The organism is Pseudomonas sp. HPB0071, from assembly GCF_000478505.2.
Taxonomy (GTDB): Bacteria; Pseudomonadota; Gammaproteobacteria; order Pseudomonadales; family Pseudomonadaceae; genus Chryseomonas; species Chryseomonas luteola.
The window spans coordinates 1-57,671 of the sequence record NZ_KI517370.1 but is presented as its reverse complement, the minus strand read 5'-3'; the positions used below and the strand labels follow the sequence as shown (position 1 = coordinate 57,671).

The 57,671-nt window shown below is 55.8% G+C and carries 37 protein-coding genes, 8 pseudogenes and 1 other annotated feature (1 of these 46 running past the window's edge); of the genes and pseudogenes, 31 read left to right on the top strand and 14 right to left on the bottom strand.

Annotated elements, in window-relative coordinates; all coding sequences use genetic code 11:
• The 3 genes and pseudogenes from HMPREF1487_RS24670 to HMPREF1487_RS27080 all read left to right on the top strand — a co-directional run.
• A protein-coding gene (locus HMPREF1487_RS24670) for an IS66-like element accessory protein TnpA (RefSeq protein WP_010799498.1) crosses the window boundary here: on the top strand, nucleotides 1–276 show its 3' portion. 60 nt of this gene lie to the left of the window's left edge; only the last 276 of its 336 coding nucleotides appear in the window; its start codon lies off the left edge, out of view; the stop codon is at nucleotides 274–276.
• Nucleotides 273–608: an IS66 family insertion sequence element accessory protein TnpB gene (tnpB, locus tag HMPREF1487_RS24665; RefSeq protein ID WP_003241496.1), complete on the top strand. Its 336-nt coding sequence runs from the start codon at nucleotides 273–275 to the stop codon at nucleotides 606–608. Before HMPREF1487_RS24670 ends, tnpB (HMPREF1487_RS24665) begins: the two co-directional genes overlap by 4 nt.
• Before the next feature lie 63 nt (nucleotides 609–671).
• A pseudogene (locus HMPREF1487_RS27080) lies at nucleotides 672–2,193 on the top strand (IS66 family transposase).
• A gap of 232 nt (nucleotides 2,194–2,425) precedes the next feature.
• On the opposite strand, the gene HMPREF1487_RS24645 reads toward HMPREF1487_RS27080, so the two are convergent.
• The 6 genes and pseudogenes from HMPREF1487_RS24645 to HMPREF1487_RS28620 form a co-directional block, all read right to left on the bottom strand.
• Nucleotides 2,426–2,716 (bottom strand): helix-turn-helix domain-containing protein, encoded by a 291-nt coding sequence (locus HMPREF1487_RS24645; RefSeq protein ID WP_010799517.1) that lies wholly within the window; start codon nucleotides 2,714–2,716, stop codon nucleotides 2,426–2,428.
• 5 nt (nucleotides 2,717–2,721) lie between these two features.
• Nucleotides 2,722–3,036: a type II toxin-antitoxin system RelE/ParE family toxin gene (locus tag HMPREF1487_RS24640; RefSeq protein WP_010799516.1), complete on the bottom strand. Its 315-nt coding sequence runs from the start codon at nucleotides 3,034–3,036 to the stop codon at nucleotides 2,722–2,724.
• 44 nt (nucleotides 3,037–3,080) lie between these two features.
• Nucleotides 3,081–3,557 (bottom strand): annotated as a pseudogene (locus HMPREF1487_RS27075) (tyrosine-type recombinase/integrase); the annotation flags it as partial.
• Nucleotides 3,554–3,856 (bottom strand): annotated as a pseudogene (locus HMPREF1487_RS24630) (DUF3577 domain-containing protein); the annotation flags it as partial. The pseudogenes HMPREF1487_RS27075 and HMPREF1487_RS24630, both read right to left, overlap by 4 nt.
• A 345-nt stretch (nucleotides 3,857–4,201) precedes the next feature.
• A complete protein-coding gene (locus tag HMPREF1487_RS24625; RefSeq protein WP_037031329.1) occupies nucleotides 4,202–4,540 on the bottom strand; it encodes a DUF3085 domain-containing protein in 339 nt (112 codons plus the stop codon).
• Nucleotides 4,541–4,557: 17 nt separating this feature from the next.
• A pseudogene (locus tag HMPREF1487_RS28620) lies at nucleotides 4,558–4,745 on the bottom strand (hypothetical protein); the annotation flags it as partial.
• A gap of 199 nt (nucleotides 4,746–4,944) precedes the next feature.
• Here HMPREF1487_RS28620 and HMPREF1487_RS24620 point away from each other — a divergent pair.
• The 16 genes and pseudogenes from HMPREF1487_RS24620 (at nucleotide 4,945) to HMPREF1487_RS24530 (ending at nucleotide 23,938) form a co-directional block, all read left to right on the top strand.
• Nucleotides 4,945–5,190, top strand: a complete 246-nt coding sequence (locus tag HMPREF1487_RS24620) for a methylation-associated defense system helix-turn-helix domain-containing protein MAD1 (RefSeq protein ID WP_338126467.1) — start codon at nucleotides 4,945–4,947, stop codon at nucleotides 5,188–5,190.
• A gap of 104 nt (nucleotides 5,191–5,294) precedes the next feature.
• Nucleotides 5,295–5,864 (top strand): Hsp20/alpha crystallin family protein, encoded by a 570-nt coding sequence (locus HMPREF1487_RS24615; RefSeq protein WP_010799510.1) that lies wholly within the window; start codon nucleotides 5,295–5,297, stop codon nucleotides 5,862–5,864.
• Between the two features lie 50 nt (nucleotides 5,865–5,914).
• The gene (locus HMPREF1487_RS24610) at nucleotides 5,915–6,823 is read left to right on the top strand and encodes a YfdX family protein (protein WP_010799509.1); all 909 of its coding nucleotides are present in this window, start codon (nucleotides 5,915–5,917) and stop codon (nucleotides 6,821–6,823) included.
• A 76-nt stretch (nucleotides 6,824–6,899) separates the two neighbouring features.
• Nucleotides 6,900–7,844, top strand: coding sequence for a YfdX family protein (locus tag HMPREF1487_RS24605; RefSeq protein ID WP_010799508.1), 945 nt, complete (start codon nucleotides 6,900–6,902; stop codon nucleotides 7,842–7,844).
• A 17-nt stretch (nucleotides 7,845–7,861) separates the two neighbouring features.
• The gene (locus HMPREF1487_RS24600; protein ID WP_010799507.1) at nucleotides 7,862–8,503 is read left to right on the top strand and encodes an HdeD family acid-resistance protein; all 642 of its coding nucleotides are present in this window, start codon (nucleotides 7,862–7,864) and stop codon (nucleotides 8,501–8,503) included.
• 321 nt (nucleotides 8,504–8,824) lie between these two features.
• Nucleotides 8,825–9,946 carry a hypothetical protein gene (locus HMPREF1487_RS24595; RefSeq protein ID WP_010799506.1) on the top strand — a complete coding sequence of 374 codons (1,122 nt, stop codon included), beginning with the start codon at nucleotides 8,825–8,827 and terminating at the stop codon, nucleotides 9,944–9,946.
• A complete protein-coding gene (clpK, locus tag HMPREF1487_RS24590) occupies nucleotides 9,946–12,810 on the top strand; it encodes a heat shock survival AAA family ATPase ClpK (RefSeq protein ID WP_010799505.1) in 2,865 nt (954 codons plus the stop codon). The genes HMPREF1487_RS24595 and clpK overlap by 1 nt, the downstream gene beginning before the upstream one ends.
• A 16-nt stretch (nucleotides 12,811–12,826) precedes the next feature.
• Nucleotides 12,827–14,246 (top strand): annotated as a pseudogene (locus HMPREF1487_RS24585) (phospholipase D-like domain-containing protein).
• 27 nt (nucleotides 14,247–14,273) lie between these two features.
• Nucleotides 14,274–16,158 (top strand): annotated as a pseudogene (gene ftsH / locus HMPREF1487_RS24580) (ATP-dependent zinc metalloprotease FtsH).
• Nucleotides 16,151–18,754, top strand: coding sequence for an EAL domain-containing protein (locus HMPREF1487_RS24575; RefSeq protein ID WP_010799501.1), 2,604 nt, complete (start codon nucleotides 16,151–16,153; stop codon nucleotides 18,752–18,754). Before ftsH ends, HMPREF1487_RS24575 begins: the two are co-directional and overlap by 8 nt.
• A gap of 183 nt (nucleotides 18,755–18,937) precedes the next feature.
• Nucleotides 18,938–19,429 (top strand): phosphate-starvation-inducible PsiE family protein, encoded by a 492-nt coding sequence (locus HMPREF1487_RS24570; RefSeq protein ID WP_010799500.1) that lies wholly within the window; start codon nucleotides 18,938–18,940, stop codon nucleotides 19,427–19,429.
• A gap of 49 nt (nucleotides 19,430–19,478) precedes the next feature.
• Nucleotides 19,479–19,961 (top strand): annotated as a pseudogene (locus HMPREF1487_RS24565) (LysR family substrate-binding domain-containing protein); the annotation flags it as partial.
• A gap of 235 nt (nucleotides 19,962–20,196) precedes the next feature.
• Complete coding sequence (locus tag HMPREF1487_RS24560) at nucleotides 20,197–20,556, top strand: IS66-like element accessory protein TnpA (RefSeq protein ID WP_051370291.1); 360 nt, start codon at nucleotides 20,197–20,199, stop codon at nucleotides 20,554–20,556.
• Nucleotides 20,553–20,888 carry an IS66 family insertion sequence element accessory protein TnpB gene (gene tnpB, locus HMPREF1487_RS24555; protein WP_003241496.1) on the top strand — a complete coding sequence of 112 codons (336 nt, stop codon included), beginning with the start codon at nucleotides 20,553–20,555 and terminating at the stop codon, nucleotides 20,886–20,888. Before HMPREF1487_RS24560 ends, tnpB (HMPREF1487_RS24555) begins: the two co-directional genes overlap by 4 nt.
• A gap of 63 nt (nucleotides 20,889–20,951) precedes the next feature.
• Nucleotides 20,952–22,473 (top strand): annotated as a pseudogene (locus HMPREF1487_RS27070) (IS66 family transposase).
• A 694-nt stretch (nucleotides 22,474–23,167) separates the two neighbouring features.
• Entirely contained in the window at nucleotides 23,168–23,938 is a 771-nt protein-coding gene (locus HMPREF1487_RS24530) for a hypothetical protein (protein ID WP_010799494.1), read from the top strand.
• 122 nt (nucleotides 23,939–24,060) lie between these two features.
• On the opposite strand, the gene HMPREF1487_RS24525 is transcribed toward HMPREF1487_RS24530, so the two are convergent.
• The 3 genes from HMPREF1487_RS24525 to HMPREF1487_RS24510 all read right to left on the bottom strand — a co-directional run bounded on the left by HMPREF1487_RS24525 (nucleotide 24,061) and on the right by HMPREF1487_RS24510 (nucleotide 27,975).
• Entirely contained in the window at nucleotides 24,061–24,870 is an 810-nt protein-coding gene (locus HMPREF1487_RS24525) for a Fic family protein (RefSeq protein WP_010799493.1), read from the bottom strand.
• Between the two features lie 1,391 nt (nucleotides 24,871–26,261).
• Nucleotides 26,262–27,518 (bottom strand): Y-family DNA polymerase, encoded by a 1,257-nt coding sequence (locus tag HMPREF1487_RS24515; RefSeq protein WP_010799490.1) that lies wholly within the window; start codon nucleotides 27,516–27,518, stop codon nucleotides 26,262–26,264.
• A gap of 13 nt (nucleotides 27,519–27,531) precedes the next feature.
• A complete protein-coding gene (locus HMPREF1487_RS24510; RefSeq protein WP_010799489.1) occupies nucleotides 27,532–27,975 on the bottom strand; it encodes a LexA family protein in 444 nt (147 codons plus the stop codon).
• A 1,655-nt stretch (nucleotides 27,976–29,630) separates the two neighbouring features.
• Here HMPREF1487_RS24510 and HMPREF1487_RS24505 point away from each other — a divergent pair.
• The 3 genes from HMPREF1487_RS24505 to HMPREF1487_RS28615 all read left to right on the top strand — a co-directional run bounded on the left by HMPREF1487_RS24505 (nucleotide 29,631) and on the right by HMPREF1487_RS28615 (nucleotide 31,388).
• Nucleotides 29,631–29,852, top strand: a complete 222-nt coding sequence (locus tag HMPREF1487_RS24505) for a hypothetical protein (RefSeq protein WP_010799487.1) — start codon at nucleotides 29,631–29,633, stop codon at nucleotides 29,850–29,852.
• Nucleotides 29,853–30,109: 257 nt separating this feature from the next.
• Nucleotides 30,110–30,913, top strand: a complete 804-nt coding sequence (locus HMPREF1487_RS24500; RefSeq protein ID WP_010799486.1) for a TraX family protein — start codon at nucleotides 30,110–30,112, stop codon at nucleotides 30,911–30,913.
• A gap of 310 nt (nucleotides 30,914–31,223) precedes the next feature.
• Nucleotides 31,224–31,388, top strand: coding sequence for a WYL domain-containing protein (locus HMPREF1487_RS28615; protein ID WP_371106408.1), 165 nt, complete (start codon nucleotides 31,224–31,226; stop codon nucleotides 31,386–31,388).
• Nucleotides 31,389–32,630: 1,242 nt separating this feature from the next.
• On the opposite strand, the gene HMPREF1487_RS24495 is transcribed toward HMPREF1487_RS28615, so the two are convergent.
• The gene (locus HMPREF1487_RS24495; RefSeq protein WP_010799484.1) at nucleotides 32,631–33,650 is read right to left on the bottom strand and encodes a replication protein C, IncQ-type; all 1,020 of its coding nucleotides are present in this window, start codon (nucleotides 33,648–33,650) and stop codon (nucleotides 32,631–32,633) included.
• 524 nt (nucleotides 33,651–34,174) lie between these two features.
• On the bottom strand, nucleotides 34,175–34,723 hold the full coding sequence (locus tag HMPREF1487_RS24490) for a hypothetical protein (protein ID WP_010799483.1): 549 nt from the start codon (nucleotides 34,721–34,723) through the stop codon (nucleotides 34,175–34,177).
• A 401-nt stretch (nucleotides 34,724–35,124) separates the two neighbouring features.
• On the opposite strand from HMPREF1487_RS24490, the gene HMPREF1487_RS24485 reads away from it, so the two are divergent.
• From HMPREF1487_RS24485 to HMPREF1487_RS24445, 9 genes are all read left to right on the top strand, one after another.
• On the top strand, nucleotides 35,125–35,928 hold the full coding sequence (locus HMPREF1487_RS24485) for a hypothetical protein (RefSeq protein ID WP_010799482.1): 804 nt from the start codon (nucleotides 35,125–35,127) through the stop codon (nucleotides 35,926–35,928).
• Nucleotides 35,929–35,949: 21 nt separating this feature from the next.
• Nucleotides 35,950–46,581: an ADP-ribosyltransferase-containing protein gene (locus HMPREF1487_RS24480; RefSeq protein ID WP_010799481.1), complete on the top strand. Its 10,632-nt coding sequence runs from the start codon at nucleotides 35,950–35,952 to the stop codon at nucleotides 46,579–46,581.
• Between the two features lie 154 nt (nucleotides 46,582–46,735).
• Nucleotides 46,736–47,416, top strand: a complete 681-nt coding sequence (locus HMPREF1487_RS24475) for a cupin domain-containing protein (protein WP_004574802.1) — start codon at nucleotides 46,736–46,738, stop codon at nucleotides 47,414–47,416.
• Nucleotides 47,413–47,997, top strand: a complete 585-nt coding sequence (locus tag HMPREF1487_RS24470; protein ID WP_004574803.1) for a TetR/AcrR family transcriptional regulator — start codon at nucleotides 47,413–47,415, stop codon at nucleotides 47,995–47,997. Before HMPREF1487_RS24475 ends, HMPREF1487_RS24470 begins: the two co-directional genes overlap by 4 nt.
• A gap of 59 nt (nucleotides 47,998–48,056) precedes the next feature.
• Complete coding sequence (locus tag HMPREF1487_RS24465; protein WP_004574804.1) at nucleotides 48,057–48,833, top strand: SDR family NAD(P)-dependent oxidoreductase; 777 nt, start codon at nucleotides 48,057–48,059, stop codon at nucleotides 48,831–48,833.
• 14 nt (nucleotides 48,834–48,847) lie between these two features.
• Nucleotides 48,848–49,414 (top strand): OsmC family protein, encoded by a 567-nt coding sequence (locus HMPREF1487_RS24460; RefSeq protein WP_004574805.1) that lies wholly within the window; start codon nucleotides 48,848–48,850, stop codon nucleotides 49,412–49,414.
• 241 nt (nucleotides 49,415–49,655) lie between these two features.
• Nucleotides 49,656–50,216 carry a recombinase family protein gene (locus HMPREF1487_RS24455; protein WP_003124096.1) on the top strand — a complete coding sequence of 187 codons (561 nt, stop codon included), beginning with the start codon at nucleotides 49,656–49,658 and terminating at the stop codon, nucleotides 50,214–50,216.
• 2 nt (nucleotides 50,217–50,218) lie between these two features.
• The gene (locus HMPREF1487_RS24450; RefSeq protein ID WP_001138070.1) at nucleotides 50,219–53,185 is read left to right on the top strand and encodes a Tn3 family transposase; all 2,967 of its coding nucleotides are present in this window, start codon (nucleotides 50,219–50,221) and stop codon (nucleotides 53,183–53,185) included.
• A gap of 187 nt (nucleotides 53,186–53,372) precedes the next feature.
• Nucleotides 53,373–53,891, top strand: a complete 519-nt coding sequence (locus HMPREF1487_RS24445; RefSeq protein ID WP_003464991.1) for a YkgB family protein — start codon at nucleotides 53,373–53,375, stop codon at nucleotides 53,889–53,891.
• 29 nt (nucleotides 53,892–53,920) lie between these two features.
• On the opposite strand, the gene HMPREF1487_RS24440 is transcribed toward HMPREF1487_RS24445, so the two are convergent.
• The 3 genes from HMPREF1487_RS24440 to HMPREF1487_RS24425 all read right to left on the bottom strand — a co-directional run bounded on the left by HMPREF1487_RS24440 (nucleotide 53,921) and on the right by HMPREF1487_RS24425 (nucleotide 57,496).
• Nucleotides 53,921–54,766, bottom strand: a complete 846-nt coding sequence (locus HMPREF1487_RS24440; protein WP_010799480.1) for an AraC family transcriptional regulator — start codon at nucleotides 54,764–54,766, stop codon at nucleotides 53,921–53,923.
• A gap of 263 nt (nucleotides 54,767–55,029) precedes the next feature.
• Nucleotides 55,030–56,252 (bottom strand): IS3 family transposase gene (locus HMPREF1487_RS27055; RefSeq protein WP_143511574.1). Its coding sequence is split into 2 segments (ribosomal slippage): nucleotides 55,030–55,967 and nucleotides 55,967–56,252, totalling 1,224 coding nucleotides; the frame shifts between segments, so codons are not numbered across the junction.
• Nucleotides 55,858–55,974, bottom strand: a sequence feature (AL1L pseudoknot). Its footprint overlaps the gene before it by 117 nt.
• A gap of 374 nt (nucleotides 56,253–56,626) precedes the next feature.
• Entirely contained in the window at nucleotides 56,627–57,496 is an 870-nt protein-coding gene (locus tag HMPREF1487_RS24425; protein WP_223198360.1) for an HD-GYP domain-containing protein, read from the bottom strand.
• Nucleotides 57,497–57,671: the final 175 nt, after the last annotated feature.

Genomic DNA, 57,671 nt, shown 5'->3' with positions numbered 1-57,671 from the left:
ACCCAGCCCGGCGCCTCGGTTGCCGGCGTGGCCTTGAGCCACGGCCTCAACGCCAATCTCGTGCATAAGTGGATTCGCCGCCAGCAGGCACAGCTGCCCGCTGTGCCTTCAGGTTTTATTCCGATTCCTCTCGTCCCGAGCCTGCCGGCTACCCGGAGTGCGGCCGACATGGCCATCCAGATCGCCATTCCCCATCGGGCCGGCAAGCTGTCGGTGCAGTGGCCGGGCAACGACCCTGAAGGCTGCGCCCGCTTCCTGCGCGAGCTGCTGAAGTGATCCGTATCGAGCGCATCTGGCTCGCCACCGAGCCGCTGGACATGCGCGCCGGCACCGAAACCGCGTTGGCCCGGGTGGTTCAAGTGTTCGGTGCGGCGCAGCCGCACTGCGCCTACCTGTTCACCAACAAGCGCGCCAACCGGATGAAGGTGCTGGTGCACGATGGCTTCGGCATCTGGCTGGCTGCTCGCAGGCTCAATCGAGGGCGCTTCGTCTGGTCGGGTAATTGGCAGGGACAGCAGTTGGAACTCAGCCCCGAGCAGTTGCAGGCCCTGGTGGTCGGCCTGCCTTGGCAGCGTCTTGGGCCGGATGCCGAGATCAGGCTCCTGTAGCCGGGGTGCAATTAGGCCAATGGCCTATCGCCGAGGGGGTCGACAATCCGCACACTCGGCGCCATGAATCCTGCCGCTTTCGATCACCTGACACCCGAGCAACTGCGCCAACTGGCCGCGCAGTTGAGTCAGCGCGTCGATCGCCTGGAAACACTCAACCAGCGGTTGAACCACGAACTCGCCGTGCTGCGGCGCCACCGCTTCGCCCGCCGCAGCGAGCAGCTCAATGCCGACCAGCTCAATCTGCTGGACGAGATGATCGAGGCCGACATCGCCGCCATCGAGGCAGAGCTTGAAACGGCCCGACCAGAGCCCGCCAAGCGCGAGCCACGGCAGCAGCCCAAGCGAGCGCCGCTGCCGGCCGAACTGCCGCGCACGCTGATACTCCACGAGCCGGACAGCACCCAGTGTGCCTGCGGCTGCCAGCTCAAGCGCATCGGTGAAGACGTCAGCGAGAAGCTCGACTACACCCCGGGCACCTTCACCGTCGAGCGGCATATCCGTGGCAAGTGGGTCTGCGCCTAGTGTGAAACGTTGATCCAGGCCCCAGTGCCTGCGCAGGTGATCGACAAGGGCATCCCGACTGCCGGGCTACTGGCTCAGGTCATGGTGGCCAAGTTCGCCGATCACCTGCCGCTGTACCGCCAGGAAAAGATCTTCGCCCGCGCCGGGCTGGCCATCGCGCGTTCCACCCTAGCGCAATGGGTCGGCGCTTGCGGTGTCCAGCTGCAACCTCTGGTCGATGCCCTGCGCGACTGCCTGCTCCAGCAGGACGTCATCCTCGCCGACGAAACCCCGGTGCAGATGCTCGCCCCGGGCACGAAGAAGACCCAGCGGGCTTACGTCTGGGCCTATGCACCCAGCCCCTTCGCCGACCTCAAGGCCGTGGTCTACGACTTCAGGCCGAGTCGGGCCGGTGAGCATGCGCGCAGCTTCCTGGGCGACTGGCAAGGCAAACTGGTCTGCGACGACTTCGCCGGCTACAAGGACAGCTTCGAGCAAGGCGTGACCGAGATCGGCTGCATGGTCCATGCACGGCGCAAGTTCTTCGACCTGCATGCTGCCAACCAAAGCCAACCAAAGCCAACTGGCCGAGCAGGCCCTCCAGTACATCGGTCAGCTGTACGAGGTGGAGCGCGAAGGGCGGGAGCTGCTCGCCGAACAGCGCCGGCAACTGCGCCAGGACAAAGCTAGGCCAATCATTGATGGCCTGCATTGCTGGATGCTTGGGCAGCGGCAGAAGGTGCCGGAAGGCAGCGCGATCGCCAAGGCACTCGACTACAGCCTCAAACGCTGGGCAGCGTTGGTGCGCTACCTGGATGACCGCAACCTGCCCATCGACAACAACTGGACTGAGAACCAGATCCGCCCCTGGGCCCTGGGGCGCGCCAACTGGCTGTTTGCCGGCTCGCTACGCAGTGGCCAGCGTGGCGCAGCCTTGATGACGCTGATCCAGTCAGCCCGCCTGAACGGACACGATCCGTACGCCTACCTGAAGGATGTGCTCATGCGCCTGCCGACGCAGAAGGCCAGCGCCCTGGCCGAGCTGCTGCCGCACAACTGGGTATCCGCCGGCAAGGTGTGATGCCCGTTCGCTTACGTTGACCAGGCCGAAGACTTGAGTCCACAATCGAGTCCATTCCGTGACGCTTGGATCGGAAAAGACGTTCGTAATAAACGAGTTAGCGACCGGGTGCTGTTCCCTTCGCCCGCTCCAGACACCTAACGTTAAGGCCCTGTTTTTACAGGGCTTTTTCGTTTCTGGCTTTTGCTGGTGTCGAAGAAGTGTCGAAAAGGTACAGCCGTACAGGCCGAGATCAGACCGAAGAAAGCGCCTGGATGACGTTCTTCGGATCGTTATGGATGGCGCGCAGCAGCGCTTTTGCGGGTCCGGTCGGTTCGCGTCGGCCTTGTTCCCAGTTACGCAGCGTACCTAGTTGAACGTCGATCATCGCCGCGAACTTGGCCTGGGTCAGACCGGTCGCCTTGCGGATCTCTTTCACCTGCAGCGAGTCGACGACGAATTCCCGCGAGGGTTGACGTTCGCCACGGTGAATCTCGTCCATCTGCTGGACGCTTTCCAGAAGGTCTTCGAAGAATTTGCTCATGGTGATTACCTCCACCGCTCGATGATTTGCTTGAGCACCTTGCGCTCATCTGCCGTCAGGTCGTCCTTCTCGTTCTTCGGATAGATCAACAGTAATGCGATCTGCGAAGCCGCCGTGAAGTGGTAGTAGATGACCCTGGACCCGCCTCGCTTGCCGTGACCGCCAGACGCAACGCGAACCTTGCGAATGCCGCCAGTACCTTCAATCACATCGCCCATGTCCGGCCGGTCAGCCAGTTGCCGCTGAAACTCCGCGTAGCTGTCATCGCTAAGCAGATCCCGCAGGCGCTTGGTAAAGATCGGTGTCTCGATAAAGATCATAAACGCATAGTACGCCAGTGGCGCACCTCCTTCAATTGATTCGATTACTGGCTGGCGAGCGGTAGCGTGATGCCGGCCAACGGTCCTAACTTGATCGCATCGTTCAAATGCTCTGGCGCAAGGTGCGCATACCTCATCGTCATATTCAGCGACGCATGGCCCAGGATCTCTTTCAGCGTCACGATATGGCCACCGCCCATGATGAAGTGAGCTGCGAACGTGTGGCGCAGGACGTGGCTTGCCTGTCCGCGTGGTGGCTTGATCGAGGTCGAGAGCAGGACCAGCCGAAACACACCAATGCAGTTGGTGAATGGCCCGTGGGTTTGCCAGTGCTTCTTGATCGCCGCGACCAGCTCCGGCGTTACCGGGACCATCCGCACCCGCTTCGACTTCGTATTGGCGAACACCAGAGCGTTGCCTCGAATCCGCTCCGGTCGCAGCGCTTGAGCCTCACCCCACCTCGCCCCGGTCGCCAAGCAGATCCGCGCCACCATCGCCGGATGTGGAGACGTGGTCCGCGCCTGCCCTTGGAGTAGGTGAAGGTGTCGGTCCACAGGTCGCCCAGGCGGAAGCCGATCATCACCTTCCTCTCGGCGTCGACCGCCTGAATGCAGCGGCGCACCAGGTGCTGCGCCTCCGATCCCGATACGCGCGTGTCGAAACGCACATACGAGACGTCATCGCTGGGACCATTGAGCGCTGCGATATCGCAGGCCAGGAACGCATCGCCTTTCTTGGGCTTCACTTCGCGGATGCGATTGAGGTACCCGAGGCCGGTGATGTGCAGATCGAAGTAGGACTTTTCGGTGGAAGTGGTCATGGTGAATCTCCTGAAGAACAAAGAGGCGGAGACACACCCGACCCAAGGCGGGGAAGGTGTGAACCCCCCGCGTGGGTTGATGGAACAGCTTGGTGGCATCGCCATCGAGAACCGATGGCCGTTCGCGCATGGATGCCGGTGCGAACTGGAGTGATCAACGCGGTCGGAACCGCGTCGCAGCCTTGAAGATCGTGGCTGCCTGGGCATGTCGCTGACGGACGTCAGCGGAACATGGCCGGAAGCGTGGCGCCAGGGCAGCGCGCAGGCGAGCGGCAATCGGCACTCGCGGCTGTCCGCATTGCCGGGAAGAATGAGGCCCCCGGAGCGGGGGCCAGGGATGGGCGGTCAGTTGCCGCTGGGCGTGGAAGGAACCGCCTGCAGCGACAGGTGTGTCGCGGTGGCGGACACGTCGAGGTCGTCCTCGCTGTGCAGGATGCGCGCAAACACGCTCTCCTGCGGATCGAAGAACTCGCCGAAGTCGTCGCGACCGAACGCGGCGCGCGCCAGCTCCCACCAGTCGTCGAACGCATCGACATCTGGGTTGCAGCCGGCGGCATAGGCGATGGTCTTCAGGCGACCATCGGGTCGGCGCTCGCGGCGCTCGGCCAGGAAGTACACGCCCTGATCCTTGACAAGGATGATGCGGCATTGATTGACCACGGCCTCGGCAAGTACGGGCCGCAGGTCGGTACCTTTGAATCAAACAGACATGGGTGTGATCTCCAGAGAGGCAGGAAGAGAGGCTTCCCGCCGCGAGGGCGGGAAGCCGCCGGGAGCATGTGGTACAGCATGCCTTCCACGGTCATTCGTAGATCAAGTAGATGGCCTTGTGCAGCAGAATTTCCCGCAGCTTCGACCAGTGCTCGTCACTGAGCAGTAATCGGCGCATTGCAAGCTCGTATTGGTGTTGTGTGAGAGCTACAACGACACGATCTTTCTATTACATATCAATAACTTATAGCGAAACGGCAACAAACCCTAGGCAAAAGCGGCGGGCGCCATTGACATTGATCAATGTGATGTGGGTGCTCCTTGAGATTTGCAAGAAAGCGTCTACGTTTGCAAATGGTTGCAAGAATCGGCAATTGATGGACAAGGTTGAAGAGTTGCGTGGTGAAACCATGAAAACTGGTCCGGATCAAATCTTCACGCTCGACGAGCTGGCGGCGTACTTGAAGGTTGGCAAGCGCACGCTATACCTACTGGTAGCGCAAGAGGAGATCCCGGCGTTCAAAGTGGGTGGGACATGGCGGTTTCGGCGAAGCGACATCGATCGCTGGATTGAAGATCGATCGCCAACCGAGACAAGAAAAGGAGGTGATGCGCGAAGGTGAACAGCTTGACTCCGACACGTACGCCGTATGGCCTGTGTGCCTTGGCATGGATCAGCAGACAAATGAATTGAGATATTTGCTTAACTATTTTTTGGAGGTGTGACATGAGTTTCGATCTGAAAAAGTTGGCCCCCTGGAACTGGTTCAAGAACGAACAGGAAGAGCAACAGGCGGCTGCCTCGCTGCCTGTGCAGCGCAATGACCAGCCTGTGGCAGGCGGTGCAGTCAGTCCGATCCTGCAATTGCATCGCGAGATCGACCGCCTCTTTGATGACGCATTCCGCGGGTTTGGTTTTCCGACTTTGGCCATGCCGCGTTGGCCGGCAGAGTGGCCAGGCATGCTGAAGCCGGCCGTGGACATCCAGGAAACTGATACGCAGTACAGGATTGCTGTGGAAGTTCCAGGTGTCGAGGAGAAGGACATTCAGATCACGCTCGACAACGACGTGCTGGTGGTGCGCGGTGAAAAGCGGCAGGAGCAGGAGAAGAAGGAGGGTGGCTTCCATCGGATCGAGCGGTCCTATGGCAGTTTTCAGCGTGCGCTGAACCTGCCCGGCGATGCCAATCAGGACTCCATCAAGGCCAATTTCAAGAATGGTGTGCTAACCATCACGATGGACAAGCGCGAGCTGCGTTCACCCCAAGCGGGACGAACGATTGCGATCGAGTCCTAACAAGCGCTGGTGAGAAATAAACCGTTCAATTAAGCAAAGAGAGGATGGTAATGAATATCATGAACCAAAAGACACTTTACGCCTCCCTGCTGAGTCTGGGCTTGATTGCCTCGTCGCCGGCCTTTGCCCAAGACACTGCGCTGCCACACAAGCCGCAGGAACAGACCGAGGTGGGCAAATCGGTCCAGCCACAGGTGGATGCGAAGGCAACGGAGCAGGCCGCGGAAAAGCGCAAGAAGATCACCGCCGACGCGATCGCCGCGGTAGCCGAGACCAGGAATGCCTTGAAGCTGCTCGATGAGAAGAAGGCCGACGAGGCCTTGGCTGCGTTGGAAAGGGTGACCGGCAAGCTGGAGCTGATTCTGGCGCGTGATCCGAAACTGGCGTTGGCGCCGGTGGACGTCGAGGTCATCACCTTTGACCTGATAGCGAAGCTCGATACCATCAAGGCCGTCATCAAGGAAGCGGAGGATTATCTCGAAGACGGTGAAGTCCAGAAGGCCCGTCCATTGGTAGCCAATCTGGCGAGCGAGATTCAGATCCGTACCACCAGCATCCCGCTGGCCACTTATCCGGGCGCGATCAAGGCCGTCGCGCCGTTGATCGACGCGGGTAAGGTCGACGAGGCAAAGGTAGCATTACAGGCCGCGCTGAATACGCTCGTGGTGACCACTGACGTGATTCCGTTGCCTGTCCTGCGTGCCGAGACCCTGCTCAGGAATGCCGAGGCGCTGGCGGAAAACAAGGAGCGTACGGACAAGGACAACAAAACACTGGCTAACCAACTCGCCGAGGCCAGGAACCAGCTCAAGATGGCGGAGCTGTTGGGTTACGGCAACAAGAAGGCGTTCAAGCCGATGTACGAACAGATCGATCAGATCGAGGAAAAAACTGCAGACGGCAAGAGCGGCAAGGGCTGGTTCGACAAGATCAAGCAGCAGTTGTCGGACTTGATGTAAGTCTCTTATGAAATGGATAGGCGCTGGCGGTAAGGGTTGCCGGCGCTCATCCAACTAATGTTGAGGAGTATCAGAAATGAGCGACGAGGAAGTAACCGAAAACACTTTGGATCAAGCCAGCGGGAACGCAAGTGAAGTCGCCGGCGCCGAGCCCAAATCCGCTATGGTGGAGGCGGTGCAACCCGCCGTGGATCAAGTGGTCGAGGGCAAGACTGCCGAGAAACGCAGGCAGACGATCGGCGAGGCGGTCACCGCGCTGACCGAGACCAAGAATGCCCTGGCGGCATTGGACGAAAAGGACACGACGAAGGCCCTGGATGCCTTGGCACAGGTCACCGGAAAGCTGGAGCTGCTTCTTGCCCGGAGCCCGAGGTTGGCCTTGGCGCCAGTGGACGTGCAAACCGTGGTTCACGACATTTTTGCCGGCGCGGACACCATCGAGGCCATCTTGGATGAGGCCGAAAACGCTCTTAAGCACGGCGAGGTGCAAAAGGCCAGACACCTGCTCTCCGGCGTGGCCAGCGAGATCGTGATCACGACCACGAGTCTTCCCTTGGCCACGTATCCCAAAGCCATCAGCGCCGTTGCCCCCCTGATCGATCAGGGCAAGATCGACGAGGCCAAGGCAGCCTTGCAGGCGGTGCTGGGTACGCTTGTATCCAGCAGCGTGGTCATTCCGCTACCGGTGGAGCGTGCCCGCGCCATGTTGAAGGAGGCCGAGTCCCTGGTGGAGAAATCCGATCGCAGCGCGGAGGAAGACAAGCGCTTGGGCGCTCTGCTCGATGACGCGCGCAAACAGCTCGAAATGGCGGAGTTGCTCGGGTACGGTCGCATGAAGAAGGACTTCAAGGATATTTACGACCAGATCAAGTCGGTCAAGGAAAAAGCTAAATCTGGCCAGTCCGGCAAGGGTTTTTTCGATGACATCATGGCTACCTTTCGCTCGCTGTTCGATCACAAAGAGGATGGATCGTTGCCGCAAACCGATGCTGACAAATCCCGCCAGCATGGCGGCAAATGAGCCAACAGGAGACGACGATGAGCGGAACACAGACGATCGGGCAAGGTGGCGACACCCTGTGCTCGATGAGCAGAAACTGGTGGGCCTTCGTGCTGCGTGGCGTGCTGGCGCTGGTATTGGCGGTACTCGCCTTTCTGATGCCGGCCGAGGCACTGCTGGCGCTGACCCTGGTCTACGGCGCCTTTTCGCTGGTTGATGGCGGGTTTTCACTGCTCGCGGCGGTGCGCAAGATTCGTCGCGGCAGACGCTGGGGTTGGTTCGCCTTCCGTGGTGTCGTGGGGATCGTTACCGGGATCGTGGTCCTGGTCGTTCCCTTGGTGGCGACCTGGGTGCTGGCAATCTTCCTGTGGACCAGTATCGCCGTATGGTCGATGCTGACTGGCTGGGCGGAGGTGTTTGCCGCCTGGCGCCTGCGTAAGGAAATTCGCGGCGAGATCTGGCTCATGCTCAGCGGATTGTTATCCATTGCGCTCAGCAGCGTGCTGGTCTGGTTATTGTTTACCAGGCCGGTCGAAACCTTTCTCGCGATGGGCTGGGTGCTGGGTGCCTATGCGGCCTTCCTTGGTATGCTTCTGATTTTTCTGGGTCTGCGTTTGCGCCGGAATCAATCTGAATGCAAAACGGACGGTTCAAACGCTCCGACCGGCGTGACGGCCTGAGCGCAGTTTCTTACTGACCTGATTAGCCCCAACGCTGAGCTGCAGAGCGAGTATCGCGACCGACCATCTCACCGAATGGAGCGTTAGTGTAATTTTACCCAGGGGCGGCGAGTCGAGGTTTTTGGAGGTGCCCTGGCGCCCGTCTTCGGTGCCATCGCGTCGGTCATCATGGGCGTTCGCCATGCGCGAGATAGACTCAGGGCGTTGGGGCCTCTGTCGATTTTTTGCGCGGGAAGTCAATGTGCGCTTGCTGGGCGCGATCAAGGGCGCAGCGGCACTGTTGTGGCGGCAGCAAAAGATCCATTTTAAAGGAAGAAGAACATGAAAATACAGACTTATTTTGAGGGTGTTGGCGACGAGATCAGGCATCGCTGGCCCGCGCTCCTCGAAGCGCTCGCTGCCAAGCAGATCCTCCCCCTGCTGCAAAAACATGGGGCGAATGACACCGTGCTCCATGCCACTTTGGAGAAGCGCAAGCGCGGCGAAAAATCCTTCACGGTCAATCTGCACATGCACCTGACGGGCAAGAAAATCGTCACCGCCCATGCGGAGGGCAAGGACGTTGATATGGCCAGCCAAAATGCCATGAAGGTCTTGTTCCGCGAAAGCAAGAAGCACTTCGATCGGTTGCGACATCAGCATGAGTACAAACGGCATAGCCGGCGTGAGCGTCTGCGCGCCCTCAAGGCGCAGCTCGACGCCCTGCCGTCTGCCACGATCGAAGCGGCACAGAAGGGCATCGAGCCCTTGAAAGCGCGCCTCGAAACGGTAGCCCGACGCGAATTGGCTTATCTGCGTGCCGTCGGTGACTTGCCGGCCGACTACCCAACGCTTGCCGATGTCGTTGACCAAGCGATCGCAGAGACCAAAGTCGCCTGGCAACTGGGCAAAACTCAGGATGCGGTGTATCGGCAACTAATAAAGAACCTGTTCAAGGTCATTGACCGCGAAGTGGCAGCGAGCCGTCAGTTCGGCGAAAGCGTATCGTTGGATGTCCCGGTTCCGGCAGACGCCGAGGACCAGGCCGAAGCGATGGTGGAAGAAGAAATCTATGAGTACTACCAGCCAGATGACAGCCTCCGTCTGGCCGACATCTTGCCGGCCGGAGACGAAACAGCGGCGTCACTTGAGAGCGAAACGGCAACTGATGCCGAAAAAGTGGTGCAGGAAGCCATCAGCGAAGCAGCCTGCCTCACTGACATGCTCAAGGTGCTACCTGTGTCCTGGCGTCGGGCGCTGCTGCTTGCCGAACTCGATGGGATCACTCCTTCTGTCATTGCCGAGGTGCTTGATGCCGCCGAAGATTCGGTGCAATTGTGGATCGAGCAGGCAACTGCCTTTGTCATCGCGCGCCTGGCCGATGCCGGCATTACCGTTGCCGACCGTGCGCATCCGCTGCAGCTGTTACGCCTTGATCAAATACATTCAACGGGAGATAAGTGATGAGTCGGACACAATGCCAAGTCTGCGGCCAACCCGCCACCGTGCGGGTAGAAGCCAATCTGAATGGTCGCCACAGCACCATGCTGCTGTGCGACGACCACTACCGCCAGCTGGTACGCCAGCAAAAGCGCACCGTTTCTCCGCTGGAAGCCCTGTTTGGCGCGCGCAGCGGTCTGTTTGAGGACTTTCTGGGCAGCGACTTTTTCCGTATTGGTGACGAGTCGACGACTGTTACTGCCAATACCGATGATGTGGTCGATGCCTCCTTTGGCGAACCGGCTTCGGCGGGATCAGGTGCACCGCGCCGTCGAGGTAGCGGACTCGCTAGCCGCATCAGCGAGCAATCAGAGGCGTTGCTTCAGGAAGCCGCCAAGTATGCGGCCGAGTTCGGTCGTCCGGAAGTGGATACCGAGCACCTGCTTTTGGCACTGAACCACACCGACGTAATCAAGACCATCCTCGGTCAGTTCAAGATCAAGGTCGATGATCTCACGCGACAGATCGAATCCGAAGCCAAGCGCGGTGACAAGCCGTTCGAGGGCGAAATTGGCGTGTCGCCGCGCGTCAAGGATGCACTGAGTCGTGCTTTCGTGGCGTCCAACGAACTGGGTCATTCGTATGTCGGCCCGGAGCACTTCCTGATCGGCTTGGCAGAGGAAGGCGAAGGTTTGGCCGCCAACCTGCTGCGCCGATATGGCCTCACGCCGCAGGCGCTGCGTCAACAGGTGAGCAAGGTGGTCGGCAAGGGGGCCGAGGACGGTCGCGCTGAGACGCCGACCAACACACCTGAGCTCGACAAGTACTCGCGTGACCTCACCAAAATGGCGCGTGACGGCAAGCTCGATCCGGTCATCGGCCGCGCACAGGAGATTGAGACCACCATCGAGGTGCTGGCCCGGCGCAAGAAGAACAATCCGGTACTGATCGGCGAGCCGGGGGTGGGCAAGACAGCCATCGTCGAGGGGCTGGCGCAGCGCATGGTAGCCGGCGAAGTGCCCGAGACATTACGCGACAAGCGCTTGGTGGAGCTGAATATCAACGCGATGGTCGCAGGGGCCAAGTACCGGGGTGAGTTCGAGGAGCGTGTACAGAAGGTGCTCAAGGAAGTGACCGAGCACCAGGGCGAACTCATCTTGTTCATCGACGAGGTGCACACGATCGTTGGCGCCGGCCAGGGTGGCGGCGAAGGCGGGCTCGACGTGGCCAACGTCTTCAAGCCGATGATGGCGCGCGGCGAACTCAACTTGATCGGTGCCACCACGCTCAACGAGTACCAGAAGTACATTGAAAAGGATGCCGCGCTGGAGCGTCGCTTCCAGCCGGTGATGGTGCCCGAGCCGACGGTAGCACAGACCATGATGATCCTGCGCGGCTTGCGCGACACCTTTGAGGCGCACCATAAGGTCAGCATCACCGAGGATGCGATCATCGCCGCCGCCGAGCTGTCCGACCGTTACATCACCGCGCGCTTCCTCCCGGACAAGGCCATCGACCTGCTCGACCAGGCGGCCGCCCGCGTGAAGCTCTCTGCGACGGCACGCCCGGTCGCCGTGCAGGAGCTGGAGGCGGAGCTGCATCAGTTGCGTCGGGAGCAGGACTACGTGGCTGCCCGCAAGCAGTACGACAAGGCGGCGGAAATCGGCAAACGCATCGAAGCCAAGGAGGCCGAGCTCAAGAAGCAGGTCGAGGACTGGGAGCGCGAGCGCGCCTCGGGCAGCGCGGAAGTCAAAGCGGAGCACGTGGCCCAGATCGTGTCGCGCCTCACCGGCATTCCGGTGAACGAACTGACGGTGGAGGAGCGCGAGAAACTGCTGCACCTGGAGCAGCGCCTGCATGAGCGCCTGGTCGGGCAGGACGAAGCGGTGCACGCCGTCGCCGATGCGGTCCGGCTGTCACGCGCCGGGCTGCGCGAAGGCAGCAAGCCGGTGGCCACGTTCCTGTTCCTCGGGCCCACCGGCGTCGGCAAGACCGAGCTGGCCAAGGCGCTGGCCGAAGCCATCTACGGCGACGAGGGTGCACTGTTGCGCATCGACATGTCGGAGTACGGCGAGCGCCACACCGTGGCGAGGTTAGTGGGAGCGCCTCCGGGCTACGTCGGCTACGACGAGGGCGGCCAGCTGACCGAGAAAGTGCGTCGCAAGCCCTACAGCGTGCTGCTGCTCGACGAGATCGAAAAGGCCCACCCCGACGTCTACAACATCCTGCTGCAGGTGTTCGACGACGGCCGTCTCACCGACGGCAAAGGGCGCGTGGTGGACTTCACCAACACCATCATCATCGCCACGTCCAACCTGGGCTCGGACATCATCCAGCGGCGTCTGAAGGCGCGTGGCGCGCCCGGTGAGGAGTATGAGAAAACCAAGACCGAGGTGATGGAGGTGCTGCGCGGGCACTTCCGCCCCGAGTTCCTCAACCGCATCGAAGAGATCATCGTCTTCCATGCTTTGGGCAAAGAGGAGATCCGACACATCGTCGGGCTGCAGCTCGACCGCGTGGCGCGCAATGCCGCCAGCCAGGGCGTGACGCTGGCCTTCGACCAGTCCTTGATCGACCACTTTGCCGAAGAAGGCTACAAGCCCGAATTCGGCGCCCGCGCGCTCAAGCGCTTGATCCGCAGCGAGCTGGAAACGGCGCTGGCGCGCGAGATGCTTGGCGGCGGCATCGGCAAGGGCGATCACGTCATCGCCCGATGGGACGACAAGGCCGATCGGGTCGGCTTCGAGCGCACGGAGCCGCCCAAGAGCGAGGTCGAGGCCGATAAGCCTGACGAAGCCAAGCCTGATGAAGCCAAGTCGACCGATGCGCCGAAGAGCGACGACGGCAAGGGTTCCCGGAAGAAGAAACCGGCGAGCGATCCATCCTGATGCATCGGGGGCTGTCATGTCTGCTTCCCATGGCCTGGCATCGGCAGCCACCCTGGTCTCACTCGCGGCGGCGCTCGCCGCTGCGGGGCACGCGGTCGTCTACAAGCGTGACCCGCGGTCGGCCGCGCTTTGGGTGCTGCTTATCGCGCTGCTACCGCTTGGCGGTTCGCTGCTGTACCTGTTGTTCGGTATCAACCGCTATCAGCGGCGGGCGCGGAGGCTGTGGTCGCGCATCGCCGACCACAGACTGTATGGAGGTCCCCGCCACGCTGCCGTCGGCGTTCGCCGGCCTAGCGCATCTGGTGGGACGCGCCACCGGTCAGCCGCTGACCGGTGGCAATCGCATCGAGCCACTGGTCGATGGCGAGCAGGCCTACCCGGCCATGCTCGCCGCGATCGACTCGGCCCGTCACAGCGTTGCCCTGACGTCCTACATCTTCGATGGCCAGGGCATCGGTACGCAGTTTGTCGAAGCCCTGCAGCGTGCCCATGCGCGCGGCGTGCAGGTGCGGGTGCTGATCGACGATGTCTCCGCACGATGGGTACGCCAGAGCGCCCATCGGCGGCTGAAGCGCAGCGGATTAATGGTGGCATCGTTCAATCCGACGCTGATCCCCGCACGGCTGCATGCCGCGCACCTGCGCAATCACCGCAAGCTGCTGGTGGTCGACGGCGAAACAGGCTTCACCGGCGGCATGAACATCTTCAGCCCGTACTGGCGGCCCGATGCGCCCGAGCAGGCCTGCCATGACTTGCATTTTCGCCTGCAGGGGCCGGTCGTCGCCGATCTCAGGCGGTGTTTCGCCGAGGATTGGTGCGACACCACGGGGGAGCGGCTCGATGAGTGTTTCTGGGGCGGGCTGCCCACGCCGGCTCCCGACCCGGGGAACAATTGGGCCAGAGGCATCGAGGCCGGCCCGGACGAAACCCTGGACCGAATACGCTGGACCTTCATGGGGGCCTTGAGCGCGGCACGGCACTCGGTTCGTATCTGGACACCGTACTTCGTGCCGGACCAACCCATGATCGCAGCGCTGGGCACCGCCGCCTTGCGCGGTGTGCGCATTGATGTACTCACGCCCGCCAACGGCGATCACCCGGCCGTGCAATGGGCCGCCCGCGCGCATTACTGGCAAGTGATGGAGCACGGTGTACGGATCTTCGAGCGGCCCGGCCCCTTCGACCACACCAAACTGATGTTGGTCGATGGCACCTGGTGCTGCCTGGGCTCGGCCAACTGGGACGCGCGCAGCCTGCGGCTCAACTTCTAGTTCAACGTCGAGGTCTACGACGCCGCCCTGTGTACACGCCTCGAGGCGCTGTTCGATGCCACACGCGACGCCTCGGCGCTCGTCACGCCGGCGGCAGTACATGCCCGCCCGCTTGCCGTGAAGTTGCGCGACGGTGTCGCCCGCCTGTTCACGCCCGTTCTTTAGCGAAACGACCCTCGGAGGACCCTGCGGATGGAAAAGAAAGACCAATGGAACGTCGGGTACTGGATCGTCGCCGGTCTGTTGCTGCTGATGCTCCAGAACTACTGGCAGGCGGCGCAGACCGTCGAGCCCGTGCCGTACAGCGAATTCGAGAAGGCGCTGGCCGAGGGCCGTGTCGCTGAAGTTCTGGTGTCGGACCGTACCGTGACAGGACGCCTGAAAGCGCCTGACAGCCGCGGCAAGACCACGATCGTAGCGACCCGCGTCGAACCCGATCTGGCGGAACGCCTGTCCAAGTACGAGGTGCCGTATGCACGCGTCGTGGAAAGCACCTGGCTGCGCGACGTACTGTCGTGGATTCTGCCGGCGGTGGCGTTCTTCGGTGTCTGGCTCTTCCTCTTCCGCCGATTTGCCGAGAAACAGGGCATGGGCGGTTTCCTGAGCATTGGCAAGAGCCGCGCCAAGGTGTTCATGGAGAAGAACACCGGTGTGACCTTCGCGGATGTGGCTGGCGTGGATGAGGCCAAGGCTGAACTCGTCGAGATCGTCGATTTCCTGAAGAACCCGCAGGACTATGGCCGCCTCGGTGCGCACATCCCCAAAGGCGTGCTGCTGGTAGGCCCGCCGGGCACGGGCAAGACCTTGCTGGCCAAGGCGGTCGCCGGTGAAGCCGGGGTGCCGTTCTTCCATCTCCGGCTCGGAATTCGTCGAGATGTTCGTCGGTGTGGGGGCCGCGCGCGTGCGTGACCTGTTCGAGCAGGCACGCGCCAAGGCACCCGCCATCATCTTCATCGACGAACTCGACGCCCTCGGCCGTGCGCGCGGTGTGGGCGGACCGATTGGTGGCCACGATGAGCGCGAACAGACGCTCAACCAGCTGCTCACCGAGATGGATGGCTTCGACAGCTCGGTGGGACTCATCATCCTGGCTGCCACCAATCGCCCCGAAATTCTCGACCAGGCGCTGCTGCGCGCTGGACGCTTCGACCGCCAGGTGCTGGTGGATCGGCCGGACAAGAAGGGGCGTCTCGACATCCTGAAGGTCCATGTCAAGAAGGTCACGCTCGCCCGTGATGTGGACCTAGAGCAGGTCGCGGCGCTGACCACCGGCTTTTCCGGCGCTGATCTGGCCAACCTGGTGAATGAGGCGGCGCTGGCCGCGACCCGGCGTCGCGCGCAGGCGGTGGAGTTGCAGGACTTCACCGCAGCCATTGAACGCATCGTGGCCGGGCTCGAGAAGAAGAACCGCGTGCTCAGCCCGAAGGAGCGGGAAACCGTGGCCTACCACGAGATGGGCCATGCCCTGGTGGCACTGGCCTTGCCAGGGACCGATCCCGTGCACAAGGTGTCGATCGTTCCGCGTGGCATCGGCGCGCTTGGCTACACGCTGCAACGCCCCACCGAAGACCGTTTCCTGATGACACGCGCCGATCTCGAGCACAAGATCGCCGTGCTCCTGGGCGGACGCGCCGCCGAGAAACTGGTGTTCGGCGAGCTGTCCACCGGCGCCGCGGACGATCTGGCGCGCGCCACCGACATTGCCCGCGACATGATCACCCGCTTCGGCATGGATGAGGGCTTGGGGTACGTTGCTTTTGAGGCACAGAGGCCGCGTTTTCTTGATGCGCCTGAACTGGCACAGGGTGGCTGCCGAGTAGCCGAATCGACTCAGGCACGCATCGACCAAGCCATCCGTGACATCGTGATGGGTGTGTTTGATCGTGCATACCGAATTCTCGAAATTAACCGAGATGTGCTGGAGCGATGCGCGCGCGAACTGCTCGCACGGGAAACGCTGGATGAATACAGCATCCGGCAACTGACGCAAGGGCTACAGCTCGAACCCCCATGTCACAGTGGTCCAACTGCCGGAGCCATTGCTTCCTCTGTGTCCCAGGGAGCCCCTCATGAGTGACAGTCTTCATATCGTCTGCCCACACTGCCAATCCATCAATCGCGTTCCAGCCAACAAACTGGCTGAGCCGCCCAATTGCGGGCGGTGCCAGCACCCACTGTTCACCGGAGAACCCATCGAGCTGACCACCGCGACGGTAGAGGCCATCACCGATCTCAACAGGGTCGAGCAGGCGCTGAACTCTATGCGCCTACAGCGAGAAGAGTTGGCCAGCCACGTTCCCGGTATGCTTTACCAATACCGTCTTCGTCCGGACGGCAGCTCGCACTTCCCTTATGCCAGCGCGAGGATACGGGAAATATACGGGGTTGCACCGGAGGATGTTGTTGAAGATGCCACTCCTGTGTTCGCGGCGCTCCATCCTGAAGACCGCGACCGTGTGCATGAAACCATACAGGCGTCGGGGCAGTCACTCGCGCTTTGGCATGACGAGTACCGGGTGCAGTTTCCAGACGGTCGCGTGATCTGGGTCGAAGGCGAGGCGTCGCCTGAAGCCATGCCTGATGGGAGCATCCTCTGGCACGGTTATATCCATGATGTCACCTTACGCAGAAGGTCCGGGGAAGAGCTTCGCCTTGCGGCTAAAGTCTTTGCGCACGCAGGAGAGGGCATCCTCGTTACCGACGCTCAGGCCCACATTGTCAACGTCAACCGGGCGTTTACCGTGATCACTGGTTATGCGCGGGAGGAAGTATTGGGCCAGACACCCCGCCTACTCCAGTCCGATCGCTATGACGATGAGTTCTATCAGACCGTTTGGCAGGCTCTGCTTGAGCACGACTACTGGCACGGAGAGCTCTGGTGCCGACGCAAGAACGGCAGCCAGTTTGCCGCGCTGCTGACGATCAGTGCAGTCCCGGATATGCAGGGCCAGATCGAGCATTACGCTGCCATGTTCTCCGACATCACGGCGCTGAAGGAGAACCAGCAACAGCTTGAACGCGTTGCTCATTACGACCTGCTCACCGGCTTGCCCAATCGACTATTGCTTGGAGACCGCCTTAAGCAGGCCATTGGTCAGACACGTCGGCGTGGCATGCACCTGGCGGTTGTCTTCATCGATCTGGATGGATTCAAGGAGGTCAACGACCAGCACGGCCACGCAGTCGGCGACAAATTGCTGTCCGTCCTGTCCAGGCGTATGACGCAGGTGTTGCGCGAAGGCGATACCTTGGCCCGTCTTGGAGGTGATGAGTTTGTCGCTGTTCTGGTCGACCTGCCGGATGTTTCCATTAGCGTACCGATTCTCGATCGCCTGAGCGAGGTGGCTGCGCAGCCCGTACCGATTGGTGACGCACTGTGCGAAGTGAGCGCGAGTATCGGTGTGAGTTACTACCCGCAACTCGAAGACATCGACGCCGACCAACTACTGCGGCAGGCAGATCAGGCCATGTATTTCGCCAAGCAAGCTGGCAAGAATCGATATCACGTTTTCGATACGGAGAAGGATCGTACGCTGCGCACCCGTCACGAAGGATTGGACAGCATAGCGAATGCCCTTGCCAATGGGCAGTTTCTGCTTTACTTCCAACCTAAGGTCAACATGCGCACCGGTGAGGTGCTGGGCGCCGAAGCCTTGATCCGCTGGCAACATCCGACGCGTGGCTTGTTATCTCCTGCCTCCTTCATACCCATCATTGAGAACCATCCGCTCGGGATTGACGTGGGGAAATGGACCATCGAGGCTGCGCTGACCCAGATCGAAGTTTGGCGCAATGCCGGCCTTCATGTCCCGATCAGCGTGAATATCGGTGCGCGGCACTTGCTGCAACCGGACTTCATCATGCATCTACGGGGTATGTTGTCACGACATCCCGGTGTCCAGCCGCAAGACCTTGAACTGGAAATCCTCGAAACCAGCGCCGTGGAGGACTTCGTTCAAGTGTCTCAGTTGATGGCGCTGTGCGAGAGGATGGGATTGCGTTTTGCCCTCGACGATTTCGGCAGCGGCTATTCATCGCTGACCTATCTGAAGCGCCTGCCCGCGTACCTGCTCAAGATCGACCAAGGTTTTATACGCGACATGCTCGAGGATCCGGACGATATCGCCATCCTGGATGCGCTACTGGCACTGGCAAGGTCGTTTGGCAGGAACTGCATCGCGGAGGGAGTCGAATCCATTCAGCATGGTGAAATGCTGCAGCGTCTGGGATGCGAGTGGGGCCAGGGTTATGCCATCGGGCATCCGATGCCGGCGCATGAATTCGAGCAATGGCTACACACCTGGCAGGTACCTTTATCCTGGAAGGGATTCAAACCTGACAGTCGCTCCGCGCTGCCCGTGCCGTTCACATACGCTGACCACCGGGTCTGGATTTCCCAGATGATCGACTATCTGTCAGGTAAGACCCAAGTGCCTCCTCAATCCGAAACACTCCAATACTGGCGGGATCAAAGTGGTCGCCCTACGTTCTTCGGCAAGGATCCTGATGATCAGGTCGATGTCCTGCATCAGAGCATCCAGCAGTTGGCTCACACCCTGAGTGAAATGAAAGATGCCGGCCGTGTCGAGGCATTGAGGGCTGGCATCGACAAGTTGCAACTTTTGCAGGCTGATCTGCTAGGATTACTGCCGCCGGAGCAGAAGCCGGATTGATGCCATGCATGGGACGAAGGGTTGACGTGCAAGAGGCTGATCCACCCATCGGCGGCGCCACGGGCGCGCAGGGCATATGCCGCTGGGTGGCTTTGCAATTGCCCCGGTGATGCAGGTGTAATCGAGTCGCCTTTTCGGACTCGCCGTTCCATTAAGGTTTCATCGAAAGAGAGAGCAACGCTTATGCATAAAGAATCTGGCCACAAGGCCCTTGACGAGATGCGCTCCCAGTGGCGGTTGATGACGGTTTACGAGCGCTTCGAGCAAGTCGTGGCGCTGGTTCTGTCGGCGGTGATCGCCGTGATTATCGTGGTCTCGCTGATCCAGCTGATCTCCATCGTCTTCTTCCTGCTCATCATCGAGGCGTTCAATCCGCTCGACCACAAGGTGTTCCAGAGCGTGTTCGGCATGATCATGACGTTGTTGATTGCGATGGAGTTCAAGCACTCGATCGTGCGCGTGGCCTTGCGCCGCGAAAGCATCATCCAGGTCAAGACGGTGATCCTGATCGCGCTCATCGCGCTCGCGCGCAAGTTCGTGATCCTCGACTCTGATGTCAGTCCGGCCAAGGTCGCCGCACTGGCGGGCGCGACCTTGGCCCTGGGGGCAACCTACTGGCTGTTGCGCGAGCGCGATGACAGAGTGGCTGAGGAAACCCCGCGTGAACGCTCGTGACTTTGACGACATCGGAGGGGCCTGGTCACGGCATCGCTGGCTAAACCGCCTGCAGTTTGCCTTGTCAAACGCGGTACATGATGGCCTCGTCGCCGAGCCGGTGTGGACCGATCCGCTGTCGGTGATCGTGCCCGCACGCCACTCCTTGCTGGCGCACGTGCAGGTGCCGCTGCCCGAAGCCCTGAAGTTCCCGTTGGTTCTGTGCCATCCCGAATCGGGATCGGGCTGCCGCCATCAGATTCAAGCGCTGCTGCGGGACGCAGGCGCGCCACTTAAGCTGGTCGATGAAGTGACCAGCCTGGGCGTGATGCTGACCTTGGTCGGCGCCGGCTACGGCATCGGCTTCGCCATCGCCTCGCAGGTGCAGACGCTACAGCGCCCGGACATCTCCATTCGTCCCCTGGCCGGCACCCCACCGATGCTCTCTACCTACCTGCTGCGCCGCCATGGCGAACCCTCCGAGCCCATGAAGCGGTTCATCGAGCGGGTGAAAGACGAGGCCGCACCGGTCGATGAAGAGCCAGTCCTTTAAGGACGCAGCTCGCCTGTTCGTTGCGACCTGTGGCGTGGTGTGCCAGTAGACAGATAGACTTCCGAATGAAATCCGATGCTCTGGCTGTTGATGGATGTGCTTGGCTCGCTTTGGATCACCCGCAACGGCTTGCGTTGACCAGTAAGCGTCTGGCCAACACACCTCCCCGGTTCTTCCAGCTAGCGGCATGGTGTCCACCTGTTTTGATCTGACCCCGAAATGTTGGACGCCTTCTATGCCCGCCTGCAGAGGATCTCCCGTGCCAGGCCAACGCCGCTCCTATCCCAAATCTTTCAAGGCCCAGGTCGTCGATGAGTGCACCCAGCCCGGCGCCTCGGTTGCCGGCGTGGCCTTGAGCCACGGCCTCAACGCCAATCTCGTGCATAAGTGGATTCGCCGCCAGCAGGCACAGCTGCCCGCTGTGCCTTCAGGTTTTATTCCGATTCCTCTCGTCCCGAGCCTGCCGGCTACCCGGAGTGCGGCCGACATGGCCATCCAGATCGCCATTCCCCATCGGGCCGGCAAGCTGTCGGTGCAGTGGCCGGGCAACGACCCTGAAGGCTGCGCCCGCTTCCTGCGCGAGCTGCTGAAGTGATCCGTATCGAGCGCATCTGGCTCGCCACCGAGCCGCTGGACATGCGCGCCGGCACCGAAACCGCGTTGGCCCGGGTGGTTCAAGTGTTCGGTGCGGCGCAGCCGCACTGCGCCTACCTGTTCACCAACAAGCGCGCCAACCGGATGAAGGTGCTGGTGCACGATGGCTTCGGCATCTGGCTGGCTGCTCGCAGGCTCAATCGAGGGCGCTTCGTCTGGTCGGGTAATTGGCAGGGACAGCAGTTGGAACTCAGCCCCGAGCAGTTGCAGGCCCTGGTGGTCGGCCTGCCTTGGCAGCGTCTTGGGCCGGATGCCGAGATCAGGCTCCTGTAGCCGGGGTGCAATTAGGCCAATGGCCTATCGCCGAGGGGGTCGACAATCCGCACACTCGGCGCCATGAATCCTGCCGCTTTCGATCACCTGACACCCGAGCAACTGCGCCAACTGGCCGCGCAGTTGAGTCAGCGCGTCGATCGCCTGGAAACACTCAACCAGCGGTTGAACCACGAACTCGCCGTGCTGCGGCGCCACCGCTTCGCCCGCCGCAGCGAGCAGCTCAATGCCGACCAGCTCAATCTGCTGGACGAGATGATCGAGGCCGACATCGCCGCCATCGAGGCAGAGCTTGAAACGGCCCGACCAGAGCCCGCCAAGCGCGAGCCACGGCAGCAGCCCAAGCGAGCGCCGCTGCCGGCCGAACTGCCGCGCACGCTGATACTCCACGAGCCGGACAGCACCCAGTGTGCCTGCGGCTGCCAGCTCAAGCGCATCGGTGAAGACGTCAGCGAGAAGCTCGACTACACCCCGGGCACCTTCACCGTCGAGCGGCATATCCGTGGCAAGTGGGTCTGCGCCTAGTGTGAAACGTTGATCCAGGCCCCAGTGCCTGCGCAGGTGATCGACAAGGGCATCCCGACTGCCGGGCTACTGGCTCAGGTCATGGTGGCCAAGTTCGCCGATCACCTGCCGCTGTACCGCCAGGAAAAGATCTTCGCCCGCGCCGGGCTGGCCATCGCGCGTTCCACCCTAGCGCAATGGGTCGGCGCTTGCGGTGTCCAGCTGCAACCTCTGGTCGATGCCCTGCGCGACTGCCTGCTCCAGCAGGACGTCATCCTCGCCGACGAAACCCCGGTGCAGATGCTCGCCCCGGGCACGAAGAAGACCCAGCGGGCTTACGTCTGGGCCTATGCACCCAGCCCCTTCGCCGACCTCAAGGCCGTGGTCTACGACTTCAGGCCGAGTCGGGCCGGTGAGCATGCGCGCAGCTTCCTGGGCGACTGGCAAGGCAAACTGGTCTGCGACGACTTCGCCGGCTACAAGGACAGCTTCGAGCAAGGCGTGACCGAGATCGGCTGCATGGTCCATGCACGGCGCAAGTTCTTCGACCTGCATGCTGCCAACCAAAGCCAACCAAAGCCAACTGGCCGAGCAGGCCCTCCAGTACATCGGTCAGCTGTACGAGGTGGAGCGCGAAGGGCGGGAGCTGCTCGCCGAACAGCGCCGGCAACTGCGCCAGGACAAAGCTAGGCCAATCATTGATGGCCTGCATTGCTGGATGCTTGGGCAGCGGCAGAAGGTGCCGGAAGGCAGCGCGATCGCCAAGGCACTCGACTACAGCCTCAAACGCTGGGCAGCGTTGGTGCGCTACCTGGATGACCGCAACCTGCCCATCGACAACAACTGGACTGAGAACCAGATCCGCCCCTGGGCCTTGGGGCGCGCCAACTGGCTGTTTGCCGGCTCGCTGCGCAGTGGCCAGCGTGGCGCAGCCTTGATGACGCTGATCCAGTCAGCCCGCCTGAACGGACACGATCCGTACGCCTACCTGAAGGACGTGCTCATGCGCCTGCCGACGCAGAAGGCCAGCGTCCTGGCCGAGCTGCTGCCGCACAACTGGGTATCCGCCGGCAAGGTGTGATGCCCGTTCGCTTACGAAGCACTATCGAGCTTGCCAGACTAACCAAACTAGCTGATCCAGCTCAACGCTTGCAATTTGGCCTGAGAGCTTATGATCGAGCACCAGACGAAAGCAGCCAAGAAAACATACCGCTCGTATGGATGCTTCTTCACTATGTCCGTAATTTGGAAGAATGGAATCATCTCCAGCCTGGCGCAGCACTCAATGTTGTCGTTATAGATTGGCCCCAAGGAGCTGGATATGAATTGAGAGCGTGGCTTATGGCAAGCGATACTGCTCTTGAGCCTGCTTCCGTTCCAGCGCTGTATGCTGCCAGGCGAAGCTCCAAGAAGGCTTATCAACCACTTGATCTGCCTCCTATTAGCCATTCCTAATAGCATGGTTCAGAGCATGCATTATGGGTTAGTACAAGTACTGAAACAAATGCTTTCTCAACGCGGGGATCATCGGTGGGCAATCGCCTTTACCTTTATAGTTGCCTGACAAATCGGGGGCGACATAGCTATGCGTTAGCTGGCAAAATTTCCAAATGCCTTGGTCTAACCATCGACCTACCATGGCACAGTGGCTATAACGCTGTCGCGTGTGAGGCCTTTGAGATAACCGAACCGATAACTCCCTATAAAGGCGAAGGAAAAATAGCGCTTAAGCGCCTATTGATTCTAAATATCTAAGCTATCGTTAGGAGTATCGCGTGCCGTCTAAACCTTATACTTTGTTAGAGCTCTCTCCTGACCTTCGCAAGCGGAGGCGCTTATTAAACAAAATAAACACCTTGGTACCACCACGCTCCGAAAAAAGAGATCCAGACCACACGGAAATTTACTCCATCGTATGGATGCTTCGCACAGATCGGCAAATGCAGTTGAGGTACCCGGTCCAAGTAATACACACGGATCGCCCAGATATTCAGCTCCGGTCTTCAGACGTAGTTATCGGGATTGAGATCACCGAGGCGGTTTCTAGTAACAACGCTAGTATGGATGAACTCCGCGAGAAAGAACCTCACCTATGGCATAAACCTGATGAGGAGTTTGCCATCTACTATCCACGTAAGGCAGTCCCTGGCGAAGACAAGCTCAGTGCAAAGGTCAAGCGCCAAATAATCCGCGACAATGATCCCGGTGAAGGGTGGTGCGGTACCGGAGCTGATGATTGGGCAAACGCTATTTCGTACTTCGCTGCGGAAAAGGTGAAAAAGGTGAAAGGCTATACTCGATTCGATGAGAACTGGTTGCTGATCTATGACAATTGGGATGAACCTGGACGGAGGGTCGAACTTGCAGATTCCGCCCTCAGTCGTACCCTTCATGATCAAGCTGTCTTCGAGACATTCGATAGAGTATTAGTTCTTGACGATCATTCTCTTGCAAGCTTCAGCCAAGCAGGGTTCAGGCGGCAGGGTTCAGGCGGCAGGGCAGGCCACGGCACGGTAAGTAACGAACCTCCAGACATTAGATTCTAAGGATTTACGGTCACGTTTAAAGGTTAGCGGCTAATGGCAGGACAGCGAGGCTTAGAGGAACGTGAGCGCTTCTGCTCTCTTAAACATTCGAAGAGGCTTTCTATATGTGTAGCGGCCTTGCCTCATAGGCCTGGCCCTTTCGGCTTTACATGGTCGGGAGCTTGATCCTGACCATGACTCAGTCCCAAGACATTCAAGTAGAGATCTAGCGATCTCAGGGCTGCGTCAGCAGAAAGCACGGTGATAAGAGTGAAATCCCCGGTTACGCAAGCCTCATCAAGGGCTTCGTAATATGTAGCGCGCTCTTTCTCATTAATGATCGCAGGCGTTATCCCGTTTCGCATTAACTCAAAATTCAATAGAAGACGAGCGGTGCGGCCATTTCCATCAACGAAAGGATGGATTTTTACAAACCGTGTGTGAAGTTGCGCTGCGCGTTCTACCGGATGCAAATCTGTAGAAGACTGATACCAATCAATGAGATCAGCCATGGCGTCTCGTAGCTGAAGGTGATCAGGAGGTATGGTGCTAGCGCCACTGATCACGACGTTCTCTTGCCGATAAACACCGGCATGCTCTTGATCGATTCCTTTCAATACGACGCTATGAATATTCCTGATTTGCCATTCACTAAGCGGCTCTTGGTTAGCAACGATGTCCTCAATATAGTGAATTGCCTCACTATGATTAATCGCCTCCAAGTGCTCAACAATAGATTTTCCGCCTACTGTTATACCTTCAAGAACGACCTTGGTCTCTCTTAGCGTAAGCGTATTTCCCTCGATAGCATTGGAATGATAAGTCCAATCCAGAGCTAGCTTTGCTCTAAGTGACGCTACAGTATGACTAGGCAGAGGCCGAGCGTTATTAAGGACTTCGATACCCTGGTCTATCTGGGCAAGTAGACCGTATAAACGCTGCCTATTTCTCATCATATAACCTATTGAGGATGTTAGAGCACTTTACTGTTTGGTAGATCATTCTCTTGTTAGGAGATGGATTTGTAGAAGGAGTGATGATATTACCCAAACGCTAATAACGCTAAGTAGGTATTCTAGTAGGGATCCATCGTGCCCAATAGATATCAAGCAACAATAAACGAAAGAAACAAATACAAAGCAAAAAACGAGCATCAATGCAGAACCAAGGATGATTCCCCTGGCTAAGCCTGATTCTACTAGCCACGCCCATCTTGCCTGAGAACGATACATTTCCAGTTCGCTCTCACTGGCTATTCCATTAGCGATACGAGACTGCAATATCTGCCGTTGGCTTTGCATAACGCGAAATCCTTGAGATTAGACTGTAAGAAGCGGCTGCATCGAGTCGATATTATACCCTTTGTGACGAACATCGGGGCTAAAGCATGGTTGCTGACGAGCTGTATTTTGTTCAACAGCATTGTAGGTATGATATCCCGCTTTTTTCAGGAGAGACCCGATGTCTGTGGATCACAACACGAGCGCTAGCCCACGCACTAGCTACAACCTAGCCAACCATCCTACAGCGTATCGCCAAGCAATCGAATCTCATAAGGCAGAGACGTTTGCGTTTTGGCAGCAGAACCTGCAACGCAGCTATGCTGAGGCAGGCCGTATCTTTGGTGAGAAAGAAAAGAGAAAGACAGCTTTCACTAGCTGGGCTGAGTCAGAACTCAAAGCGCTTGAGCCCGCTCAATTTCAAGGGATGGTTAGAGCCGAATTAAGCCGTCTGATCAGCGGGAAGCCACGTGCTGAGTAAGCACTAGATTCATCGAAGCCGCATAGATTTGTTGCTGGCTGCTGTAGAGCTGCCTTTAAGAAACAAGGTAGATTATGTGGAGCTCAGCAACAGCTCGAAGTCACTGTCTAAACGCTCAGAGCACTCTTTTTAGACGCTCTTCTCACAAAATAAGGGGAAATGGAATGCACCCTATACTTGCCAAAACATTTGGCGGCCTCTCCAAACAATACTGTATTCGCCAATTTATTTCGGGCTGATATTTCCTGCATTACTCATCATAGCTGGCTCGCAATCTAGCCATTCTGATCCGATGAATTACAGCGCAATAGGAATGTTTGCGTTAAATACCTTCTTGTACCCTTACTCACGTTTCGTTTATGAAAGTATCGTTGGTTATGTAATGGGAAAAAATGTATTTTTTGTTAACGCGCTAATGATGCTAATTGTTAAGTTTATAATTATGACAATCTGTTGGTCTTTTGCATTGCTTATTGCGCCCCTAGGACTACTGTACCTTTATATCCATCATAGCCGTCAGCCCACAAATTGATCCTAACGCCAGCGATTGGCTGGCGTTTATCTTATCGGCGCCGCTCTCCGGTTAGCTTCTTACACACCATAACTGATCCAGCCTAGTTGTGTAGCTCTGACTCATGAATTGGCGCCGCATCGCCCAACTCGGTTCTGCGGCCACTCGAACAGGACGTAACGTACCTCTTCCGAATTTCTGATTGATCTTGTCCATGGTGCCCATCAGCCGGTCGGCGCTAGCGGACTGCTCTGGCTGGAATAGGTCGAGCGAGTACTCGCCCCGTTGCTTAAGGTCCATCAACAGAATCTCTGATTTTGAGTAGGCGTAGCCTTCACGAAAGATGTGTTTAAGTCCGTGCAGAGCGTATTTCACAAGCACTCGAGTATCGTCGGTGGGGTAGGGCAGATTCAGGACGGCTCCGTTGGAGTAACGTTCCTCTGGCAGGCCGTGCATGCCAGTTTGGATGCCTACACGCATCACCTGGCAGAGCGATTGCTGCACCCTGAGCTTTTCTGCCGCCCGAGCCGTGTAGCTAGCCACCGACTCGGCCAAGGCGGAAAAGGTGTACACCCGCTGGCCAAACATGCGGCTGGTACAGATCATCTGCTTAGGTTGCTTAACCTCTTCAAGATCGATGCAGGAAATGCCGCGCAGCTCTCGTAAGGTTTTTTCTAACGTTACGCTAAAGATTTTGCGGATAGACCTGGCATCATATTGTGCGAGATGCCATGCCTTTTCGATGCCCATCATCTTGAGCCTTTCTTCCAACCTACGCCCCACACCCCAGACCTCACCAACATCAACATGCTGTAGCGCTCTGTTGCGACGATCTGGATCCCTTAAATCCAGCACTCCACCAGTAGAGTTGTGCCATCGCTTTGCTGAGTAGCTGGCAAGTTTTGCCAACGTTTTTGTTGTGCCTATACCGACCCCAACAGGAAGTCCAGTACACTTGTAGACACGTGCTTTGATCTGTCGCCCAAGATCTTCCAGTGAGCCACGCATTCCACTCGCATCTACGAAGATTTCATCTATGCTGTAACATTCCGAGCGATCAACCATAGATTCTATGATTGTCATCATCCTTGCGCTCATATCGGCATACAGCCCGTAATTTGAGCTAAACGCTTTAATATTCAATCGTTTAAGCTCATCACGGACTTGAAAGAACGGTACTCCCATCTTAATGCCCAATCGTTTGGCTATCTTACAGCGGGCTACAACCGCTCCGTCATTGTTTGATAATACGACGATTGGTGTGTTTTTAAGGTCTGGTCGAAATACTCTCTCACAGCTGCAATAAAATGAGTCCGCATCTAAAAGCATGAACGCCTTCGATTCAGAGATGGCCACGGTGAGTTCTCAGGCTGCACCGTACAACTCCCCATACTTCAAGGTCATCACCTTCAAGTATCAACCTGGGCTTGTAAACAGGATTATCTGAAAGAAGCGCTAGCGTTTCACCCACTTTTCCCAGCCGCTTAACCACTGGCTCACCATTGATAGCGGCAATAATCACGTCACCTTGTACCGCGTCAGCGGATCGATCCACGACAAGAAGATCCCCATCGTGTATACCGCTGCCAATCATACTGTCACCGTGGGCGCGTACAAGGTATGTGTGCGGTGCTTGAATCTCAAGCAGATGGTCTAGAGAGACGCGTTCTTCGATGTGGTCTTGGGCAGGGCTCGGAAACCCAGCAGGAACGCGGTACCCGTATAGTGGAAGAGTTATATCCGTGGCCGAAAGTGGGCCTATTATGCTGATTTGGTTAGTGTGCATGTCGACATCCAAGCGGCATGGTTATCTGTATCTTCATACAGCATGGTGATACATACAGTTTGCGTCAACATAAAGACTACCCAAGGGGTTCAAAACAGCTGCTGCTGTAAGACCATGATGAAGGCAGAACAACACACATTCATGACCTTTTGCAGCATATGAGATCAAAATGTCATCAAAACCATCAGCGGGTTTATTTTGCCGCCAACTGATGCACATTAAGGTGCTGGGCCAATAAGCGGGAAATAAAACGGCATGCTGGCCTTCATTCTCTTTTCAGAAAGCCAGTAATTGCCTAGGTGCGCATTCAACTCTTGCAAGTTGTTTGATTATCTGATCTTATTCTCGAGTCAGCCGTTGGTGCATGGTGGCCGTTCATGTATTCAACCTGATAACTCAACGATGATTAAACCTAATTTGACGTCCAGCTTCGCATCTAACGGTCCTACAAGCGCAGCTACCCACGCCGTCAATCTTTGGGATAGTCATGTCTGCAAAAAGCCCGCTGTATTCGCTCGCAAGTAAACTGGTTGATCAATTCAGCAAGTCTGGTCTCGTTCTTACGAGACAGTCCTGTCATCAGTTACTTCATGCCGCTATTGGCTCTGTCTCGCCTGAAGTCGCTTCTAACAAAAATATACCTATCTACACGTGTCGTTACCCTGAGACACGTCAGTACAACCTATACGCTACGATCAAGCGTGCGGAGAAATGTCTTGGCGTAGGCTATTTTCAGGCAGTTGGGATAGCTGAAGAGATTATCGAATCTCTCCGATCAGCGGGTGTCGGTGTAAATCAGGTTCAGCTTTTACTCGATCCATCTTTCTCCCCAGCGGTAAAAAAACAAGCATTCAAAGCACTGAGGAAAAATCTAGAGCTTAACGATGACGGAGTAGAGCTGGAGCCTATGACAGCGACTCTAGCTATAGCCTCTAAAAAACTCCCGAGACCAGACATTACCTGGGATAGCAGGCTTTCGCTTGCAGCTGCTTACCCCCCTCGAGGACCTAGCGATCTTGTTGAGCTTGTTACCTCAACAGAATGCTATCTATGGGCATTTCCACCAGCAGATAACCGAGAAACGTCTCAAGCTACTATAGACAGATACTTTGCGAGCCCGCTTGGAGGTACCGCAGAACTAGGCATGGGATTTAGTATTATCACCGCAGGCTGGGTGCGTCCTAAACACTTCAGGCAGCGCGATCAACCATACGATACGTTCACGCAATATGGTGTTTATTCGCCGATGTGGTCATGTCGGGTTTCGAACACTAGTACTAGCCCTACGTGGTATTTGGGAAATATCCTTTACTCATCCATTCGCGATGGCGCTCCATGGTCAAGTGACCGATTGAGCGATTTGCTCCCTAATGGTTTAGCCTCGTTGCCACGTCTGCGCGGCTGCCACACGTGTCGGATGCTTTTCATAGATGAAGCGTCAAGCGAACTAGACATACCTACTCGGTGTTTATGCGACGAGTCTAGCCAGACTAAGGGCAATACTCCACTTACCACAAATAAGCAATTTTCCATGAAGCGGTAGGGCTGCGAGTATATGGTTGAACTGGCTATGATACTTGGAGCCGTTTACCAAAACTCAAATGCTAGCCCTTTAACCCTGAGCAATAACAGCTAAAGGCTTGAGGAGTTAAGAGATGACAAATGATACGAACAAGAAAGCAACTCTGGATTTCATAAACGCAGTGTCAGAGATGGCCTATGACCAAGGGTTCTCAGGAGGGTTTGAGGTTGGGAAGCAAGTCGGTTTTGTGATGGGTGTGGCAAGCTTGAAGTCCGCATTATCTTGTGGCCTACGGCATGGCTCGCCTGAATGTGGAAAAGCGTTAGAAAGCCTTAAACGGCTGAACCTTGAATAAATAATTGGACACTTTGGACCGTGAGGAACTCTATGTGCACGGTCCATACCGCTAACATAAGTATCACTGTGACAGAAAGATAATCATAAATAGGGACTAGCCATTTCGAGCACCGCGTGTTGCGAGGAATTCTGGTCAGAATTGTTCGCCTTTACCATGCAGCTAAAAGAATGGCGTTAGGGGCGAAACTATCAAACCTCAGCAGTGAGCAACTACGGTATAATGATATCCAGTAATGATCAGCATTAGGCTTGTACATGCTTGACGTAAATGTAACCGCAGGAAAGGTGCAGGCTTATTCTGTAAATTTGGCGGTTCGAGATAAATCGTTAGATTTAATTAAGTGGCTTGCGCTGGTCACAATGGTGGTCGGCCATCTGCGGATACTCATGCCTGATACGTTGAGCTGGACTGTTGTGCCAGGAAGAGCAGCATTTCCACTCTTCGCCTTGATCCTAGCTGCCAATGTCTTACGCCAACCACAGGGAAGATGGAAGACACGTACTAATAGTCGCTATCTGATGATGCTCGCTACTTTTGCCCTGATTTCGCAGCCAGGCTATGGCTACGCTTGGAAGCACTCAGGCGGGAACATTCTCTTTACCCTCCTTCTTGGTCTCTTACTCGTGCTCATGGTAAGACATGGAAAATCTAACAAAGCCAGCTTCTTAAGAGCAGTTACTCTAATCATCCCGGTTTGTTTGATTTCGGATAATTTAGAGTATGGCTTGAGCGGTGTTTTATTACCCTCGGCTTTTCTCATGGCATTACAGAAGGAGGGAAAGGTATGGTGGCTTCTACCAGCAATGCTAGCGGCGATGGCCAATACATCAGATTTCGAAACAGGGTTGGCCCTGATCATTATTCCGCTTCAGATCATTGATATGGGCGAAGCTAAAATCTATTTGGAGCTGCTGGTTGCAATTGGCGGCTCGTTGCTGGGCCTCTGGATCAAAGAAAAGCGTCTCTCACTAGATATCCCGCCAGTTGGAAGTTGGGGTTATGCGTTTTACCCAGCCCACATGGGATTACTGGTATTGGTGCATGCCGCATTCACTTAAAACTAGGGTGATCTTTGTGACTTTTCAGGTGCACATCATGCTGACTTTAACTATGCAACGAACCTATAGGTTTGCTGCATAGTTCCTTACCTAAGCTATGTAGGTTTGCTGCACACTTCGCAGGTGGCTTCTAGGTTTTGCCAAAAAAATCGACTTCCTAGGCTGCGCTGACTTTTCCGTGAGGAGATTGCAGATGATAGGCCGTGACGAGGTAGATGATCGATCAGGGGTGCTAGAGTTAGCTACCTGGTTTGGCCTTCGTGTTCGAATCGTTTACCTCTCAATCAGCACCGCACAACTGTATGCGTGAATGATTTGTCCCCTCTCACTTATTCAGGCAGGACCACGTTGGCACCTTCTAGCGTATTGCGCAAAGGCTGCTGCATTCCGGAATGTGAATCTTGGACGGATCTCCGCAGTTAGCTCAGAAAGCGATTTTAGCTTGCCAGGGGAGCCTGACTACCTAAAGTGGTAGAAAGTTGTGTCTGTACGTTTAATCCCCTATGAACGGCTATCCGTTGAGCAGATTTGAAGGGTGAGGGAGAAATACATGGTGGAGCGGCTGCGCTTGTGTTGAGCATACGAGCACCGCTAAATCCTATGTTATCTAGTCATTTAGAGCGGCAGTCGATCCAATTCGTGAGAAGGCGCCTGAGCATCTGCTGATGATTTCAGATGTGACTGACTAGCTTGTTTAAGGAGCATACCTGGATTCTGACCCGGTTCGAGAAGCTCAGCCGCATCTTTGAATCAATGCTTTCTTTGCCTTGACTGTTTGACTATGTAGGTTAACTGCATAGTTTGTTTACGGGCCAGTGCGTTGTTTTCTGTGATACCAGGAATATCACCAACCTGGCGTGTGTCCTTTTCGTAAAGGCTACACGTTTAAAAGCAGTTTAAAGATTAAAGAAAGGATAAAAGAAGGTTAGGGGACCTTTAAATCATGGCCAGCCCTTATGGTTACTAGGCTAAGCTCAATCTAACTATGCAGCGAACCTACAGCTTAGCGTGCAACGAACCTATAGGTTACTGTGCAATGAACCTACAGGTAGGCATGGTTATCCACAGAGGAGACCGTTTCCTAGAGGCTATCGAGGGCATCTCGTGTTGAACTATGCAGGGAACCTACATATCTATGCAGCGAACCTACAGGTTCACAAGGCACTGAGTTGAGCAACCTAGGTATTTTTTCCCTTCGCTATAGCCTCTAATCGACAACTATGCAACGAACCTACAGGTTTCTATGCAATGAACCTACAGGTTAGCGGCTCTGCCACTCTAACTATGCAGTGAACCTACAGGTTGTTGCATAGAGATCGGGCTATAGAACTAGTCTCGTAGAAGCAAACTGTTTGACTAGGTATCTGGCATTAAGCGCCAGCAAGAAGCGTGGCGCATCTACCTAGCTCCGGAACTAGCGGCAGCGTTCCTGATAAGCATGAGCTATGCAATCAACCTACATAGCAAACCGTTACTGGCGAAGCTTCGGTTTCTTCAACTATGCAATGAACCTACATCTAGGGCTTGCCAAGTGGTGCTGTCTTAGCTTGGTGCAGCCAACTATGCAACAAACCTATAACTTCGGGCCGTGCCTAGCGATTCCTGTGACAGCTAACTATGCAATGAACCTACAGGGTAGGGTGGAGGGCATAGTTCGGTAACCCAACCGGAGCCTATTAACTATGCAGCAAACCTACAGGCCAAGGTAACGCTTCATTTAGGTTTTCGAGAGGCTTTTTTTCACCTTGGACATCTCAACCTTAGCGGTAATCATGTTCTTGTGATGATTTGCCCCCTTTATCTGCTTAACAAACTCTTCAGTGGGCCACACCTTGTAGCGTACATCGATGATAGCCCGACCCTTTCTGATTGGTTCATCATCGTAGTGATCGATCACGCCTTCGGTGATCAGTACCTCGAACGCATTTTTCATGGCGCGTATGTTTGAGCCCATGTTTTCAGAAAGCCCACGAGGACTCTGGCTGAGAAAGGAAACTAGCGAGGGGGTATAGGGAGATGTCGCGCTGGCCTGTGTCCAGTAGTGGCTCATACGCTTATAGAAGAAACGCGCCAGCGGCGACTTGATCATCATTACATGCGAGTACTTGTAACGTCTGAAGGTGAGCTCTCGGATTGAGCGGCTGACCAGGGGGTTGAACGCAACGTAGCACTTTGTCTCGCCACCATCGCTCCGGTAGTCGCTGATGGTGCGTAACATTACGTAGCTGAAGAGGTTGGAGCTAACGATAGTCCGATTGTCTTCGGTTGAGCACTCTATGGACGCGCCACGGCAGACGTTGATTGCTTCTTTGATCTCATCGAGGCTGTAGGTATGACCCAGGCTCTTGAGTTCTTCACGGAGCTGATAAAGCGTAAACGTCACACCCACATCGTTCTGTTGAACATGGCCTTGGCCAGAGACAACGAATTTACGCAGCGCCTCTTCAATAAACTCCTCGCGTTGGCCAGGGTAGATGAGACTGCTAACGCCATTCTTCTCGATGATAGCGGGCTTGATGACCAGGTTGTAAGTGACGCCCCGCAAGGTGCACTGCCTGGTGATCCGAGCATTCTTAAGATCATGGAATTCTCGATTACCACTCCAGCTGTACTTGGGCAGCGCATCGTACAGTTCGATGGTGTTTGAGTACCGATCCTTGGCTGTAGGGCCTTCTATCAGTTCGAACAGGTCGAGCTGTCCGTTACTTGACGCAACCTCAATGTCATTATCAGCCATACCGATCCACCCGATCCCAATTTGCCGCTAGTAGGTATCATCACAAGGTTGTTGCGAAGCGTACAGGGCAACCTTGCATATACAAAATTATACCATCCCCAAAGGGGAGTAGGCCTATAGACAACCTGAACCCTCCTGTTCAACCCTACCCATGTATGGTTTTACTCCTGAAATATCGAGCTAGGCTCCACTCCTCACTGAAACTCCTTTTCGTGCGCGTAGCGCACCCACCATCCGCTTTTCAGTGCTGCTTTAATGGCGGTTACGCCATTTTCGATAGCGTAAGATCTTGGTTTACGTAATATGTAATAGAACGATACCGTGTAAATCGTTACCGTTTAATCGTTAACGATTTGAATTTACGTCCCCGCAAATTATTTGCGTTATCTATGCATTGACCAATTACAGGTTTGCCTTAGTGAATAGGATGGAAAGCTAATGAAGGAAAGAGGAAGGAAATAGAAAGGCAAGGGGAAGAGGAAGAGGAAGAGGAAGAAAGGGTAAGCGACTTCAAATGAAATCGCTTACCTGGTGAGGCCATATTTGCTATTTGTGTTAGGGCTGCTCTGCACGTCCTGGTTAAGGACTGGATAACGAACAGTGGTAAACCACATTTGACGGTCACCAACGGAAACCTTGCAAGGAGAACGTTCACCAAGTTTGCCCCAATGGTTTTCTATAAAGCTGTCGCCGTAGATTTCTTGTGCTTCCGTTAAAGAGTAAACATTGTCTTTGTAGGGTTTGTTGTCACCCATCTGTTCAACCAGGCGATACCGTAATTCGTAATGCGTCCCATCTTTAGCATCGGCTTCTGGATTGGGGTCAATGAAGCTGTCAAACGTTGGCAGAGCTGAAAGGTGTTGGCGATTAGCTATGCTCTGTATGGCGATGTTTTGTGCTAGCTCATTCATTGACTCCAACATCTTCAGAAAACGCTCTGTCGTGTTCATGTCCTCAGCCAAATATACGTTAGCGTTAGCAAGCACGTGATCGAGAACAAGATCACGTAAACGTTCTGAGGTGAGTGTGCCCGTATTGTCCATTTGGTTATCGAGCGAATCGATATCGTTCATAACGTTGCCTAGCTCTTTTGTACGGTACAATAACATAGTATCGTAAACGCAAAAGATAACGGGGACGAGAGCTCACAAAGCGTTACCGATGAAATGACGCGTGTAGGGCGGTAGTTTCAGGTGCGCCTGCGGCGGGGAAGGGGCGGCAAGATAAGAGGTAGGGAGCTCTGGCGGAGTTTCAGGAGAGTTGTCTCTTGTTCATAGGCTCCCTTTAGGGGATGGTATAATTTTAGAGCCAGTCTCACTTTCTTTCAAGCCACTTCGCTACACACCCCCGCAAAGAGCCGTCATCAAATTTATTGGGGCCTGTTCAGCAGCGCGCTGCACAGGCCTTTTGCACACTTGCTTGCTCGTAGCTCAGCAACCGCAACGCAATGCACAGAAAAGAAACGGATTGACCTATGCAAAATGGCATCATTATTCAAATCAAGGGGCTCGGCGTTCCCGTTCAGGTTCCAACCAGTCGTAACGAGGAAGGTTACGAGGTTCGTTGGTCATCCGATCCCGAAGTCGATTCTGATGCGCAAACGCATTTGCTCATTGGTCACGATGAGCTCAAGCGGTTTATCGATCTGGCGGTGGACCGGCGCTTTGTGATTGCCGACCTGATCTCTCTTACGCAGGTTAGCGTTCAACCAGGTCAAAACTCACTGTCACGTGAGAGAGCTATCGAAGCAGGGGTCAACCCTGATAACTGGGATACGGTCCGAGTGGCGCTGGTAATAAGCGGCAATAGCTCACGAGGTCCCGTTATGGATGACATCGAGTGGATAGGGTCCCGGCAAGAGTACGCTGAGGGTGAGCACTTAAGAGAGGCCTTTGTACACGCTACTCGCCGAGGCATAAAGGCACCTTCAATCTTTACGCATTCTGATCATGACTGTGGCCACCTATTAAAGGCTGCTGAATTCATCAACTCCTTCCGGCGCCAGCTTAAACCATCCCTACGTGCTGCTGATGTCATGACACGGGCTATCGTGACTAACCTCTGCTCCATGGATCTGACCAATATCAATGCAGATCGAGCTGTCTTCTATCTCCGAGAGATACAGCGAACCTTCATAGCCGCCGAGAAGCAGAAGCTTCACGAACTGGAAGTTACCGGTCGAGTAGATGTTTCCAGCATGCGCCATGCTCAGGACCAAATTGACTCGCTAAATCCCCCACAGCCTACACCTCGTAGCTCAGCTCCAAAGATGCATTGATAGGTTGAAACGGAGTTCGCCATGCAAGTTGATCAGTCTTTAGCCGCTGGGCAAGCCCTTACGCATTCCATTTGGCAACAGCAAGTCGAACAACATGGACTTGCTGGTCTGGTGGGTAAGCATGTTCCCAGCCTCAGGCGCCAGTTCTTTGACCACCCGACTTTTGCTTGGATTGAGGCCAAAGCGCAAGAGCTAGGGTTGGATCCAGAGCAGCAACAGGCGTTTAGTCTGATCACCGATGCCTGGATGTTCGAAGCAGCGAAAGATAGCGATGTAAAACAGCATATTCTTCCGCTCCTGCGGCAAGAACACTCATCTTTTGCTGGCCTTGATGACAATGCACTGCTCGCGCTATGGCGGGCCTGTGCACCCGCATTCCTCAACAATATAAAAAGAGGACTCACGCCTCGTACCCCTGCAAGCCCTAGCCTTCCAGCGGACCATACGCTGGCGCCAGAAACTATGCGGGCAATATTGGAAGCCCATTATGGGCACCGCATCATCAATGTGTTGGAGTCAGCTGGGAAGCTGAATATTGTCGCTAGCGTTAATGAGCTTCCTGCTGCGATACGTTACGAGAACTCCGCAAATTTGCCCTATATCGCTGGAATCACAACTGGGCAAAATGAAATTTACATGGTGGCCAATCGGATAGGGGCCGATCAGGTAGCAGGGCTTTTTCTACATGAGGTAGGAGAACATGCAGGCCTTGCACACATGTTGGGTGAGGACTATGGGCGTCTTTCGGCTCAGTTCAGGCGTCTCCTGCGCAAGGGCGACACATACGCTACTTGGGCAGCTATGCGCGTGCCGTCAAGTACACCTTCCCATCACGTGCCTAGTGAACAGCTAGCCTATCTAGTCGAGCGAGTTGCAAATGATCAGGCGGCACGTCCTGGCGGTGAGGGCGGTTATGAGCTAGGTCACCAGTGTCTGTCAAAGCTCCGTACCTGGTTGTTTAGAACACCATTATGTCGTTGGCTAGACGAAATTGGAGCGCTGGAGGATCTCTCCCTTAGTCCTGCGGATCTTGCCTCCCTTGCTCGAGAGGCAGTTGATCACTTTACAAAGCAGATAGACCCCCTAATCGAGCCTATCCATTCAAACGAATGGAATAGTCACCTGGATACCGCTGAGCTTGAGCGGCTCTTTAGTGCTACCTCGTCAGACCGAATCCTGTCACTTGCTACAGCGCCAGCACATCAACTAGCAGGTTACCTGTTTGCGTTAGCGTCAACTAATGCACCTCACATAGGCGAAACCATAGAGCATTTTGAGTCTACGTTGGCGGAAATGACATCCGGGATCCACGGCGACGATTTACGGATGATTGCAGGGGAGGTCATGGCGCTTGGCCGCGCCCAGTTTACTCAAAATGAGGTACGGAATCAGATAGCTCGCGCTGGTTTTGCGCTTTGGATGGATGACACAAGCTCCGTTAGTAAAGCTCAGCTTCGCTTTCTAACACCCTCAGCTGATGGCTCTAGTGTGTGGCAGATAAGCCACTATCAGCGTGATTTAGGGGCGTATAGGTCCGAAGCCTTCGAATCACTAGATGTAGCGTTGCAGACTGTAAACGCAAGCAGCTTCTCAGTGCCGGATAGCGAAGCGTCTCAGGTTTTACAGCAGTGGTCCAAGACCTTTGTAAAGCCTGACCAGGTAAAGGACTCTAAAGCGTTCCAACAGTGGTTTCAGGGTAGTCGAGCAGTTAGCGAAAGTGGAGAGGCGCTAGTTCTTTACCATGGTACGGGTGCTGACTTCAGCGTCTTCGATGCAGGGTTTGCATTCTGGGCGTCGGCCACACCTGAACTTGCTAACGAATATGCAGAGTACCGAGGCGAGTACGGCAATGGTGCTGCGGCTATCATGCCCGTGTATATGCAGGTGAAGCGTCCGTTCGAAGCAGACCGGCTAACTGAACGTTCAATGACGATCAGCACCTTCTTCAAAGAAGTGGCTCGTCAAGCGCAGACGTATCGCCAGACATATAACGCTGACGAAGCCATCTTGCTCGTAAATCATCTTCGTGTCTGCGCAAGGCGAGAGGAAAGCGGTCCATATTATATGCATCAGGATTTTTGGAATAATCCTGCCATGTTGTTCGGGCGTGATGGCGCCACCACTATCAAAAGTCTATTCACTATGATGGGCTTCGACTCAATCATCTTTAACGAGCGTGGACACTTAACCTACGGGGTCTTTGATAGCACTCAGATCAAAAGTGCAGTAGGGAACATTGGTACCTTTAATTCGGCGGTACCGGACATCCGTTTCGCATTTGGAGGGGAACTCGGAGCTGACCTGAACCTGGAATCGCTCGATGTCGCTCAGATCATGCTGGCGCAAGGCGATGATTCAGAAACGATCCGACAAGCTACTGGTTGGTTTACAGGCATCGATGGAAAGTGGCGCTTTGAGATCGATGACAGCCAAGCAGAACTCGTTGACGATGGTTGGTATAGAAACGGTGAGATTGATGGCTTCCCAGTAGAGTCGCTTAGCGGATCATTGGGTGATCAACTCATAACGCTTAATCCCTATGCAGCTGCTCAGCTTGGGTACTCACAAAAGCTTTCGCCTGGCCTTCTAAAGCATCCAAGGCTGTTTTCTCTATATCCCGGTCTCGCGTCGCTCGAAGTAAAGGTTTTTCGCAGCGAGGGGTTTAACTATGCAAGCTCCGGAAGCTACGAGCCTCATAAAAATCTGCTGACCGTTAATATCAATCCTTCTTTAGGTGGGAGCGCTTTGAGTGTCGTCTTGCATGAGGTACAGCATGCAATACAACGCATCGAAGGTTTTGCCCGTGGTGGCAATGTGGAGATGTTTGATGCATTGCCTGAGTCAGAAGTATTTGCGGCTAGACTCCGGGAAATTCTGGACCTGGATGACCTCTCCAAGCAGAACAACGTTTCGCCTCTCTATTTTGCCGAGAATGCCGCCTACAGTGCTGAGTTCGTCGAGCGAATAAGGTATTGGCAATCAAATGGAGAATGGGATTTTGTTGTTGAAACAGCAGCTGATCGCCTTCTGAGTCCTGTTGAAAAATATAGGCGCCTCGCTGGTGAGGTAGAAGCTCGTAACGTGCAGACCCGCCAACGGCTCACCGAAGCTGAACGCAAAAACATCTCTCCTGAAGCTACTCAAGATATACCTAGCGAGGCTGTCTACCTCTGGAAGAACGGACTTGCGACATCAGCCGATGCGCTTTCTGCTATTGGCATTAATGGATTTTTTGGCTCAAGAAATACCGACATCCGATTTGCATTTGCAGGCGAGGAAGCGGTAAGCGCGCCCTTAGAGTTGTTAGCGCAAGCCAAGGTCATGCATAGCCAGGCTGCTGACTCTGCTGATATTTGGGCTACGACAGGCTGGTCTATTGGAATGGATGGCCGCTGGCGCTTTGAAATCGACGATAGCACCGCGACGCTTCATAGCAACCGGCTTCACTCACTGAGTTTCACAGGCGAAGATTCATTTTTCATTTCTTCAGTGACGTACCGTCGTCGCGTTGATGGCACGTTCGATTTGGTGCTGGCTCGTGAGCAAGCGCAGTCTCCAGCTGACCTCCTATCATTTTACTCTGTTAGTGAGCATCGACTGGCCAGCTTTTTACCAAGCGACGTTATTGACCAGATTAAGCAAGACAGGGGCGAGGAGTCGGTCATCGGCTCCATTGAGGAGATCTTTGATGCCAAAGAAATCGCAACGACCTTCATGTTTACAGGGCTTAAGTCTCTTCCCCTAAGTGAAGTTCTTGATCACCCTGCTTTATACGAGGCATATCCTCAACTCAAGACTATGCCAGTCTCGGTCAATCAAGCATTGGAGTTCGGCGGATCATTATCTCTGATACATGGACAGTGGCATATCACGTTAGGCACCAGGAGCCAGCTCGACACCCTGATCCATGAGATTCAGCACGCTATCCAAGAAATAGAAAATTTCGCTAAAGGCGGCAGCGTAAGGAACATCAGAAATGTTGTTTATCCCGAGCTTGAGTCTCGGATCGAGCAGCAAGACAGACTGATTGAGCGGTATCAAAATGAGCGTAGCGACATAGTACGAGTCATTTTGGATCATTTAAGCGACACCGATAAACAGAGGCTTTTGCTAAACCCAAAGCTTACTGAATGGCTTCACGAGGCTTTTGGTGGCAGTGCCGATGATGATTTCTGGGAAAGTACTATTTCCAATCTTCCTCAGTATTGTGACGCAGCCGACCTGAGCTCAGTAGCAGCCGACTTGTATGCGAACATTTTAGCGGTCAACAAAAGGTTAAACGAGGCGTATCGCTTAAGCTCGGGGTATCGAGAGCAGCTGCATCGCCTGGAGTACCAAGGTAGCCAGGAAACGTATATGCGGCTCCCTGGCGAGATAGAAGCACGCAATGCGTCTCATCGACGTCTGCTTACCGCTGACGCCCGCAAAAGCCTGACACCTGAGCAAACACAAGACAGGCCTGTATCTGACGCCTTCATGGTTTGGCATGGCAATGAGGCTCCTTTGTATCAGCACGATAGGCTGTCGTTGCATGATCGAGCAGTGATAAGCCCGTCGCATACCAATAGCAGTCGATTTAGTTTTGCTGGCCCAAGAGCATTGTCTGCCGAACGCTCTAGTCTGCTCAAAGCCAAAGAGCGGCACGCAAGCGGAGAGTCAGCCCAAGCGATTAGGCAGGTTACCGGCTGGTTCTTGGGAGCGGATGATAAATGGCGATTCGAGATTGACGATAGCAAGGCTAATGCTCGCGAGAGCTTGGCTCTCCTTGATCAAGATCGTCAGGAGTGCTTCGTCCGACTAGGGGAAGTACTGGATCACCCGCTCTTGTTCGAGGCTTACCCCCACTTCAAGGCGATGGAAGTACTTGTTTCACATGAATTACCTGAAGGATATGCATCCTATAACTTTCATGAGCCTACACCATTGCGGCTCTTCAGTTCGCTTAAGCATGGGCAGACCCGTCTAGACGAGCGGCAACTGAGTGCTCTGCTCCATGAAATACAGCACGCTATTCAGAACTATGAAGGCTTCGGATACGGTGGAATGCCTGACGAGATGCCAAGTGAGCTGTATTCCTTTGAAGATGAGATGCTCATCAATGCGCTTGAGCATGACATCGACCGCTTGATCGATGAAAAAGATCTTGAACAAGTAGATCTCTTACAAACAACCCTCAACATAGCTGAGGGTAATGCCGCACTAAAAGCCTATCGTCGACTTTCGGGAGAGGTCGAAGCTCGCAATGTGGAAGCTCGGATGCATATGAGTGCAGAGGAGCGAATCTCCACAGACCCATTTGTGACTCAAGACGTACAGGACGATGATCTCATTCCATGGGGTCCCTTTAAGGCTTACTCATATCCCAATCATATTGATAGGGAAGAATTTCGCGCCTGGTTTGGCACCAGCAAGGTGACCCAACCTAATGGGTGGCCTTTGATTGTCTATCACGGGACAGGGGCCGATTTTACAACGTTTGATGCAGCCACGCGTGGTGATAACACCGGAGCAGCAGATGCTCGTGAAGGTTTTTTCTTTACCACCAGCGGGCGCGACGCAAGCGAATACGCTTGGAAGGGCGGAGAGCCCGGTCAGGTCATGCCTGTTTACCTCAGCATCGCTAACCCCTACACCACTGACTTTTTAGTGACGCCCACCAACCAGCGTGAATTCGCTGAAATTGTACGCCAAGCCAAAGCGCTGGGGCATGATGGAGTGCAGGCCAGACTCGATACATTTGGACGTGAAAGCGACGTTTATGTCGCGTTTGAACCAACACAGATCAAGTCTGCGTTCGGTAACTTCGGAACTTTTGACTCCAAAGATCCAGATATTCGTTACTCATTTGCAGGAGTGAATGCACACACTGCTCCTCTTCTTGCGCTGGCAGATGCAAGATTAAGGCTTGAGCTGGGTGAAAAAGCGGAGTCTGTATGGCAGGCCACAGGGTGGCTTCATGGCTCCGATGGAAAATGGCGCTTTGAGATCGATGACAGTGCAGCTTCAGTATTAACCGCTACGCCTTTGCGTGCTAATGGCGAGGCTGTTCAGCTTGATCAGGTAATCGACCATCCTATCCTGTTCAATGCATACCCAGAGCTTCGCTCAATTACTGTTTCGCTAGACATGACCCTTTCTGACGGAGCGTACTATCCTGATAAGCGTCATATCTCCCTTGGAGCCGAGTCACCCAGTCAACAGGGTATCAGCGATAAGCAATTGTCCGCACTCCTACATGAGATGCAACACGCTATCCAAAGCAGCGAAGCCTTTGCCACGGGTGGCAGTAACAAGGATTCAACGCTTACTGACAATGAGACGATATTAAAGCGTATCAATAGGCAATTCAGCTTAGAAAAAGAAGGTGCTGAAAAGAGCCTGGAGTATCAGGAGTTCGTCACCGCAAGACTGAATTCATTTCCTACGGCAGAACGATATCGTAATGGCAGGAACGGTTTATATGACTACGCCGAAGTTGTGGCTAAAAACGAAGCATATGACCGGTTTATCCAGCCTATCGAGGATAGGCGCCTCAGCAAAATTGACAAAATTCTTGCCCTTATAGGCCCCCTTGAGCCGTTGTCCGGACGCACTGTAGCCTACTGGCATCTCGCAGGAGAGGTGGAAGCACGTAACACACAAGCGCGTAGGTCATTTTCCATTGAAGCGCGCAGGGCTGTTGCGCCAGCCTTGACAGAGGATGTCGACGCAGAAGATGTGATCGTTCGCATACCTGAGCTGGAGGAAACTCAGAGCGAAGCGGTTATTGCCTGGAACGGTAAGGACATTAAATCGGTCAGCTTGGGAGCTCAAACGCTCAAGATTACCGACACACCAGAATTTAAAGCCTGGTTTCAGAATAGCAAGATAGTCAAGGCCAACGGTGAGCCGTTGGTGGCCTACCATGGTACGGATGTGTCCTTCTCAGCTTTCCGTAGCGGAGTGGCCTATTTCACTCCTCGCCACGACTACAGCTACATACAGCATTCGCCAATAGTCATGCCGGTGTATCTGTCCGTCCAAAATCCATATCGTCCCTCAAATAAGTCGGAAATAGAGCAGATCCGCTCCAACCCGGCTCGGATAGCAGAGCTTGAGGCATTGGGGTATGACGGTATTCTTTGGTCTAAAGCCAGCGACATCATGCGTGGCGCCAGCGGGTGGGGAGATGATTACCCCCAAATTGTGACCTTCCGACCAGAGCAAGTTAAATCCGCGATAGGCAATGCAGGTTCCTTTAGCGCCAGCAGCACCGATATCCGCTTCAGCTTTTCAGAACTAGGCCAGACCGCCACGCCTGAGTTCAAGGCATGGTTTGGAAAAAGTCATGCTCTAGACCATAACGGTGAGCCCAAGATCTTCTATCACGGTACTTATGCCGGAGAGATAGATACCTTTGATCGCATGAAGTCCACTGAGCGGCGACGTATCTCAATGGATACGGTTGGCATTTGGTTTTCTGACAGGCCTGGAGACACAGGGGCTGGCATGTACGCTAATGGAGTGGGGGCTTCAATCTACCCCGTATACCTGAGGGCGGAGCGAACCAAATATTACGACCGATTCGATGATTTCTTACGTGATATGCATGAATCAGAAGGCCGTGAATTTGAAAATCAAAGTCCTAAGGGTGTTGGCTCAACGGAAGGTTTACGTGCCAGGTTAAAAGCTCAAGGCTATGACAGCATTGGATTTACTCGTACCGACAATGGAACGCTAGAGCAAGAAGTCTTTGAGGCAGCTGAAGCGGTGCGCCGAGCCAAAGACGAAGAGTTTTCGGTACCGAGAGCTGAGCGCGAGTTTTATACGATAAAACGCTTACAGCTTGAGGAGAGATTAACTCGTCTGCGTGAAGAGCAAAGCTACCTAGGCTATAGCACTGAGCTTGACGGACAAAACGTCTTGGTTGTCTTCGAGCCAGAGCAGATAAAATCTGCCATAGGAAACAACGGCGATTTCAGCAGAACCAATACCGATATACGGTTTAGCCTTAACGAGCCTCCTCGTCCGACTGTTACCGACTCCGCTGCGTTTAAACGATGGTTTGGCGGAAGCAAGCTCACAGATACCAAAGGCAGCCCGCTGAAGCTCTACCATGGTACCAATGCTGATGTAACCATGTTTGATGCCAACCGAATTGGGTCTGAGACGGACGCTGGCTGGCTAGGTAGAGGCTTCTACTTCAGTACAGAAAAGAAGGTTGCAGAATCTTATGGTGACCGGCTGCTTGAGGTTTATCTCAGTATCAAAAACCCTTTGGTTTTAGAAGGGCCAATACTAGCGCCAGGGACCCTTGAGCGACATTTTGGTGTGGATACGCTGGCGGAGGCACAGCGCTTAGTTTCCGATCAATACGATGGCGTCATATTCAAATATCCTGACGGGGAGCTGGAGGTAGCAGTGTTCCGGCCAGAGCAGATTAAGTCTGCTACGGCGAACAATGGCGAATTCGACCCGACAAACCCAGACATACGCTTCCAGTTAACAAATCACCTTCGCCTTCCAATAACTGATAGACCAGCGTTTAAACAATGGTTTGGCGCTAGCAAAGTGGTAGATAACCAAGGGGCACCTAAAAAGGTCTATCACGGTACGGGCAGAGACTTCTCATTATTCAGCAAGGCTGCCATTGGGACAGCGGCAGATGAAGCAAGAGACGCAACAGGCGCCTTCTGGTTCTCAGACAGCATCACAGTAGCAGACTCGTTTGCCAGGCTCTCTAACAGTCCGCTACTGATGCCCATGTACTTGAAGATGAATAATCCGTTGGTAGTGGATTGTGAGCAATGGGCTCAGCGTTACGACACCCTCGATGAGGCATTCCGTTTCGCTGATCAGTCATTAGCCTACAACATCAGATATTTCAAGAATGCGGCTATCGCACTGGCCAAGCAGCAGGGGTGCGACGGAGTAATTTTCGAGGGCGGTTATGATGGCGTACCAGTCAAAGGGGCGGTTGTATACGCTGCTTTTGAACCAGGGCAAATGAAATCAGCTTTGGGAAATCTGGGTAATTTCAACCGATTGCACAATGACATCCTGTTCAACGCTGACTCTGCCCCTCAGTCAGTGTCGTTTGATCAGTGGTTTGAAGGTAGTCATGTCACCAATGCACAAGGACGCCCATTACTGGTCTATCGGGGTGAGCATGGCATAAGAGATAAAGGGGTCGGGGCAGTCTTTCAATCTCGGCTCGGCTCCCTGAGCTTTGGCGACTTTGATACCGCCTTGCTTTATGCAACCGAGCCAAACGACTATAGGGACAACGTTTACGAGCCTAGAGTCATTCCCGCCTATCTCGCAATCAAGTCACCGATCCTGGTTACCGAAGATCCTTATATTGACTTCTCAACTCTAATCACAGCACTAGGTTATGAAAAAGCTCTTCAGGTCGCTATCAGCCTAAAAGATGCGATCACCGAAACTCAGGCCTGGCATGATCTACAGACTGGGGAAGAACTTGAGCCCTACCTGGCGCAGAATCCAGAAGCGCTTGGTAGCCTTTACGCCCTGACGTATCAGGTTCTGGATAGACACCTTGTTGTCGAGTGGCTCAAGCAAGCCGGGTTTGATGGAGCAATTTATGGCGGCTCGGGGGCAAATACAGGCAAAGTTGAGTATAGGGTTTTCCATCCTTCTCAGGTCCTAAACGGCGCCCCGATGCCTGCACTACATAGCAGTCGCTTTAATTCAGCAGGGCCAGTTTCATTACGTCTCCCACAAACACACGAAACCTTTGGCGGGGCATCAACGCCTCGAAATCATTTCTCAATACAGCCAAATTCCAGCGTCAATATGACGTATGGATTTGGGAGATACCTATCGCAGAGAGTGCTGGATCAGCAAGCTAATAGCTTATGCCTGCTGGTTAAAAATTGCTTTAGAGGAGAGCCGCTGACTCTGCATCGTATCAAGCAGATCATGAGCGACCCTAAGTCTCCATCGAGTCTTAAAGCATTTCTTGAGGCATCCCGAGAGGGCCTTTTGAAAGGTCAACACATTGAGGTCTTGGTCCGCGATCACATGCGCCAATGCCATACGTTAATAGCTGATCTTGAAAGTGATCTGGCAGCGGCAATGCGCGGGGAAGAACGCCCTCTTAGCGCCCGCACTTATAGCCAGCAAATCCGCGAAATAAAGTCCGATCTAGGTTGGCTCATCAACAACGCCCAGCACTTTGAGCAGAGTCGACAGAAGTCAGTCCCCTATGAAGACTTTTTGTACTGGCACAAGCCGTTGGAGGAACAAAGCCAGAGTGTACGTGACGCGCTGGCGCTTCTGACCGGTCGTAACGATAGCTTAAGCAACACAAAAACTGGTGAAGCGATCTACGGCGCTTTGACCGTGCTGATCGGAACACCTGAACAAACATCAAAGAAATTGCTTGAGCTGGGGGTTCTAGGGGTTTGTTATACCCCGTCTTCTGCCTCAGCAGGAGACGCCTTTGTTGTCTTTGAGCGATCATTAGAAAGAACTCAGACGACTCAGTCCGGCTGGGTAACCTTTGAACGGCAGCGTGGAAGGCTCTCAAAAAGCCCAAGTGTTGATCTAGACGAATTGCCTGGGGTGTCGTTACGTGGCTCCTTAGACTTAATAAAACAAGGGCTACAAGCGACACACGAGCAAGTCATTGAGTCGTTAGGGGGACGATAGAGAATTCGGAAAAAATCGTACGCTAAGCTTCGCGAGTTCTTGTAACCAATTCATTGTTTTTTCAATGGATGAAAGAAAATGGCGAAAGCTATTTGACAAACAAATCGGGATCTTATAACTTACCTACCAAGTAGTCGGTAGATGAAATAAAGCCATGAAACTCAATTCAGATCTTTCGCAGCGTGTTGTCGTCGAGCCTTCAAGCTTACAGTGGGTCGATTCGCCAGCGACCGGGATTCAACGCCAGTTACTGGAGCGTGATGGCGACGAAGTGGCGCGTGCCACCTCGATCGTGCGATACGCGCCGGGCTCCGCTTTTGAAAATCATAAGCACGACTTGGGCGAGGAGATTCTGGTCCTGGACGGCGAATTCAGCGACGAATCCGGGACCTTCGGGCCTGGGACTTACATCAAGAATCCACCAGGTTCTTCGCATGCACCGAGCTCCGCGACGGGTTGCACGTTGTTCGTCAAGCTGCGCCATCTTGATCTAGCCGACAGCCAACGCACCGTGGTCGACACCCGTAACGGCCCCTGGTTTCCAGGCCTCGTGCCGGGTCTGTCGGTGATGCCACTTTCTGAGTTCGACACACAACATACGGCTTTGGTGCGCTGGGCCCCGGGGACACGATTCAATTCGCATCGTCACTACGGCGGTGAAGAAATCTATGTGTTGGAAGGCGTCTTTGAGGATGAGTTCGGAAGCTACCCTACCGGCACATGGATGCGCAGTCCGCATTTGAGTGCTCACCGTCCCTTCAGCAATACAGGCTGCACCATCCTGGTCAAGACAGGCCACCTGCCAGTCGCCGAATCAAATGAGGCGCTTGCATGAAGCATTTCTCCGAAATCTCGCCGACCGCCGAGCGGGTGGTCGATGCCGCTGAAGGGTTGGTACAGCAGCACGGCTACAACGGCTTCTCATACGACGACGTGGCCCAGTTGGTAGGCATCAAAAAACCAAGTATCCACCACCACTTTCCCAAGAAGGGTGAACTCGTGGCCGTGGTCGCACAGCGCTACACGCACCGGTTTCGTGAGGAGTTGCTGAGCATCGAAGGGCAGCATGCGAAAGCGCCTGACAGGCTAACTGCGTATGCGGCACTTTTCGAACGCACCTTCGCCAAGGACCGGCGCCTTTGTGTCTGCGGCATGTTGGGTGCCGAGTCGGACTCGCTGCCGGACGCCGTTGTGAGCGAGGTCGAGCGATTCTTTAAAGTCAATCTCGACTGGTTGACTCTTGTCGTTGCCGATGGTCAGCGTGCCGCGCTGATCACCTCGAATTCCACCCCAGAGGCTCTCGCAGAGGCATTCTTGTGCGCGTTGGAAGGCTCGATGATGGTGGGCCGTGGCATGCGGTCGTCACGCGGACCGGCCGAAGTTGGAAACACTTTTCTTTCCACCGTGTTGACCTGAGGTCGGCACTTTTTTTGCAACACAACCCTACCATTTAGTTGGTAGTTAAGGAGATTATTATGAGTACTGAATTTAATGGCAAGAAGTTGTTGGTCATCGGCGGCACTAGCGGGATGGGACTGCAAACTGCCCGCATGGTTCTTGAGCAAGGCGGAAGCGTCGTCATCGTCGGTCACCGTGAAGACAAGGCCGAAGAGGCCCGCAAGGCGCTGTCGTCGTTGGGCACCGTGACCGCCCTGACTGCCGATCTCTCGCGAGCCGAAGATGTGAAGCGACTCCTGCATACCATCGATGAACACCACAAGGACATCAATCTTCTGGTCAACGCGGCTGGGGTGTTCTTCCCGAAGGCGTTTCTTGAGCACACGGAAAGTGATTACGAACAATATTTGACGTTGAATAAAGCGTTCTTCTTCATCACACAAAAAGTCGTGGCCAATCTCGTGGCCAGCGAGCGTCCCGGCGCCATTGTGAACATCGGCTCGATGTGGGGCAAGCAGGCGATTGCGGCTACGCCGTCGTCCGCGTATTCGATGGCAAAAGCAGGTTTGCATTCGCTGACCCAGCACCTTGCGATGGAGCTGGCATCCAAACAAATCAGGGTCAATGCCGTTTCTCCGGCGGTTGTCGAAACGCCGATTTACGAGGGATTCATACCCAAGGCCGAGGTTCATGGCGCCTTACAGGGATTCAACAGCTTCCACCCAATCGGCAGGGTTGGGACGCCACAAGACGTCGCCGAGGTCATCCTCTTCCTGTTGTCGGACAAGGCAGCATGGGTGACGGGCGCAATCTGGGACGTTGACGGCGGCGTGATGGCCGGGCGTAACACATAATGGGGGAACGAGAAATGAACACAAACATTAAAGGAACTCCCGGCAACGGGATCAACGTCGGCGCATTGCGTGAGTTTGCAGATCAGGTCGCAGCAAAGCCCGCCGCAGGCATCGCGACGTTCGGCGTCGTGACAACCTGGGAGGGTGGCACCCGGACGCGTGCGCGAACCATGCCGCTCGTACTAGGTGACACGGCCTTGGCGCGCGGCTTTGTCATCGACGCGGACGAACCGGCAGAATTGCTCGGTACCGACACGGCCGCTAATCCACAAGAATTGATCCTGGCTGCGTTGAACGCATGCATGACTGCAACCTACGCGGCAAATGCGGCGGCAATGAACATCGAGTTGCAATCGCTGACTATCCGCACGAAGGGAAGCCTCGATCTGAGAGGTTTTCTTGGAATCGATCCTGGGATCAATCCAGGGTACGACCAGGTCGAGTATGAGGTCGAAATGGAGTCGTCGGCGGATTCGGCGGCGCTGAAAGCATTGCACGCGCAGGTGCAGCGAACATCGCCGAATTACCACAACTTCGCGAGAGCCATTGATCTCAAGGCCAAGCTGACCATTCTCCAATGATCGAGTCAGTGTTTCCCGTGGTTGGCTGACGGGAGGCCAAACCAGATGCGCTATGACGGAAGGTTCAACCTTCCGTCATCACGTTCTCTGGAATACGCAGTGTCAATTTGAGGTATACCCTAACTTGGCGTCAGACCATCCGGCGCTAAATCGTCAGAATAGAGTTGCCTTCCGAATTGATTGACATACGCCGTCAAGGGTCATAGATTTCTTCCTGACACATTTCCCTCAGGAGGATACCTTGCACGGTCAGCGCATCGGTTACGTCCGCGTCAGCAGCTTCGACCAGAACCCAGAACGGCAGCTCGAACAGATCCAGGTGGATAAAGTGTTCACCGACAAGGCGTCGGGCAAGGACACACGGCGGCCCGAACTGGAACGGCTGCTCGCCTTCGTGCGCGAAGGCGACACGGTCGTGGTGCACAGCATGGATCGTCTGGCGCGCAACCTCGACGACCTGCGCCGCCTGGTGCAGGGCCTCACCCAGCGCGGCGTACGCATCGAGTTCCTTAAGGAGCATTTGACCTTCACCGGCGAGGACTCGCCGATGGCGAACCTGATGCTGTCGGTAATGGGCGCGTTCGCCGAGTTCGAACGCGCCTTGATCCGCGAGCGGCAGCGCGAGGGCATCGCGCTCGCCAAGCAGCGCGGGGCCTACCGTGGCAGGAAGAAATCCCTGTCGTCTGAGCGTATTGCCGAACTGCGCCAACGTGTCGAGGCTGGCGAGCAAAAGACCAAGCTGGCTCGTGAATTCGGAATCAGTCGCGAAACCCTGTATCAATACTTGAGAACGGATCAGTAAATATGCCACGTCGTTCAATCCTGTCCGCCGCCGAGCGCGAAAGCCTGCTGGCGTTGCCGGACACCAAGGATGAGTTGATCCGTCACTACACGTTCAGCGAAACCGACCTCTCCATCATCCGGCAGCGGCGCGGCCCGGCCAACCGGCTGGGCTTCGCCGTGCAGCTCTGTTACCTGCGCTTTCCTGGTGTCATCCTGGGCGTCGATGAGCCGCCGTTTCCGCCCTTGTTGAAACTGGTCGCCGACCAGCTCAAGGTCAGCGTCGAAAGCTGGGACGAATACGGGCAGCGGGAGCAGACCCGGCGCGAGCACCTGGTCGAACTGCAAACGGTGTTCGGCTTCCAGCCCTTTACCATGGGCCACTACCGGCAGGCCGTCCAGTTGCTGACCGAGATGGCCTTGCAGACCGACAAGGGCATCGTGCTGGCCAGCACCTTGATCGAGCACCTGCGGCAGCAGTCGGTCATTCTGCCTGCCCTCAACGCCGTCGAGCGGGCGAGCGCCGAAGCAATCACCCGCGCCAACCGGCGCATCTACGATGCCTTGGCCGAACCGCTGTCGGACGCGCATCGCCGCCGCCTCGACGATCTGCTCAAGCGTCGGGACAACGGCAAAACGACCTGGCTGGCCTGGCTGCGCCAATCGCCCGTCAAACCGAATTCGCGGCACATGCTGGAACACATCGAACGCCTCAAAGCGTGGCAGGCGCTCGACCTGCCTTCTGGCATCGAGCGGTCGGTGCACCAGAACCGCCTGCTCAAGATCGCCCGTGAGGGTGGCCAGATGACGCCCGCCGACCTGGCCAAGTTCGAGGCGCAGCGACGCTATGCCACCCTGGTGGCGCTTGCCATCGAGGGCATGGCCACCGTCACCGACGAAATCATCGACCTGCACGACCGCATCCTGGGCAAGCTGTTCAACGCCGCCAAGAACAAGCATCAGCAGCAATTCCAGGCGTCCGGCAAGGCGATCAACGCCAAGGTGCGGTTGTTCGGCCGCATCGGCCAGGCGCTGATCGAGGCCAAGCAGGCGGGCCGCGATCCGTTCGCCGCCATCGAGGCCGTCATGTCCTGGGATGCCTTCGCCGAGAGCGTCACCGAAGCGCAGAAGCTTGCGCAGCCCGAGGACTTCGATTTCCTGCACCGCATCGGCGAAAGCTACGCCACGCTGCGCCGCTACGCGCCGGAATTCCTTGCCGTGCTCAAGCTGCGGGCCGCTCCCGCCGCGAAGGACGTGCTCGACGCCATCGAGGTGCTGCGCGGCATGAACAGCGACAACGCCCGCAAGGTGCCCGCCGACGCGCCGACCGAGTTCATCAAGCCGCGCTGGCAGAAGCTGGTCATGACCGACACCGGCATCGACCGGCGCTACTACGAACTATGCGCGCTGTCGGAGATGAAGAACGCGTTGCGTTCCGGCGACATCTGGGTGCAGGGGTCGCGCCAGTTCAAGGACTTCGAGGACTACCTGGTGCCGCCCGCGAAATTCGCCAGCCTCAAGCAGGCCAGCGAATTGCCGCTGGCCGTGGCCACCGACTGCAACCGGTACCTGAACGACCGGCTGACGCTGCTGGAAACACAGCTTGCCACCGTCAACCGTATGGCGACGGCCAACGAGCTGCCGGACGCCATCATCACCGAGTCAGGCTTGAAGATCACGCCGCTCGACGCGGCGGTACCCGACACCGCCCAAGCGCTGATCGACCAGACGGCAATGATCCTGCCGCACGTCAAGATCACCGAACTGCTGCTGGAGGTGGACGAATGGACGGGCTTCACTCGGCATTTCGCGCATCTGAAATCGGGCGACCCGGCCAAAGACAAGAACCTGTTGCTGACCACGATCCTCGCCGACGCGATCAACCTGGGCCTGACCAAGATGGCGGAGTCTTGCCCCGGCACGACCTACGCCAAGCTGGCTTGGCTGCAAGCCTGGCACATCCGCGACGAAACCTACGGGGCGGCGCTGGCCGATCTGGTCAACGCACAGTTCCGCCATCCCTTCGCCGAGCACTGGGGCGACGGCACCACCTCATCGTCGGACGGCCAGAACTTCCGCACCGGCAGCAAGGCCGAGAGCACCGGCCACATCAACCCGAAATACGGGAGCAGCCCAGGGCGGACGTTCTACACCCACATTTCTGACCAGTACGCGCCATTTCACACCAAGGTCGTGAACGTCGGCGTGCGCGATTCGACCTACGTGCTCGACGGCCTGCTGTACCACGAGTCCGACTTGCGGATCGAGGAGCATTACACCGACACGGCGGGCTTCACCGATCACGTCTTCGCCCTGATGCACCTCCTGGGCTTCCGCTTCGCGCCGCGCATCCGCGACCTGGGCGACACCAAGCTCTACATCCCGAAGGGCGACGCCGCCTATGACGCGCTGAAACCCATGATCGGCGGCACGCTCAACATCAAGCACGTCCGCGCCCATTGGGACGAAATCCTGCGGCTGGCCACCTCGATCAAGCAGGGCACGGTGACGGCCTCCCTGATGCTCCGAAAGCTCGGCAGCTACCCACGCCAGAACGGCCTGGCCGTGGCGCTCCGCGAGCTGGGCCGCATCGAGCGCACGCTGTTCATCCTGGACTGGCTGCAAAGCGTGGAACTGCGCCGCCGCGTGCATGCCGGCCTGAACAAGGGCGAGGCGCGCAATGCGCTGGCCAGGGCAGTGTTTTTCAACCGCCTGGGTGAAATCCGCGACCGCAGTTTCGAGCAGCAGCGCTACCGGGCTAGCGGCCTCAATCTGGTAACGGCTGCCGTCGTGTTGTGGAACACGGTCTATCTGGAACGGGCTGCGCACGCGCTGCGTGGCAACGGCCATGCCGTTGATGACGCGCTGTTGCAGTACCTGTCGCCGCTCGGTTGGGAGCACATCAACCTCACCGGCGATTACCTCTGGCGCAGCAGCGCCAAGATCGGCGCGGGCAAGTTCAGGCCGCTACGACCGCTGCAACCGGCTTAGCGTGCTTTATTTTCCGTTTTCTGAGGCGACCCCCTTCATCGCGAATTGCACCGCCCAAGACGATCTGCACTGAAATCAATACTTTCTGATGCCTCTTGATTAGAGATGCCAGCCATAATAATCTCATCGCCAACGCATACGGCGTTCGGCAGCCAACACACTCTCACTCACTACTGGAAGCTCAGACATGAAAACCATAGGCATTGAAAACTCGAAGTCCAGCGTACAGGCCCACTTAACGCTTGGAACCAAAACTATGGGGCTAGGTATCTATGGCGCGTACTTGGCTCTCGCTATTATTTACTTCTGGTTCGGCGGCATGAAATTTACCCACTACGAGGCCGAGGGCCTGGTTCCACTGGTGAGCAACAGCCCGCTTTTGGGATGGGTGTATAGCATTTTTTCGGTCGACATGTTCTCCAGCCTGCTCGGCATACTAGAGATTTCGATCGGCACTCTGATCGCAGGCCGCATGCTGTCGCCCAAACTATCCGTGGTAGGAGGCGCTCTGTCTGCAGGCCTGTTCTTCACAACCCTTAGCTTTATGTTTTCCACTCCGGGCGTCATTGAGCCTAGTTTAGGGTTTCCGGCGATTTCCGTTGCGCCAGGTCAGTTTCTGCTTAAAGACTTAGGGTTGCTTGCTGTTTCGATATTTGTGGCAGGCCATTCGCTGGTTGAACTGGAAAAACGTAAAATTAATGCATAATTTTTTCAATGGCTTAAGGCAGTAATGCCTTAGGTCTTTTTGCCATCATTTTCCCCCGCCAGATCTTTCAACCAGTCACGAGGGCTCAACCCCGTCTTGCGTCTAAATGCGCGAGACAGCGCCGAAGGACTTTCGTAGCCGACTTGAGCTGCAATCAGCGTAATCGAGCGCCCTTCTCGCATCAGCTTCTGAGCCAGGCTAACTCGCCAACTCAACAAATAATCAGCAGGCGTCTGTCCGATGACACTCTTGAAATGCACGGCATACGCAGCGCGTGACATATTTGACTCACTGGCCAGCTCTGCTATTGACCAGGCATGTTCCGGGGAGTTGTGCATCTGTAAAAGCGATCGGGCAAGCCGCATGTCGGCCAGTCCAGCCATCATTCCGGTGCGCAACTGGTGATGATCGAGCAGGTAACGGAGCAACAGAATGATTAGGAGCTCAAATAAGCGCTCAAGCGCGGCTTCCCTTCCACAATGCACATTTGCCGCCTCGGCAAACATCCACTCCAACGTGTCTGCCAGCATGGGCAGATCATCGAGTGCGAGCACCAAACAGTCCGGTAATGAAGCCGACAAAGGATTATCAATTCCGCCCTCAAACTCCATGGAAGCACACAACAACTTTGCGCCATCGGACTCACCCGCAAACAATTGATGCTTGGCGGGGCGTGGCATAAAAATCAAGCTAGGGCGAGTGAGCTGCAAATCCTTGCGATCGGGACCAAGCAACGTCACGCTGCCGGCCTGAAGCAGATGGATATAACCTCGCCGCTCGGCGCCATCGTAAGATGCAGAGCCGCATAGGTCGCCGTCATAGAACAGATTGGCCCGCACGCCGAACCGCGAGAGCAAATTAGACAAACGATCCATTGGCCGATCCTTGACGAGTCAGAACGCACAGACCATACCATCTGCGTTGTCGTTCAGTGCCTGTAGCGAACATGCCGGCGTAAATCAGCCAACGGATAAAGTGATCACTGAGCAGCTCAGCCTCCCTTTCCAGTTCGGCTGTTAAAAAAACAACACCGTTGTTTGAAAGCACCAGCAAATCAAGTGCTCACTCTTCTATTTTACAGTACCTGGCAACAGCACTTTGAATCGCCCCGGGTTTCGTGGAGGCTGTTTCGTTTAAGTCAGGCCGCTATGGCCTGACCTGTTTGTTGCTGGTGGAAGTTTGCCTCAGCCTCCGCAGGCGGGATATACCCGATTGAGCTCAACAGCCGCTGGTGGTTGTACCAGTGCACCCATTTCAAGGTCGCCATCTCAACAGCTTCGCGGCTCTTCCATGATTGACGGTAAATCAGCTCGGCCTTGTACAGTCCGTTGATGGTTTCGGCCAAGGCGTTGTCGTAGCTATCGCCCTTGCTGCCAACCGAAGGCTCAATGCCGGCCTCTGCCAGCCGCTCGGTGTAGCGAATAGAGACGTACTGGCTGCCACGGTCGCTGTGATGAATCAGTCCACCGGCACGGTGTGGCTGGCGGCCGTACAGGGCCTGCTCCAGGGCATCCAGTACGAAGTCGGTCTTCATGCTGCTACTGACTCGCCACCCCACGATGCGCCGCGCAAAGACGTCGATCACGAAGGCCACATACAGCCATCCCTGCCAGGTCGACACGTAAGTGAAATCCGACACCCACAGCTGGTTGGGGCGGTCGGCCTGGAATTGGCGCTGGACACGATCCAGCGGACAGAGCGACTTGTCTCCGGCCACCGTTGTCCGCACGACCTGACCGCGCCTTATGCCCTGCAATCCAGCTCGACGCATCAACCGTTCCACCGTGCATCTGGCTGCCTCGATACCTTCTCGCCGGAGCTGCTTCCAAACCTTCACCGCGCCATAGCACTGCATGTTGGTGTCCCACACGCGCTGGATCTCCAAGCTCAACGCCTCATCGCGCTGAGCACGGCAACAACGCAGTGCCGGATTACGCAGTTGGGCCGCATGTCTGCGGTAACCGGACGGGGCGATCTGCAAGACACGGCAGATCGACTCGACCCCGAGACGGTCACGGTACTGATCGACAAAAGCCCTCAGGACTTGGTGCGGCGGTCGAGCTCCGCCTGGGCAAAATACGCACTGGCCAGACGCAGAATTTCATTGGCCTTACGCAATTCCCGGTTCTCCCGCTCCAACGCCTTGATGCGTTCACGCTCTTCGGTGGTCGGGCCTGGACGCTGACCTGCGTCGGTCTGATGACGGCGAATCCAGCCATGCAACGTTTGCGCTGCACAGCCAATCTTCGGCGCGATGGCTTCAATGGCGGCCCACTCGGAGGAGTAGTCGTTCAAATGCTCCAGAACCATGCGCACGGCACGTTCACGGACTTCAGGGGAGTAGGTCGTAGTCTTTCTCATGGTCTCATCTTCTCAAGAGTTGAGGCCTCCACGAAACCCGGGGCGATTCACTTTGCGGTGCAGTCGATCAGATATCCGGAAGGTTGATCGTAAGCTTCAGCCTAGCGCTCTTCGAATTTAATGTCGTCGAGCTTCGGCCCAACCATTCCCCCGACCTACTCTTCCCTCCCCTAGAGACCCTAGCAGTCACTTGAATCGCGGCTGTCTGGGGATGTAAGCCGGAACCCCAGAAATTTCCGTCACCCTAGTTGGGTGGGCTCAACACTCGTGTCACCAGCTACCTTCTGGAGAATCGAGCTCGGCCATCCCTCCCTGGACGGGCATCGCTCGACGATGTTCAACGGCTCCCTCACGGGGCCGTCGTTTTGTGGGGGCTATTCCATCCACAAGTCGTCGAGGTTCTTGAAGTTCCAGAGCGTCGGGTCTTCGGGGCCAGTGATACTGTCCTTGCAACTCGTGGCCGCCAGGTCGATGGTCTGCATCGGGATCGGCTCTCTCGAGCGTAGCGAGAAGAACACGCGAACCTTGGGAGTCAGCAGTGATTCCATTCCCGGCTCAACGACAACGGCCAGACGCTGAGAGGACAGGCGAACCAAGGAGCCGACGGGGTAGATGCCCACGGCCTTGACGAAGGCGTGGAAGATGCGTTTGTCGAAATGGCCCTCCCACTTGGCCATCTGCCGCATCGCCGCGGACGGGTCCCACGGCTTTTTGTAGGCTCGCTCCGACGTCACGGCATCATAGACGTCGCAGATTGCGCCCATGCGGGCCAGGAGTGAAATGGCGTCACCGGCCAAGCGATCCGGGTAGCCGGTTCCGTCGATCTTCTCGTGATGGTGCAGGGCAATGTCCACCACCCCGGGCTCGGCCCCGCCTGCGCGCAGCATCTTTGCGCCCTCCACAGGGTGGCGCTTCATGATGGCGAACTCGGCATCGGTGAGCTTGCCTGGTTTGTTAAGCACTTCCAGCGGCATCGCGGCCTTGCCTAGGTCGTGCATCAGTCCGCCGATGCCAGCCAGGCGCGTTTGCTCCTCGTCTAGATCGAGATGCCGGGCCAGCGATAGCATCAGGGCGCAGACGGCAACCGAGTGCAGGTAGGTGTAATCGTCGTGCGTTTTGATGCGTGCGACGCTGATGAGGGCATGAGGTTGGCGCAGCACCGAGGCAGCGATTTCTCCGACCAGCGGCAACGTCGTGCTTGGGTCGACGGCCTTGCCAAGCCGGGCTTCCTGGAACATGTCCATGACTTGGGACTTGGCCGCAAGACAGAGTTTCCGTGCATAACACATTTCGCTCTCCATTGAGGTTGCGCCGTCACTTTTCTTGCTTAGTGGACTAGACGGCAGAGATTGCTCCTCCGACAATTCTCTGGGCTCTGGGCTCTGGGCTCTGGGCTCTGGGCTCTGGGCTCTGGGCTCT

Bases quoted from the DNA above. Each gene is read 5' to 3' on its own strand.
- HMPREF1487_RS24645 (WP_010799517.1), bottom strand. From the start codon at position 2,716: ATGAGCAAATTCTTCGAAGACCTTCTGGAAAGCGTCCAGCAGATGGAC.
- HMPREF1487_RS24640 (WP_010799516.1), bottom strand. From the start codon at position 3,036: ATGATCTTTATCGAGACACCGATCTTTACCAAGCGCCTGCGGGATCTG.
- HMPREF1487_RS24620 (WP_338126467.1), top strand. From the start codon at position 4,945: ATGGACAAGGTTGAAGAGTTGCGTGGTGAAACCATGAAAACTGGTCCG.
- HMPREF1487_RS24615 (WP_010799510.1), top strand. From the start codon at position 5,295: ATGAGTTTCGATCTGAAAAAGTTGGCCCCCTGGAACTGGTTCAAGAAC.
- HMPREF1487_RS24610 (WP_010799509.1), top strand. From the start codon at position 5,915: ATGAATATCATGAACCAAAAGACACTTTACGCCTCCCTGCTGAGTCTG.
- HMPREF1487_RS24605 (WP_010799508.1), top strand. From the start codon at position 6,900: ATGAGCGACGAGGAAGTAACCGAAAACACTTTGGATCAAGCCAGCGGG.
- HMPREF1487_RS24600 (WP_010799507.1), top strand. From the start codon at position 7,862: ATGAGCGGAACACAGACGATCGGGCAAGGTGGCGACACCCTGTGCTCG.
- HMPREF1487_RS24595 (WP_010799506.1), top strand. From the start codon at position 8,825: ATGAAAATACAGACTTATTTTGAGGGTGTTGGCGACGAGATCAGGCAT.
- clpK (WP_010799505.1), top strand. From the start codon at position 9,946: ATGAGTCGGACACAATGCCAAGTCTGCGGCCAACCCGCCACCGTGCGG.
- HMPREF1487_RS24575 (WP_010799501.1), top strand. From the start codon at position 16,151: ATGAGTGACAGTCTTCATATCGTCTGCCCACACTGCCAATCCATCAAT.
- HMPREF1487_RS24570 (WP_010799500.1), top strand. From the start codon at position 18,938: ATGCATAAAGAATCTGGCCACAAGGCCCTTGACGAGATGCGCTCCCAG.
- HMPREF1487_RS24560 (WP_051370291.1), top strand. From the start codon at position 20,197: ATGCCCGCCTGCAGAGGATCTCCCGTGCCAGGCCAACGCCGCTCCTAT.
- HMPREF1487_RS24525 (WP_010799493.1), bottom strand. From the start codon at position 24,870: ATGAGAAATAGGCAGCGTTTATACGGTCTACTTGCCCAGATAGACCAG.
- HMPREF1487_RS24515 (WP_010799490.1), bottom strand. From the start codon at position 27,518: ATGCTTTTAGATGCGGACTCATTTTATTGCAGCTGTGAGAGAGTATTT.
- HMPREF1487_RS24510 (WP_010799489.1), bottom strand. From the start codon at position 27,975: ATGCACACTAACCAAATCAGCATAATAGGCCCACTTTCGGCCACGGAT.
- HMPREF1487_RS24505 (WP_010799487.1), top strand. From the start codon at position 29,631: ATGACAAATGATACGAACAAGAAAGCAACTCTGGATTTCATAAACGCA.
- HMPREF1487_RS24500 (WP_010799486.1), top strand. From the start codon at position 30,110: ATGCTTGACGTAAATGTAACCGCAGGAAAGGTGCAGGCTTATTCTGTA.
- HMPREF1487_RS28615 (WP_371106408.1), top strand. From the start codon at position 31,224: ATGATTTGTCCCCTCTCACTTATTCAGGCAGGACCACGTTGGCACCTT.
- HMPREF1487_RS24495 (WP_010799484.1), bottom strand. From the start codon at position 33,650: ATGGCTGATAATGACATTGAGGTTGCGTCAAGTAACGGACAGCTCGAC.
- HMPREF1487_RS24490 (WP_010799483.1), bottom strand. From the start codon at position 34,723: ATGAACGATATCGATTCGCTCGATAACCAAATGGACAATACGGGCACA.
- HMPREF1487_RS24485 (WP_010799482.1), top strand. From the start codon at position 35,125: ATGCAAAATGGCATCATTATTCAAATCAAGGGGCTCGGCGTTCCCGTT.
- HMPREF1487_RS24480 (WP_010799481.1), top strand. From the start codon at position 35,950: ATGCAAGTTGATCAGTCTTTAGCCGCTGGGCAAGCCCTTACGCATTCC.
- HMPREF1487_RS24475 (WP_004574802.1), top strand. From the start codon at position 46,736: ATGAAACTCAATTCAGATCTTTCGCAGCGTGTTGTCGTCGAGCCTTCA.
- HMPREF1487_RS24470 (WP_004574803.1), top strand. From the start codon at position 47,413: ATGAAGCATTTCTCCGAAATCTCGCCGACCGCCGAGCGGGTGGTCGAT.
- HMPREF1487_RS24465 (WP_004574804.1), top strand. From the start codon at position 48,057: ATGAGTACTGAATTTAATGGCAAGAAGTTGTTGGTCATCGGCGGCACT.
- HMPREF1487_RS24460 (WP_004574805.1), top strand. From the start codon at position 48,848: ATGAACACAAACATTAAAGGAACTCCCGGCAACGGGATCAACGTCGGC.
- HMPREF1487_RS24450 (WP_001138070.1), top strand. From the start codon at position 50,219: ATGCCACGTCGTTCAATCCTGTCCGCCGCCGAGCGCGAAAGCCTGCTG.
- HMPREF1487_RS24445 (WP_003464991.1), top strand. From the start codon at position 53,373: ATGAAAACCATAGGCATTGAAAACTCGAAGTCCAGCGTACAGGCCCAC.
- HMPREF1487_RS24440 (WP_010799480.1), bottom strand. From the start codon at position 54,766: ATGGATCGTTTGTCTAATTTGCTCTCGCGGTTCGGCGTGCGGGCCAAT.
- HMPREF1487_RS24425 (WP_223198360.1), bottom strand. From the start codon at position 57,496: ATGGACATGTTCCAGGAAGCCCGGCTTGGCAAGGCCGTCGACCCAAGC.